Genomic DNA, 55,534 nt, shown 5'->3' on the forward strand with positions numbered 1-55,534 from the left:
GGCATGGGTATACGCACGTTCCTCCGCCGCACGGCCCCAGGCGTGGCACCCCCGCCGCTCCCGCCCTTCGCCGCCGCCGCAAGCACCATCCGCGTCCCCGCCACTCTCACCACGGCCCTGCGCCACACGACGGCGGAGCTCCGGCAGCGCCTGGCCCACGGATGGCGGCCGGCCGTTCCCACGCGCGCCGGCGAGGTGTCCGCCGCGACCGGTCGCACTGGCGCCGGTGACGCGATGGCCGTCCCGGGTCGCACTGGCGCCGGTGACGTGTCCGCTGCCACAGCAGGCCTCACCGGCCCCGGCGACGTGTCCGCCATCCTTGGTCTCACCGGCGGCACAGCCACTGCCGCCCAGCACCCAGGCAGCGCCGATCGCCCCGGCAGAACCGGCCGCCCCTGGGCGGACCTGGCCCGCAGCTACCTGACGCTCGTCCTCACCCTGCTCCCACGACCCCGCCCCGCGCACACCACCATCACCGTGTACATCGCGAGAACCGAGCCCCTCAGCGAGCGGCCGGCCGACTCGGCTCCGCGCCGTCGACGCGACCAGGACCGTTCGGGGCCGGGTCCGGAACCGGACGCCACACCCTGACCCCCACGGCGTACAGCAGCAGCGCCGGGGCGAGACCCGCGCCCGCTCCGAAGCACACCGTCGGAATGATCTCCCACGGTTTCGCGCTCGAGCCCCAGTAGGCCCACCACCGCGACGCCCGCTGCACCGCGCCCATCATCGCGAAACCGCCGATCACCGCGCCGGCCAGCCACCGGTCCCGCACCGACAGCGCCGGGACCCCGACCGGCACGCGCGCAGGCGCCCGCCGCACGGCCTGCACCAGGAACCCGGCGATCACGACCGCGGCCACCGCCGAACCGCCGTACTGCAAATACCAGTACAGCGGCGAGCCCGCCACCTCCCGGCCCAGTACCGGAAACACCCGCATCCCCCACCGGTCGAGATGGGTGAACGCGTCCCACACGACGTGCGTCAACGCGCCGAGCACCGCGGACACGTACCACCGCAGAACCAGGGACGCCCGCACACGCGCGCGGGGCGCCCCGCACCGCACCAGCGCGGAAACCCGCCCCTGCCGGGCCTGCGGCAGCAGCGCCACCAGCGGTTCGCGCACCAGCAGCCACAGCCCCACCAGCGCCCAGGCGATGAGCACATCGACCGTGAACACACCCGGGAACGAGTGCGTGACGTCACCGAACTCCATCGCCCCGGACACCACACTCGCCGCGTAATAGGTCATGTCGGGCGCGAAGGAACCCGCCACGAGCACGGCGGGCACGAGCGGGCCCCGGCCGGTGCCGTCGGTGCGTACGGCGGGCAGTACAACTGCCGCGTGGCTCAGCGTGAACGGCAACTCGGCTCCTCGTGACGGTCGTTGTCAGGGTGGTCGGAAAGGGCCCAGTATGCGGGATGCCGAACACCGGCCGCCCACCACGCTCGCCACATGACCAACTGGTGAAAAACGGGCACGAACGGGTGCCCGAGCAAATGAAGTTGTCGTAGGGTCGCCAGGGTCACCGTGCCGGTGGCAGGAGTCAGGCCCGTCGGAGGGCAACCACTCGGGCCGGTCGATCGTCACAACAGAGCGAACGCAACAGAAGTACGCGTACGCAACACAAGAGCGCGACAGACAGAGACGGGCGCTCGGGCGTCCACGGGAGGGGTTCACTCTATGGCGGCGCAATTCGGCAGGAGGCTGCGCAAGGGGGCGGCAACCACCGCCGTGGCCGCGGTCGCGGTCGCGGCCCTGTCCGCCTCCCAGGCTCCGGGCGTGAACGACCACGGCAGACAGACCGCCGCGGACGCCACACCCTCACCCGACGCCAGTGCCTCCGACGGCAGCGCCACCGGCAACTCGCCGTACTACACGGACCTGCCGCCGCTCAACAGCCCGAGCCCGTCACCGAGCACCGGGCCGGGGCCCACCACCCCCGGCACCTCCGAGGCGGGCATCCCCGCGACCGTCCTCGACGCCTACAAGAAGGCCGAGGCCGCGCTGCGCGACGCCAAGCCCGGATGCAACCTGCCCTGGCAACTCCTCGCGGCCATCGGCCGGGTGGAGTCGGGCCAGGCCCGCGGCGGCCGCGTCAACGCCGAGGGCACCACCATCTCGCCGATCCTCGGCCCGCAGCTCGACGGCAACGGCTTCGCCCTCATCAAGGACACCGACAACGGCGCCTACGACGGCAACAGCACCTACGACCAGGCCGTCGGCCCCATGCAGTTCATCCCGTCCACCTGGGCCTGGGCCGGTCGCGACGCCAACGGTGACGGCAAGAAGGACCCCAACAACATCTACGACGCCGCGCTCGCCGCCGGCCACTACCTCTGCCGCTTCAACTGGGACCTGTCCGACCAGAAGGACCTCGACCGCGCGATCCTCAGCTACAACAACTCGCGGGAGTACCTGAACCTGGTCATGCGGTGGCTGGAGTACTACCGCAAGGGCACGCACGAGATCCCCGACGGCACCGGCACGCTGCCCGACAACCGCAGCGACAACGGGGCCGGGGCGAGCCCCAGTCCCTCCGCGCCTAGCACGCCCGGCACGCCGGCTGCGGGCGACTCCAAGCCCAAGCCCAGCCCCAAGCCCGAAAAGCCCGGCGGGGGCGGCACGACGAAACCGAAGCCGCCCGCCACTCCGCCCAGCACCCCGCCCACCACCCCGAGCACGCCGCCCTCGACGTCTCCCACCCCCACCGACACGGTGCACCACCTGGAGGACGCCGGGACCGCGAAGCTCACCGCGATGGCGGGCGACACGTTCACCAAGCGGATCAGCACCCGCGCCGAGACGAAGGCCGGCAAGGCCGTCGGCAAGGTCAGGATCCGCTTCACCATCGTCGGCGACACGGACACCACGTTCGCGGGCGGCGAGAGCGTGGCCACGGTCGCCACCAACAGCTCCGGGGTGGCCGTCGCACCCGCGCTTCAGGCGGGGGAGAAGACGGGCGACGTCACCGTCCGGGCCACCGTCGTGGGCCGTATGGTCGCGGGCCTCGACTACACGGCCACCGTCACCGAGCGCGCCGCCGACGCCCTCGCCCGCACCGGTGACGCCGTGCTGACCTGCACCCCGGGCGGCGAGTTCGCGAACCAGGTCGAGGTGAAGGCCACGTACAAGGGCGCCGTCGCGGACGGCGTCGCGGCCACCGCCACGCTGATCAAGTCGGAGGACGACCCGACCGCCAACGACAAGGGCCCCTTCTTCAAGAACGCCGAAGGCAAGGCCGTCCGCACGCTGACCGGCCTGAAAACGGACGGGAAGGGTCTGCTGAAGCTGCCGAAGCTCTACGCGGACGACACGACCGGCGCGTTCCTGCTCCGCATCAACACCGAGGGCGGAGCGACCCTCACCGTCGAACTGACCGTGGCGGCTGCCGAGACGTCCTCACCTGGCCCGTCCACGAGCCCGTCGGCCAGTCCGAGCGTGTAGCTCTCAGGTACGACGGACGACGCCCCTCTTTCAAGAGGGGCGTCGTTTTTCAGGAGGGGTGCGTCGTTGTGCGTGCAACGTGTTCTCATCTCCGCCGCCCGTTGCTACGGTGCCGAGAAACCTGACGGTGTATCAGCTCGACCCGTGGGGAGGCCCCGTATGCGCGCCCTCGTCGCCGCCGCCACCGGTCTCGCCGTCGCGTTCGCCGCGGTCCTGACGCTGACCGCCCTCGGCACCCCCTCGGGCGGGACGTCCCCGAAGCCGCTGCTGACGACGGTGCCCGCACACCCCTGACCGCCCGCCCGGGAGGGAGGCCGAGATGCGCCGCAAGGCCGGCCTGGTCCTGCTCGCCCTCGCCGTGTTCTTCGCGGCCCTGTCCCCGTTGCTGCGCTGGTACGCCTTCCCGCGCCTCGCGAAGGTCCCCGCGAACCAGTACCAGGACATGGTCCTGGAGGCGGAGAAAGCCACCCTCCTCGACTACGGCACGATGCGGGCCCGCACGGTCCCCAAGGTCACGATCGTGCAGACCCTCAAGGGCAACGTCGAGGCCTCCGAGCGGATCGAGGAGTCGGCGGGCCGCGACGTGGTCGTCTGGGACGGCCTGTCCTACGTCGTCGGCCCCGACGGCGAGATGGTGTCGAAGATCCCCGAGCGCTACATCTTCGACGCCCACACCCAGGAACCCGTCCACGCCACCGGCGAGATGGTCGACGGCGACCCGGTGCGCCGCGAGGGCATCGAGTTCAAATGGCCGTTCCTCACGGAGAAACGGGACTACGAGTACTTCGACGCCCAGGCCCGCGTCACCGCCCCCATCCACTACAAGGGCACACAGGACTTCCGCGGCCTGGAGGTCTACTACTTCGAGCAGACCATCCCCTGGACCAAGGTGAGGATCCCGAAGACGCTGCCCGTGGAGGGCCTCACCCCCGAGTCGGTCGCCGACACCGGCACCACCCGCTGGTACACCACGGTCCGCAAGTTCTGGGTCGAACCCCTTACCGGCGCCCCTGTCTACGGAGAGGAACTCCACAAGGAGGAACTGCGCGGCGGCACCCTCCTCGGTGACCGTGACAAGGTGACCGCGTTCGCCGGGCACGTGAAGATGCGCGAGGACTACATCACGCACACGGTCGACCTGGTGAAGTCCCAGCGCCTGCTCATCCTGCTGATGACGTCCCACCTGCCGTGGGGCTCCCTGGCTCTCGGCGTCCTCCTGCTGGCCCTCGCGCTGTACCTGGAGGCCCGCAGCCGCCGCCCGTCCGGCCCGGTTCCCGCGGAGGCCGGAGAACCGTCACCGGTCAGCGCCTGAGCCGGGCGGTGGTCAGCGCCTGCGCCGGGCGCTGGTGTGCCGGGTCGGCTCGGCCCCGGCCGGGTCCTCGGGCCACGGATGCTTCGGATACCGCCCGCGCAGCTCCGCCCGTACGCCCTTGTAGCCGTCCTTCCAGAACGAGGCGAGGTCGGCGGTGACGGCGGCCGGCCGCCCGGCCGGGGACAGCAGATGGACGAGCAGCGGCACCCCCGCGACCCGCGGCGACTCCTGAAGCCCGAACATCTCCTGCAACTTCACCGCCAGCACAGGCTGCTCGGGCCGGGAGTAGTCGACGCGGATCCTCGACCCGCTCGGCACGGTGATCCGCTCCGGGGCGAGCTCGTCGAGCCGCCCGGCATCCCCGGAGGCCCAGGGCAGCAGCCGCGCGAGCGCCTCCCCGGCGTCGATCCGCGCCAGATCGGCCCGCCGCCGGGCCCGGCCCAGCTCCGGCTCCAGCCACTCCTCCACGCGCGCGTGCAGCGCGTCGTCGGAGACGTCAGGCCACGGTTCACCGAGGTGCAGCCGCAAGAACGCGAGCCGCCGGCGCAGGGCACCGGCCTCCGGCGACCACCGCAGCACCCCGAACCCCTCCCGCCGCAACCCTTCCAGCAGCGCACCGCGTACGAGCCCGGGATCGGCGTCCTTCAGCGGCCGCACCGCCAGTTCCACGGCCCCCAGCCGCTCCACCCGCCGCGCCACGACGTCCCCACCGTCCCAGCGCACCTCGTCCCGCTCCTCCAGCAGCGCCCCCGCGGCGAGCCGGGCGACCCCTTCGTCGACCACGGCCCCCAGCCGCACGCGCGCATGCCCCTTGCCGACGGGCCGGTCGGCCATGGCGACAGCAATCCAGGGCGAACCGCGCAGCGTGCTCCCGTCCGCGGCCTCGGCACGGGTTCCGGACGCCATGAGATACGACCCACCGTCGGCCTTGGCGACACGCTCGGGAAAGGCGAGAGCGGCGACGAGCCCCACCTGGCGTTCTTCCGGGGCGTTCGCCCACGCGTCGCGCCGTGCCTCTGGAGGCGAGATAGGGGCGGGAGGGTGGGAAACGCCTGAAACGACGGCCCGCAGCCGCCGAACCTCCGCCCGCCACCGTCCGGAATAGGCCTCACCCCCACGCCGAGCACGACGCAACGCACCCGCCAGATCATCCCCGTACTCCCGCGGAGCCTCCTCACTGAGCAACGCGATGACCTCAGCGGCCCTCTCCGCCCCGACCAAGCCGGACCCGTCCAGCAACGCCCGCCCCAACCGGGGATGCAACCCCAGCCGAGCCAGCGCAGCACCCCGCTCCGTGGCCCGCCCGACGGAGTCGACGGCCCCGACCGCCGCCAGCACCTCCCGCGCCGCCGCCATCGCCCCACCCGGCGGCGGATCCAGCAACGCCAGCCCGGATGCGTCCGGATCCCCCCAGCACGCCACCTGAAGCGCGAACGCCGTCAGGTCGGCCACCTTGATTTCCGGCGAGGGAAAACGCGGCAGACGCGCGTCCTCGGCCTCCGCCCAGCACCGGTACACCGCCCCCGGCGCCTCACGCCCGGCACGCCCCGCCCGCTGCCGCCCGGCCGCCTGCGACGCCCGTACCGTCGTCAGCGCGCTCAGCCCGCGCGCGTGGTCGACGCGAGGCTCCCGCGCCAGCCCCGAGTCGACGACCACGCGCACGCCGGGAACCGTCAGCGACGACTCCGCCACCGACGTGGCCAGCACCACCCGGCGCCGCTCCCCGCCGGCCAGCACGGCGTCCTGCACGGCCGCGGGCGCCCGCCCGTGCACCTGAAGCACCTCGACGTCCCCGAGTTCCCCGAGCTGCCCGGCGACCCGGGCGATCTCGCCCACGCCCGGGAGGAAACACAGCACGTCCCCGTCCCGCTCGGCCAGTGCCCGCCGCACCACCGACGCCACATGCGTCAGCAGCGCCGGATCGACCCGCATCCCGTGCGGCGGCCGTACCGGCCGCACCGGCGGCACCCACACGACCTCGACCGGATGCGCCGCCCCCTGAGCCTCGACCACCGGAGCGCCCCCCAGCAGCGCGGCCCACCCCTGCGCGTCGGTCGTCGCAGAGGCGGCCACCAGCCGCAGCTCGGGGCGCAGCGTCTGCCGTACGTCCCACAGGAAGGCCGCCGCCGTGTCCGCGTCCAGATGCCGCTCGTGGCACTCGTCGAGCACCACCACGTCCGTACCGGCCAGCTCCTGGTCCCGCTGCACCCGCTGCACCAGCACACCGGTCGTGACGACCTCCACGCGCGTGTGCGGCCCGACGACGCGTTCCCCGCGCACGGTGTAGCCGACGCTCCCGCCGACCTTCTCGCCCAGCAGCCACGCCATCCGTCGCGCCGCCGCCCGGGCCGCGATCCGCCGCGGCTCGGCGACGATCACCCGCCGCCGGGGCCCCTCGCCGAGCAGCCCCGCCAGGGCCAGGGGCACCAGGGTCGTCTTTCCGGTGCCGGGCGGCGCCACGAGGACGGCGGTGCCGTGCCCCTCCAGGGCGTCGTCCAGGGCGGGCAGGGCACCGCGTACGGGCAGGGCGTCCAGGGCGTCGTAACGGATCACGCACTCAGTGTCGTACGGCGCGGAAGGTGCCTGTCACGCGCGCGTGCCTCAGTCCCGTTCGCACACGAAGATCGCCGTTCCCGGAATCAGGTTCCCGCGCAGCGGCGACCAGCCGCCCCACTCGGAGGTGTTCCAGGCCGGCCACTCCGGCTCCACCAGGTCCACCAGCCGGAAGCCCGAGGCCACCACGTCCCGGACGCGGTCGCCGAGCGTGCGGTGGTGCTCGACGTAGACCGCGCGGCCCTCCTCGTCCTGCTCGACGTAGGGCGTGCGGTCGAAGTAGGAGCCCGACACGGACAGCCCCTCCGGTCCCGGCTCGTCCGGGAAGGCCCAGCGGATCGGGTGCGTCACCGAGAAGACCAGCCGGCCCCCGGGCCGCAGCACCCGGCGCACCTCCCGCAGCACCAGCCGCGGATCGGCGACGAAGGGCAGCGCCCCGTACGCCGAGCAGGCCAGGTCGAACGAGCCGTCCGCGAAGGGCAGCGCCCCGGCGTCGGCGCACACCAGGGGAAACGGTCCGCCGATGCGCAGCGCGTGCTGCAACTGCCGGTGCGAGATGTCCAGGGCCACCGGGCAGGCGCCCTGGCCGGCCAGCCAGCGCGAGCACTGCGCCGCGCCCGCGCCGAGCTCCAGGACCTCCTTGCCCTTCAGCTCCTCCGGCGGGCCGAGCAGCTCGGCCTCCACCTCGTCCAGACCCTCGGGGCCCCACACGAAGCGGTCGTCACCGAGGAAGGTGCCGTGCTCGGTCTGGTACTCGTCCGCGTTGCGGTCCCACCAGCCCCGGTTGGCCCGGGAGCTCTCCGTGACATCTGCGTCACGCCGGGTCGCCTCCGGTTCGGACGCTTCGCGCTCTTGGATGATCGGCTCCCTCGTCGTACTCTTCCGTCCAGCCGGTCCCGGAGGTGTCCCGAAGGGGGCGTCACACGCCCTGCGTGGCCTCGGGCGACACGACTTGTGCCGGGTATGCGGTGTTCCGCCCCGGGTGGGCGGCTTCGCGCATTGACCCTGCCCGGCTGCCCCCGTATGCTACAAGTTGCGCTGCGGGCCTGCGCACCTCAGACGTAGCAGGCTGCGCTCGCATCTGTATGTATGTCCCCTCGGTTGTCGAGGCGCCACCGGTTTTGTGTGGCGCTTCCTTGGCTGTCCGGCTTCTGCAGAGCGAAACGGGCTCCCGGCGTAGCAGTACCTACGACTTCAATGTCCGTACCGGAGCCCTTTCCCACATGACGAGCAGCACCGAGACCACCGCCACCACCCCGCAGGTAGCGGTCAACGACATCGGTAACGAGGAAGCCTTCCTCGCCGCGATCGACGAGACGATCAAGTACTTCAACGACGGCGACATCGTCGACGGCGTCATCGTGAAGGTCGACCGGGACGAGGTCCTGCTCGACATCGGTTACAAGACCGAAGGTGTGATCCCGAGCCGCGAGCTCTCGATCAAGCACGACGTCGACCCCAACGAGGTCGTCGCCGTCGGTGACGAGATCGAGGCCCTTGTTCTCCAGAAGGAGGACAAGGAAGGCCGCCTGATCCTCTCGAAGAAGCGCGCCCAGTACGAGCGTGCCTGGGGCACCATCGAGAAGATCAAGGAAGAGGACGGGATCGTCACCGGTACCGTCATCGAGGTCGTCAAGGGTGGTCTCATCCTCGACATCGGCCTCCGTGGCTTCCTCCCGGCCTCCCTGGTCGAGATGCGCCGCGTTCGCGACCTCCAGCCCTACGTGGGCAAGGAGCTCGAGGCGAAGATCATCGAGCTGGACAAGAACCGCAACAACGTGGTCCTGTCCCGCCGTGCCTGGCTGGAGCAGACCCAGTCCGAGGTCCGCCAGACGTTCCTCACGACCCTCCAGAAGGGTCAGGTCCGTTCCGGCGTCGTCTCCTCGATCGTCAACTTCGGTGCCTTCGTGGACCTGGGTGGCGTCGACGGTCTGGTCCACGTCTCCGAGCTGTCCTGGAAGCACATCGACCACCCCTCCGAGGTCGTCGAGGTCGGCCAGGAGGTCACGGTCGAGGTGCTCGACGTCGACATGGACCGCGAGCGCGTCTCCCTGTCGCTGAAGGCGACCCAGGAAGACCCGTGGCAGCAGTTCGCCCGCACCCACCAGATCGGCCAGGTCGTGCCCGGCAAGGTCACGAAGCTGGTTCCGTTCGGTGCGTTCGTCCGCGTGGACGAGGGCATCGAGGGTCTGGTCCACATCTCCGAGCTGGCCGAGCGCCACGTGGAGATCCCGGAGCAGGTCGTCCAGGTCAACGACGAGATTTTCGTCAAGGTCATCGACATCGACCTCGAGCGCCGTCGCATCAGCCTCTCGCTGAAGCAGGCCAACGAGGCCTTCGGTGCCGACCCGGCGTCGGTCGAGTTCGACCCGACCCTGTACGGCATGGCCGCGTCGTACGACGACCAGGGCAACTACATCTACCCCGAGGGCTTCGACCCCGAGACCAACGACTGGCTCGAGGGCTACGAGACCCAGCGCGAGGCCTGGGAGACCCAGTACGCCGAGGCGCAGCAGCGCTTCGAGCAGCACCAGGCGCAGGTCATCAAGTCGCGTGAGGCGGACGAGAAGGCCGCTGCCGAGGGTGGCGAGGCCGCCGCTCCGGCCGCGTCCGGCGGTGGTGGCGGTTCGTACTCCTCCGAGGGCCCGGACAACTCCGGCGCGCTGGCCTCGGACGAGGCGCTCGCCGCGCTTCGCGAGAAGCTGGCCGGCGGCCAGAGCTGACGCCCGCTGAGCAGTAGCTCCTGACTGAGGGGCCGTACCTTTCGAGGTGCGGCCCCTCAGTGTTGCCCGGGAAGGGGCGTGTGCCGGCTGCCGGCCGGTGGGGGCTTGTGTCGCGCCCGCGCGGCGGAGCCGCATATTGACGCTGCCCCGCGACCCAGGGAACCGCTCGCCCCGGCAAGATCATGTACTTCCTCTTCGGGAATGCCCGAGCCCGTAAGGGCGTTGTGCCGTACGGACACGAGGAGGAGCGGTCACTGTGCTTGATCCGCAGGGTTTGTACGCATGGGAGCCGAAGGGCCTGGCCGTCGTCGACATGGCGTTGGCCCAGGAGTCGGCCGGACTTGTCATGCTCTACCACTTCGACGGATACATCGACGCGGGCGAGACCGGCGACCAGATCGTCGACCGGCTGCTCGACTCGCTGCCCCACCAGCTCGTCGCCCGCTTCGACCACGACCGGCTCGTGGACTACCGGGCCCGCCGCCCGCTGCTGACGTTCAAGCGCGACCGCTGGAGCGACTACGAGGACCCCGCCATCGAGGTGCGGCTCGTGCAGGACGCCACCGGAGCGCCGTTCCTGCTGCTGTCCGGCCCCGAGCCGGACGTGGAATGGGAGCGCTTCGCCGCGGCCGTGAGGCAGATCGTGGAGCGGCTCGGCGTCCGTCTGTCGGTGAACTTCCACGGCATCCCCATGGGCGTCCCGCACACCCGGCCCGTCGGCCTGACCCCGCACGGCAACCGCACCGACCTCGTCCCGGGCCACCGCAGCCCGTTCGAGGAGGCGCAGGTGCCCGGCAGCGCCGAGTCACTCGTCGAGTATCGCCTGCTCCAGGCCGGGCACGACGTCCTGGGCGTCGCCGCCCACGTCCCGCACTACATCGCCCGCTCCCCGTACCCGGACGCGGCCCTGACGGTCCTGGAGGCCATCACGGCGGCGACCGGACTGGTGCTGCCCGGCATCGCCCACGCCCTGCGCTCGGACGCCCACCGCACCCAGACGGAGATCGACCGGCAGATCCGCGAGGGCGACGAGGACCTCACCGCGCTCGTACAGGGCCTGGAGCACCAGTACGACGCCCTCGCGGGCGCCGAGACCCGGGGCAACATGCTCGCCGAGCCGGTGGACATCCCGTCGGCGGACGAGATCGGCCGGGAGTTCGAGAAGTTCCTGGCGGAGAGAGAAGGCGACGGCTGAGCCCGGGGAGACCTGGCCAGGGCCCTGCCCCTGGCAGGGCCTAAGCTCGGCTCATGCTGAAGGTGGGCCTGACCGGCGGTATCGGTGCCGGCAAGAGTGAGGTGTCACGGCTGCTCGTCGAGTGCGGTGCCGTGCTGATCGACGCGGACCGTATCGCGCGGGAGGTCGTCGCACCGGGGACCCCGGGACTCGCCGCGGTCGCGGAGGCCTTCGGCGAGGAGGTGCTCGCGGCCGACGGCAGCCTGGACCGGCCAAGGCTCGGCTCCATCGTCTTCGCCGACGCGGCGAAGCTCGCCACGCTCAACTCGATCGTGCACCCCTTGGTGGGCGCCCGCTCCCGCGAGCTCGAAGAGGCCGCAGCCGAGGACGCGGTCGTCGTGCACGACGTCCCGCTCCTCACGGAGAACGGGCTGGCACCGCTGTACGACGTCGTGATCGTCGTAGATGCGAGCCCGGAGACCCAGCTCGACCGGCTCGTAGGGCTGCGCGGCATGACCGAGGAGGACGCCCGCGCGCGGATGGCCGCCCAGGCGACACGCGAGCAGCGCCGGGAGGTCGCGGACATCGTCATCGACAACGACGTCCCGCTGGAGGACCTGGAGCGCCGCGTGAAGGACGTGTGGGCCGAGCTGGAGCGCAGGTCGCAGGCGCCCCGGACGTCCCCTCAGGAATAGCGGCATCTCGCGGGGGCGTTGAACCCTCGCAGTGAGGGAAGGACTCTGCCGTGCCCGAGACCAGCGGTTCGACCGGACGTACTCCGGAGACGCACGTCATCGACTTCCGTGCCGCCGAGCAACTGCTCGCGGCGCGGGACCCGCGGGGCGCGGTGAAGCTGCTCGACGGAGTCATCGCCGCGCACCCGGAGAACACCGCCGCGCGGCTGCTGCGCGCGCGTGCCTTCTTCGCGGCGGCGCAGCTACGGCCGGCGGAGCTCGAGTTCTCGATCGTCCTCGAGCGCGAGCCGGACAACGCGTTCGCACACTTCGCGCTCGCCCGCACGTATGAGCGACAGAACCGCCCCGAGCAGGCCAAGCGCCATTTCCGGCTGGCCGCCGCGCTGGACCCGAACCCGCGGTTTTTGAAGGCGGCGCGCTTCGACTCGTGAGCGGCCGCCCCCGTCTGCATCAGGGATGATCCGGCTGCCTCAGGGGTGATCGTCCGGTGGACGGTAGGGCGGGATGCCGGGGCCCGGCTGGTAGTGCGGACCCTGGCGGATGTGCCTGAGGACGACGATCAGGTCGATCGTGACGATCAGCAGCAGCGCGCCACAGGCGATGGCCCAGCCGGTCCGCCCGGCGAGCGTGAAAGCGACCGTCCCGAAGAGCGCCCAGACCAGTCCCCACACGCTCAGCCAGAAGCGCGCCCGCAGGGCACTGCGCGCAGTCCTCGGTTCACTGCCTGTACGCATCACCACCTCCGCTCCTCTTTGCAAAGTACTCCTCGCCGCGGATGCCGACCAACGGGGGAGCTCGGGCCAGTACGGGACGCCGTCCACTCGGACGGGTGAACGCGGCCGGGACGGGAACGGACGTGCGGATGTGGTCCGTTGGGCGGGCATGGAGCTGAAAATGCGTGAGGGACACGAGGGGACGGGGCCCGGGGCCATCACTCCGGACGGCTGCGCTGTGGAGTTCTACTCGCGGCTGCCCGCCGGGGACGAACCGGACGTCATCGCGGCAGCCGCGCCGGCGGGCGCGCGCATCCTGGAGCTGGGCAGCGGCGTCGGGCGTATGACCCATGCGCTGCTGGAGCGCGGATTCGAGGTCACGGCGGTGGACGAGTCCGCCGAGATGCTGGAGCGGGTACGCGGAGCACGGACGATATGCAGCCCGATCGAGGACCTGGACCTGGGCGAGAGGTTCGACGTGGTGCTGCTGGCGTCGTTCCTCGTGCACGCCGGGGACGCCGAGGTGCGGCGAGGCCTGCTGCGCACATGCGTGCGGCATGTCGCGGAGGGCGGCTGCGTGCTGATCCAGCGTGAGGGCGAGGACTACCACACGAACGTGCCGCGCGAGCGGGTGGATCCCAGCGGCTTCACCGTCCGGATCGTGTCGTCGGAGCCGGTCGGCGACGGGGTCAACTCGGTGCGCGTGGAGTACGAGTTCCCGGACGCGGTCTGGACCCATACGTTCCGGGCACGACCGCTGACCAGGGAACAGTTCGAGGAGGCGCTGGAGGAGACGGGCCTGAGGGTGGACCAGTACCTGACGGAGGATCGGACCTGGGTGAGGGCGGTGCCCGGCGCTTCAGGCGAGCGGGGTGCGTGAGGAGTCGTACGGGGTGGGGGAGGCCGGGCGACTGGCCGGCTACGACACGGTTTCGACGTCCCTGGCGCTGTGCGGGGACGCCGAGCTGCGCGAGCTGGTGGACGCGGCCGTGCCGTTGGGGACGGGCATCGGTGGGAAGTCGGCCCGGATGGACGTGGCCGGCACGCCGGTCTTCGTGAAGCGGGTGCCCCTTACGGACCTGGAGCGGCGGCCCGAACACCTCCGGTCCACGGCCAACGTGTTCGGACTCCCCACCTTCTGCCAGTACGGCGTCGGTGGGCCCGGGTTCGGGGCGTGGCGCGAGGTCGCCGTCCACACGATGACGACGAACTGGGTGCTCTCCGGGCAGTTCCAGGGCTTTCCGCTGACGTACCACTGGCGCGTGCTGCCGGACGAGGCACCCACCCTGGTGGAGGAACTGGCCGATGTGGAACGGGCCGTGGCCTACTGGGGAGGCAGCGCGGAAGTACGGCGTCGGATCGAGGCACTGCGGCAGTCCTCGGCGAGCGTCGCGCTGTTCCTGGAGTACATCCCCCAGACGCTGCACACGTGGCTCACGGAGCAGGTACGAACAGGCGGCGCGGCTCTCGACCGGGCGTGCTCGCTCGTGGAGAAGGAACTGCGGGCCGGCACGTCCTTCATGAACAGCCGAGGGCTGCTCCACTTCGACGCCCACTTCGAGAACGTCCTCACCGACGGCCGGCGCCTGTACTTCGCCGACTACGGCCTCGCCCTGTCCAGCCGCTTCGACCTGGCACCCACCGAGACCGACTTCTACGACCGGCACGCCGGCTACGACCGCTGCTACACGGCCAGTTACCTCGTGAACTGGCTGGTCACCGCCCTGTATGGCGCGGACTGGGAGATACGTGGAGCACTGATACGGGCCTGGGCCGAAGGACAGCAGCCCACCGGGGTGCCACCCGGAACGGCGAGGATCCTCGCCCGCCACGCGCCGGTCGCGGCGGTGATGACGGACTTCTACCGCACGATCCAGGAGGTGAGCAGGACAACTCCCTACCCAGCGGAAAGACTCCGGCGGTTCTGCCCGTGACAGGCAGGGCCGGAGCGAGGCGGGTGGAAATCTGCCGGCGGCGATGAGTTCGAGGGTGAGGGGCGGTCTACCCCTGCGACATCACCACGGACCGCTTCCCCCAGGAGACCTCCATGTCCGAGAGCACCGCTCCCGTCACCGCCGCCCCCTCCGCCCCGGCCGGTGTGGTCGTCGCCGAGTCCGCCACCGCTCGCGGGCGGCGTGCCCGGATCGCGCTGCGCGGTCTCCAGGTGCTGCTCGCCCTCGTCTACGGGATCGCGAGCGCCCTGCCCAAGCTCATCGCGCACCCGTCGGCTGCCGAGCCGTTCGAGGAAATCGGCTGGGGCAGCGCGGGGATGTACAGCATCGGTGCGCTCGAACTGGCCGGAGCGGTAGCCCTGTTGATCCCGGTGCTCCAGTCGGTGGCGGCGATGGCGCTGGGCGCGCTGATGGTGGGTGCGTTCGTCGTCCAGATCGCCGTCATGGGCGGGCAGTACGCGGCGACGCCGCTCATCCTGATCGTGCCGCTCGCCCTCATCGCCTGGGCGCGGCGGGGGCACAACGCGGAGCTGCTGCGTCTGCTGCGGCTCCGGGGGTGACCCTGCCGCGTGCGCTGTTCACGGCCTCGGTTTGCCCGACCCTCCGCCGGGACCGGGACCGGGGCCGGGGCCGCTTCCCGGGCCCGGTCCCGGGCCGGCCAGGCCGCGTAGGCGTTCCAGTTCGCGGCGGTCCCGCTTCGTCGGGCGGCCCGCGCCGCGGTCGCGGATGCCGGCCGGTGCGACGGCCTCGCGGGGCGGGGGCGGAGGGGAGTTGTCGATGTAGCACTGGGTGGCCACGGGGGCGCCGACCCGCTTGCGGATCAGGCGTGTGACGACGACGACCCGTTCCCGGCCGTCGTGCCGCAGGCGCACCTCGTCGCCGACGCGCACGGCATGGGCGGGCTTCACCCGCTCGCCGTTGACGCGGACGTGTCCGCCCCGGCAGGCGGTGGCGCCCAGGGAACGGGTTTTGACGAGGCGTACGGCCCAGATCCAGCTGTCGACGCGGACGGTCTCGCCGCTCTGCGGCCCGGCGGCCTCGGCGGCAGCGATCGCCGCCGCGACCTTCGGGTCCACGGTCTTGGGGTCCGCGACCTTCGGGTCCACGGTCTTCGCGTCCACGTCCTTCGTGTCGCCCGCCCCGTCGTACTCCCTGCCTTCAGAAGCCATGCCCCCGACCTTAGTCCTTCGAGGCACCTGTTTTCGGGCCGTCCGGGCAGGCAATCGTCCCCCACGCTGTTCTGCCGAATCAGTTTTGCAAAAATTCTTTTGGTAAACGTCCGGGGTCGCCTACCCTGCCGGCATGGACAGCGACGAGCACAAGCGCGTACTCGATCCCGAGCACGACACCGACGCCCTGAAGGCCCTCACCCACCCCCTGCGCATCCAGCTGCTCGGGCTGCTGCGGCAGGACGGGCCCGCCACGGCCAGTGAGCTCGCCGCGCGGACGGGGGAGTCGTCGGCGTCGACCAGTTACCACCTGCGGGTGCTGGCGAAGTACGCGTTCATCGCCGAGGCCGAGCATCGTGACGGGCGGGAGCGGCGCTGGCGGGCCCGGCACACCGTGACGTCCTGGAGCAACGAGGCGATGGAGTCCTCCGAGGCGGGCCGCGCCTTCGTCAGCCTGGCGCGGCGGCGGCAGCTGGAGCACCTGGAGGCGTCCCTCGCCCGGCACGAGGCGGACATGGCCGCCGGGCGGTTCGGCCAGGAGTGGGTGGAGCCGTCGGGGATCAGCGACCTCATGCCCCGGCTGACGGCCGAGTCGCTCACCGAGCTCTGGGAGTCGGTCGCCCGGAAGCTGGAGGAACTGACCGCCCGGGACGCGGAGGATCCGCGCGCCGAGCACGTCATGCTCCTCACCGCCGGCCTGCCGCTCGCCCCGCACGACCGTGAGGACACGCATCGCGAGAGCGCCTCATGACAGAGCTGCAAGAGCTGCGAGAACCGCCAGAGGCACCCGGGATACGGACCGCTCGCCGCCGGTACGTCACCGTCTGTGCGCTCTTATGGCTTCCGCCGGGCCTCGGTATGGCCTCGTTGGTCCTTCTGTTCAGCGAGCGCGGCATGTCCCTCGCGGCGGTGGCGGGGCTCTTCGCCGCTCATTCGCTGACCGTGGCCGCGCTGGAGCTGCCCACGGGCGGGCTCTCGGACGTCCTCGGGCGCCGGCCGGTCCTCGCCATGGCCGGTGCGCTCAACGTCGTCGCCTTCGGCCTTGCCGGCCTCGGCACGACCGCCTGGGTGCTCACCGCCGGCATGGTGCTCATGGGCGCGGCCCGCGCCCTGGCCAGCGGTACCGCCGAGGCCTGGTACGTCGACACCGTCCAGGCGCACTCCGGGCCCGACGCCGAGCTGCGGACGGGCCTGGCCCGGGGCGGCTCCGCGACCTCCGCCGCACTCGCCGCCGGCATCCTGCTCGGCGGTGCCCTGCCCTGGCTGCTCGGAGTGGGGCCCGATCTGGGTGCCCGGCTGAGCGAGGCGACGTCCGGAGCGGTGCTGCCGTTGTCCGTTCCCGTGCTGCTCGGAGCCGCGGTCAGGGTCGTCTTCGTCTGCTACGTGCTGACCGTCCTGCGGGAGCCGCCGCGTCCTGCGGCCACCCCGCGTTCCGTGCTGCGCGGCGTCCCGGTCACCGTCCTGGGCGGGCTGCGGCTGGGCGGACGCGACGCGCTGGTCCGGCGGGTCCTGCTCACCGCCGCGGCCGTCGGCAGTGCCCTGGCCGTCACCGAACTGCTCATGCCGGGTCGTACCGCGGCGCTGACCGGGGCGACCGGCTCCGGCGCGATGGCCTATGCCGCGCTCTCCTGCGCCGGCTTCGTCTGCGGCGGCGTCGGCAGCCACCTCGCGCCGCTCGCCGCCCGGGTCGCGGGCAGCGGTGAACGGGCCGTGCTGGTCTGCCTCGGGGGCTGTGCGGGCGGCATGCTGCTGCTCGGTGTCACCGCGTCCACCACGCACCTGCTCGCCACGGCCCTCGCGGTCGTCGGCTTCTGCCTGTTCCACCTCGGCATCGGTGCGGCTTCCCCGAACGAGAACGACCTGCTGCACCGCCGGGTCCCCAGCGAGCAGCGCGCCACCGCCCTGTCCGTCCAGTCCCTCGCGCAGCAGTTGGCCGGCGCGCTCACCGGCCTGGCCGTCGGCGCGTTGCCGTCGGGCCCCCTGCCCTGGCTGCTGACCGGTGCCGTGCTGTTCTCCGGTGCTCTGCTCTGGCTCCGGCGGGCCGGCGTCCGGTCCACGCCGGTCACGACCACCACCTGAACCGGCGCGCCAGGGCGTCCGGACCTGCCCGGGAAACCCGCCTCCCCCCGACGACCACAACCCCGCCTGCGCCTACCGTGGAGTGATGGACGCCAGCGGTCTCCCTCTCCTCGACCGGCGCATCACGGACTGCCGGGCCTGCCCGCGGCTGGTCTCCTGGCGTGAGGAGGTGGCCCGGGTCAAGCGAGCCGCCTATGCGGACTGGACGTACTGGGGGCGGCCGGTGCCCGGATTCGGACCGGCGGACGCCCGGCTGCTGATCGTCGGACTCGCCCCCGCCGCCCACGGCGGCAACCGCACCGGCCGGATGTTCACCGGCGACCGCTCGGGGGACGTCCTGTACGAGGCGCTGTACGACGTCGGCCTCGCTTCCCGGCCCACCGCCGAGCACGCCCACGACGGCCTGGAGCTGTACGGCGTGCGCGTCACCTCGCCCGTGCACTGCGCCCCGCCCGCCAACAAACCCACCCCTCAGGAGCGGGACACCTGCCGCCCCTGGCTCGTGCAGGAACTGCGGCTGCTGCGTCCGACGCTGCGGGCCGTGGTCGTGCTCGGCGCCTTCGGCTGGCAGGCCGCGCTGCCGGCGTTCGCCGAGGCGGGCTGGTCCGTTCCCCGGCCGCGGCCCGCCTTCGGCCACGGGGCCCGGTTTTGCCTGGACGGCCTGGAACTCTTCGGCTGCTTCCATGTCAGCCAGCGCAACACCTTCACCGGCCGGCTCACTCCGGTGATGCTGCGCGATGTCCTGCGGACGGCCGCGCGGACGGCGGAGTTGCCGACGACCGCCGGCTGAACGGGCTAGGTGTGCTGTTCGGAGAGGTTGGTGACGCGGCTGGCTGGGGTGTGTCCGCAAAGTCCCGCCTGCCCCGCGACGCCATGCACGCTCCCCCAAGCTCTCCGAGCAGGGGAACCCCACTCGTTGCACCGGGCACAGACCCACGTACAACCAGTACGAGGGCCTGCACCCGGCACGCCGAGAGCAAGCACCTGACGCCGCGGGGCCCGCCCTTCGGGCGGACGACGGGAATGTGACGACAGGGCCTAGTGGGCGCTCTCCTCCCCGAACAGATGCCGCACCGTGGAGCGGTAGTTGGTCCGTACGTGCGTGAGCGCGTGCGCGCGGGCCCGGTGCGGGTCGCCCGAGGCGATCGCCTCGAACAGCTCGCGGTGCTCCACTAGGAGCTGCGGCCACTCCTCGTTGCGTCGGGTCATCCAGCGCAGCCGGCCGGCGACCGGTTCCAGGGCCTCGGTCAGCAGGTTGTTGCCGGCCATCGCCACGATGCGGTCGTGCAGGCGGCTGTTGAGCTCCGTGATCAGCTCGGCGTCTCCGGCCTCGGTGGCGGCGGCCGCGCCGTCGAGGAGCTCCTGGACCTCGGCCAGGCCCTGCGGTGTCGCGCGGGACGCGGCGAGTCCGGCGGCGTAGACCTCCAGGGCCTCGCGCAGTTCGAACAGTTCCTTGACGTCGTTCGGGGTGAGACGGCGTACGACCGTGCGGCGGGGCGTCTCGAAGTGGACGAAGCCCTCGGTGACGAGCGCCCGGATCGCCTCCCGGACCGGAACGCGCGAGACGCCGAAGCGCTCCGCCAGCTCGCGTTCGACCAGGCGGTCGCCGGGACGGAGACTGCCCGCGATGATCTCCTGCCGCAGCTCGGCCGTGACGCGTTCGCGCACCGCTCCAAGAGGTTCGATCTTCGTCATGGAGACCATCCTCGCCGAGGCGAGGCGTCTTTTACGCAGCGTTAACAAGAGCGACATCGGTCAGAACTGTTGACGGCGGGACCATGACCGCAGTTTGGTATACCAAAGCCCCCCGCAGAGCGGACCCCGCACAGCAGTCCCTCACATAGCAGTCCTCCGACGTCCCCTCGCTCATGGAGGCCCCGTGTCCCTCGCCGACCGTGCCGCACCCACCGGCACCCCAGCGTTCGTCCCCGATCCCCGGCTCACCAACGAAGACCTCGCGCCCGCGAAGAAGCGCAACTGGAAGGTCTTCGACCTCTTCGCCATGTGGATGTCCGACGTCCACAACCTCGGCAACTACACCTTCGCCGCCGGGCTGCTCTTCCTGGGCATGAACGTCTGGCAGATCTTCACGTCCCTGCTCGTGGGCTTCGTGATCATCTACATCGGCATGAACTGGATGGGGAAGATCGGGCAGCGCCACGGCGTCCCCTTCCCGGTCGTCAGCCGGATCGCCTTCGGTGTCTGGGGCGCCAACATCCCGGCGCTGATCAGGGCCGTGATCGCCATCATGTGGTACGGCATCCAGACCTACCTGGCCTCCGTCGCCGTCAACGTGATGCTGCTCGCGGCCTGGCCGAGCCTGGAGTCGTGGACGCACAACTCCTTCCTCGGGCTGGACGCGCTCGGCTGGGTCTCCTTCATCGCGCTGTGGCTGGTCCAGGCGGCGATCATCAGCCGGGGCATGGAATCGGTCCGCAAGTTCCAGGACTTCTGCGGTCCGGCGATCTGGCTGGTGATGATCGCGCTGGCCGTGTGGATCCTCGCCAAGGCCGGCTGGACGATCTCGCTCACCTCCACTCCGCACCCGGTCTCCGTGGGCGAGCAGTGGCGCCAGTGGTTCGGCGCGATCGGGCTGGTCCTCGCCACGTACGGCACCCTGATGCTCAACTTCTGCGACTTCTCCCGCTTCTCGCCCGACTACAAGTCGGTCAAGCGCGGCAACTTCTGGGGCCTGCCCATCAACTCCACGGCCTTCGTGATCGTGTCGGTCATCGTCACGGCGGGCGCGTTCGAGGTGTTCGGCAAGGAGATCACGGACCCGGCCTACCTCGTCGCCGAGATCGGCAACACGTGGGTGCTGGTGCTGGGCGCTCTGACCTTCGCCATCGCCACCATGGGTGTCAACATCGTCGCCAACTTCGTCTCGCCGGCGTACGACCTCGCCAACGTCTGGCCGCAGAAGATCACCTTCAAGGTCGGCGGCATGATCAGCACGGTCGCGGCCCTGCTCGTCACGCCCTGGAACCTCTTCTCCAACCCGACCGTCGTGAACTACTTCCTCGGCGGCCTCGGTGCCTTCCTCGGCCCGCTGTTCGGCGTGATCATGCTCGACTACTACTGGGTCAAGCGCGGCCGCGTGAACGTGGACGAACTCTTCGACGCCACCCCCGGCTCCCGCTACCACTACCGCAAGGGCGTCAACCCCAAGGCGCTGTGGGCCTTCCTGCCGGCGGCGGGTGTCGCGGCGGTGCTCGCGCTGGTGAAGGACTTCAGCGACGTGGCGCCGTACTCCTGGTTCATCGGCACGGCCCTCGCGGCCGGGCTGTACGCGGTCCTGTGCCGCAGCGAACGTGCCGCCGAGCGCCCTGCCATGGAGGTCTGAGAGACGTGCGGATCGTCGTCACCAACTGCAACACCACGCAGGAGATGACCGAGGAGATCGTACGAGGTGCCCGGGCCGCCGCAGGTCCGGGCACCACCGTGACCGGGCTGACCCCCAACTGGGGACCGGAGTCCGCGGAGGGCTGGCTCGACAGCTACCTGTCCGCCGCGGCCGTCATGGACACGCTGCGGACGTACGACGGACCGCCGTACGACGCCGTCGTCATGGCCGGCTTCGGGGAGCACGGGCGCGAGGGTGTCCGGGAACTGGTGGGCGTCCCGGTCGTCGACATCACCGAGGCCGCGGCGCACCTGGCCTGCCTGGTCGGCCGCCGCTACGGCGTCGTCACCACGCTGGAGAGGTCCGTCGGCCAGATCGAGGACAGCCTGGAGACGGCGGGTGTGGCGCGGAACTGCGCCGCGATCGTCGGCACGGGCCTGAACGTGCTCGACCTCGGCGACGACGAGCGCACCGAGACAGCGTTCCTGGCCGCCGCCGAGCGGGCGTGCGGGGCCGGGGCCGAGGTGCTGGTGCTGGGCTGCGCCGGTATGACGGGGTTGCAGCGCGTGGTCGGGGAGAAGCTGGGCCTGCCGGTCGTCGACGGGGTCGCCGCGGCGGTGAAACTGGCGGAGTCGCTGGTGGCGCTGGGGCTGACGACGAGCCGGGTGGGGAGCTACGCCGAGCCGCTGGCGAAACGGAGGGTGTGGGGGCGGCCCACGGGCCGGTAGCTCACGGCTGTCCGCAGCTCACGGTTGTCCGCCGGGGGAGGGGCCGTCGAGTGTGAGGTCGTCGCGATGGGCTCCGTAGAACGCCACCTGGCGGGCCATCACCTCCCGCATCGAGGTGCCGCGCGGGATGCCGTACACCGTGCCGGGGAAGTCCAGCGCCTCCTGCACCTGCCACAGCTCGTCGTGCTCGCCGGGGGCGAAGAGCCGGGCCCGGGGCGCTCCCGCCGCGATCCAGCCGATGGGCAGGACGGTGCCGGGCGGCAGCACGGAGTTGACGTGCAGCACGCTGTGGATCCGCAGTTCGGACCCGGTGCTCGCGACGGCGCCCGGGAAGACGCAGGCGCCGGTGGCCACGAAGACCTCGTCCTCCAGGGTCGCCCCGTTGACATGGGCGTGCGGGCCGACGAGCACGGCGTCACCGATGACCGCGGGATGCCGGGCCCGCCCCCGCACCAGGGCGTTCTCCATGACGACGACGTCCGAGCCCACTCGCACCTCCCCGTCCTCGGCGGTGAGCACGGCCCCGTGCAGCACCCGGCTGCGCTCACCGAGGACGACGGCTCCGCACAGGACGGCCGTCGGGGCGACGTACGCGGACTCGGGGACGACGGGGCGCCGCCCCCGGTGCTCGATCAACATGGCGTTCTCCTCAGGCCTCAGGCCGGCGGCTCGCCGGGCACGACCGCTGTCGCCGTAATCTCCACCAGCTGCCCCCTGTAGCCGAGGCACGCCACGCCGATCAGCGTCGAGGAGTGCGGACCGGCGCTGAGCCCGGACGCCTCGACGACCTCCCACACGGCCGACAGCACGGCCGGCTCACTGCCCACGACGTACACGTCGGTCGCCACGACGTGCGCCAGGTCGCTGCCCACCGCGGCCAGTTGCTCCCGCAGATTGGCGATCACCTGCTCGGCCTGCCGCACGGGATCCCCGGGGCCGACGAGCTCGCCGTCGGCGTCCAGAGGGACGGACCCGGCGAGGAACGCCAGCCGCGTGCCGGCCTCGACGACGGATGCATGGGAATAGGTGGGCGGCGGAAACAGGCTCGGGACAGTGACTCGCTGGATCACAGGGGTCTCCGATCTACGGGCGGCAGCCAAGGGCAACCCGCCGATCATGCGGGCCCCGGCGCGCGGACGCACCCGTATTTCGGTTCACCCCGACCGAGCCGTCCCCCTACGCTTCACCAGACCCCGTCACCCGCCCGCCGAGGAGCCGTGCCCGTGCCCACCCTCCCGGACCAGACCTTCCTCGACACCACCGCCGACCGCCTCGCCGCCCTCCCCGCCGTCCGGGCCGTCACTCTCGGCGGCTCCCGCGCCCAGGGCACCGAACGCTCGGACAGCGACTGGGACCTGGCGGTCTACTACCGGGGCGACTTCGACCCGGACGACCTCCGTGCGGTCGGCTGGGAGGGCGAGGTCTGCGAGCTCGGCGCGTGGGGCGGCGGCGTCTTCAACGGCGGCGCCTGGCTGACCATCGACGGCCGGCGCGTGGACGTGCACTACCGCGATCTCGACGTCGTCGAACACGAGGTGGCGGAAGCGGAGCAGGGCCGTTTCCGGGTCGAGCCGCTGATGTTCCACCTGGCGGGCATCCCGACGTACCTGCTCGTCGCCGAACTCGCGATCAACAAGGTGCTGCGGGGTGAGCTGTCGCGTCCCGCGGCCTACCCGCCGGCACTGCGCGAGACCGCCCCGGCCCACTGGCACGGCATGGCCGCGGCCACCCTCGCGTACGCGAAGGCGGGGCACGCGCCCAAGGGCGCGGTCACCCAGGCCGCGGGCGCGATCGCCCTCGCCGCGACACAGACGGCGCACGCGGTGCTCGCGGCGCGGGGGGAGTGGGTCACGAACGAGAAGGGCCTCGTCGCGCGGGCCGGTCTGCGGGAAGTGGACGCGATCCTGGGCGCCCTCCCCGGCGCTCCGGACGAGCTCCGGCAGAGGATCACCGACGTGGAGACGCTCCTGAACCGGGCCGTGGAAGCAGCGCGGAGCTGACCGACCACGGCCGTCGCCGGTTGCGTTCATAAAGAACGCGGCTTTCCCGTACTCCGTCACGTTCCGGAAACATTCCCTCCAGGAACCCGGCCTACTGTGGGCACCCACACCCCCGCCCGGCCACCGTCGCCCGAAGGCCCACCCCTGCCCTCGACGAGTCGACAGGAGCCCTGTGTCCCGGTCCCGCCGTGTCCTTCCCGCGTTGCCGCCCTGGCTCGCGCATGCCCTGCGTGCTCAGCGGGGGCCGGTGCCCTGGAGCGCGGTGACGCGGGGAGCCCTGTCCGCGGGACCGCTGCTGCTGGTGGCCGTGCAGGTCGGGCGTACCTCGCTCGGGGTCGTGGCAGCCATCGCCGCCATGCTCGCCGGGATCAACGACCGGCCCGGGAGCCGACGGGTATCGGTCAAGCGGATCGGGGTGCCCGCGCTGGGCGGTGCCCTGGGGCTGGTGGCCGGGACGTACGCCGGGCAGCAGACCGGCGCGGTCGTGCTGACCGTGATCCTCACGTTCGTCGGGCTCGTCGCCGGGAGCATCAGCGCGATCGGGCCCGTCGCGTCCGCCGTCGGGACACAGTTGCTCGTCGCCTCGGCGATCGGGGCGGGGATGCCCCTGCCGGAGCCGGGGTGGGAGCGTGCGCTCGCCTACGTCGCGGGCGCCGGGTGGCTGCTCGTGCTCCGGCTCGTGCTCCCCACGCCCGGCTCCCTCGCCGGAGACTTCCGGTTCGACGGGGAGCGGAAGGCCGTCGCCGGCGTGTACGACGCCGTCGCCGAACTGCTCGACGCCGTCGGCGGGCCCGAGGCCATGCGTCGCCGGGCCGCGCTCACCGCCGCCCTCGACCACGCGCAGGACGCCCTCGCCGGGCCCCGGCTGCGGCGGTACGCCTCCTCCTCCGCCGAGCGGCGGCTGCACGCGCAGTACGCCGCCGCCCTGCCCCTCGCCGAGGCCGCCACCGCGCTGGCGTGGGCCGGAGAGGCCGTCGCCGAGCGGGCCTCCGAAGGACCCCGGCGGCTCGCCGCCGCCGTACGCGGCAACAGCCACACCGGGCCGCTGCCCGCACCCTCCCGCTCGGCGCCCGCCCTGCGCGCCCTCGACGACGCCCTCCTGCACGCCGCAGAGGTGTTCGACCAGGGCCGGGGCGGCGATCTGCACACCCGGCCGCGTACGCCCAGGGACCGGCTGCGGGCCGCCTTCGGCAGCGCCGGACGCGAGTACGGACTGCGTGTCGCCCTCTGCTTCGGGGCCAGTTCGGCGGTCGCCCAGGCCCTGCACCAGGGCCAGTGGTACGGGCAGCACGAGCACTGGTACTGGCTCCCGGCCACCGCCGTCTTCCTCGTCAAGCCAGACCTGGGACCGCTGGCCTCGCGGGTACTGAACCGGGCCGCCGGCACCGTGCTCGGCGCCGTCCTCTTCGCCGGATTCGCCGCCGTCCTGCCCCGGCCCGAGGGGCTCGTCGCGCTCGTCGCCCTCAGCGGAGCGCTCATCCCCGTCGCCACCCGGCACTTCGCCGCCCAGACCGCCGTCGTCACCGTCCTCGTCCTCGCCCTGGTCATGGTCGGCGGCGAGCCGCAGGCCTCCATGGGGCGGATCGGCGAGACGCTGCTGGCCTGCGCGATCGTGCTGATCGTCGGGCACCTGCCGATGCCCGGACAGCGGGGCGGGGGAGTGCGCGCCCGGCTCGCCGCGGCGAGCGAGGCCGCGTACGCCTACCTCACCCACGTCCTCGACGAGGCCCACGCCCCGCGCATCGGCGCCCCCGAGCGCCCCGCCACCTCCACCGACCACCGCGTCACTCCCTCCGACCAGCGCGCCACCCGCTGGACCCTGCGCCGCGAGGCCTACCGGACCCTTGCCGAGGCCCGAACGGCCATCTCCCTGTCCGCGCATGAACTGCCCGCCCTCGCCCGCCACACCGAGGGCGCGGACGAGGTGGCCGACCTCCTCGAACGCCTCGTCGACACGACCACCGCCTGCGCCGTCCACCTCGACGACACGGGACGGATCGGCCCCGAGCACACCGAGCGCCTCACCGCCCTCCTCGACGAACTCGCCGGACCGGTGGAGCGGGTGGGGCTACGACCTCCCCGGACGCCCCTGGCCGGATAGCCGCCCCGGCACCACCGCCCTGCCCAGCACCCCCACGAGGCCGGCGCCCCGCGCGGTCGCCGCCCGGCGCACCTCGGTCGCGAACCCGTGCCCCGCGACCACCGGCTCCACCTTCGCGGCGATCTCCCCGACACGCTTCCCGTCCGGCGGTGCCCAGCACAGGAACAGCAGGCCGCCCGGCGCCAGCCAGCGCCTCAGCGCGGCCAGTTCCCGGTCCGCCGGGCGGGTCCAGAAGAGGTTCACATCGACCGCCAGGACCCTGTCGAAGGAGCCGGTGGCGAAGCCGGCGTCCTCCAGCGCCAGGGTGTGGAAGGCGGCCCTTCCGGTGGCGAGCGCGTCGCTGTTGCGGCGGCGTGCCGCCTCGACGGCCTTGGCGGAGCGGTCGATGCCGGTGACGGTACCCGTGGCGAGGCGGTCGCGGATCAGCGCGACGGCGACCCCCCGGCCGCAGCCGATCTCCAACACCCGGTCGTCGGGTGCCGGGTCGAGGACCTGCACCGCCCAGGCCAGGCGCTCGGGGACGTCCATGGTGCTCAGCCCCCGATCCGTACCCACACCGGCGCGTGGTCCGACCCGGGCGCGCCCCGCCGCTGCGCCGGGTCGGGGCCGACCGACGGCAGACCGGGCGGGCCCTCGCCGGGCAGGCCCGTGCCCGCCGCCGTCACCCGGTGCACCAGGCGGTGGCTCACCAGCACATGGTCGATCAGCTCGCGCCGCCCGGAGTTCACGCGGGAGTAGCGCTGCCCGGGCGGGATGAGCGGGGCCACGTCCCACAGCCGGGTCGTGTCGCCCTTGTCGGCCTTCTCGTACCCCGGAGTGCCGATCTCCGAGCCGGGCGGGCCGAGCAGGATCTGTGTGGTCGCTGCCTGCACCTCGTCGTTGAGGTCGCCCAGTACGGCCACGTCCCTGCCCTGCCCGTCGCCGTCCAGGAGCTCGTCCGCGAGGGCGCGCAGGGCGGTCGCCTCGGCGGCCCGCCGGTACAGGGCGTAGGCGCCGTACCGGGCCCGTTCGCCCTCGTCGCGCGGCTGGAACCGGCCGTTCGGGTACGACAGCAGCTTCGACTTCAGGTGACACACGGCCACCCGCAGCGGCCCGTCCTCGACCTCCACGGCGAGAAAGCCCCGCCCCGCCCGCGCCACCGTCACCCCCGAGTCGTCCACCTGCACGGGACGCAGCTCCGCCGGGAACGCCGTCGTGTCGGCCAGCACCGTCACGGCCGTACGGCTCAGGAACCCGACCCGTATACCCCGGCTGTCCGGATGCTCGGACAGGGCGAGATGCCAGTCGTCGTCGAGCATCCCCGCCAGGTCCTTCAGGGCCTCGGGGTCCCCGACCTCCTGCACGCCGAGCAGGGCCGGGTCGAGTTCCGTGATCACGGCGGCGAGGGCGGCGAGCTTCGCCCCGTACGCCGCCTCGTCCTTCGGGCCGTACGGGCCGCCGGGCCGGTAGAGGTTCTCCAGGTTCCAGGTGCCGAGGAGCATGCCGGGCTCCTTTCAGAAGCCGACAGGCGGGGTGGTGGGACCAGGGTGCTCGCCCGGCCCTGCCCCGCGACAGGGCCGCGACGGGATGTGCGGTTCGGCTCATGCCGCCCTACGACCCCGTCGTACGTTGGCGCGATGACGCCTTCTGCCGCGGACAGTCCCGCCGACCTCATCATCAGCGCATGTACCGTCCTCGTGCACGACGATCAAGAGCGCATCGGGTTCGAGGAGGACGCCGCGATCGTCGTACGGAACGGCGTCGTCGAGGCCGTGACGACCACCGCGGGGGCCGCGGACCTGGCCGCCGCCGAGCGCCTCGACGCCCGGGGCCAGGTCGCCCTGCCCGGTCTGATCAACTGTCACACGCACGCGCCGATGGTCACGCTGCGCGGCCTCGCCGAGGACCTGCCCACGCAGGAGTGGTTCAACGAGGTCGTCTGGCCCGTGGAGTCCAACCTCACGGAGAGGGACGTCGAGTTGGGGGCGCGGCTCGCCTGCGCCGAGATGATCCGCGCCGGCGTCACCTGCTTCGCCGACCACTACTTCGCCATGGACGCGGTGGCGCGAGTGGTCGCGGACTGCGGCATGCGGGCGCTGCTGGGGGAGGCCTACTTCTCCTCGACGGGCCCCGAAGGCCGGGAGCGGTCACTGGAGTTCGCGCTCCGGCACCGCGGGTTTGCCGGCGGCCGCGTCACCACCGCCCTCGCCCCGCACTCCCCTTACACGGTCGACGACACCGACCTCGCCGCCACCGCCCGGCTCGCCGGCGAACACGGCCTGCCCGTGCACCTCCACGCCGCCGAGAACCGCGACCAGACCGAGACCAGCCTGGCGCGCCACGGCGTCACCCCGATCGAGGTCCTGGAACGCACCGGCGTCCTCGACACGGACGTGCTCCTCGCCCACGGCACCGGCATCGCCGACCGCGACCTGCCCGTCCTGGAGCGGGCGGCCGGTCGTACGGCCGTCGCCACCGCGCCCCGCGGCTACCTCAAGTTCGCCTGGCCCGACACCACACCGGTCCGCGCCCTGCGTGACATCGGCGTCGACGTCGGACTGGCCACCGACGGCGCCGCCTCCAACAACTCCCTCGACGTGTGGGAGTCGATGGCCCTCACCTCCCTGGTCCAGAAGTCCTCCGACGGCGACCCCCGCTGGCTGACCTCCCGCCAGGCCCTGCACCACGCCACCCTCCAGAGCGCCCGTGCCGTGGGACTGGGTGACAGCGTCGGCAGCATCGCGCCGGGGCGGCGGGCGGACATCGTCCTGGTCGACCTCACCGGACCGCACACCCAGCCCGTCCACGACCTCGCCGCCACGCTCGTGCACAGCGCCCGCTCCGCCGACGTCCGCACCACGATCGTCGACGGACGGATCCTGATGCGCGACCGTGTGCTGCTGACGATCGACGTGCCGGCGGTGGTACGGGAACTGGAGGAGCGCCTGCCCGCCCTCGTCGACCGCAGCCACGGCCGGCGCATCCAGGACTACGACACCTGACCTTCCGGAAGGGCCCTCCGAAATCCCTTCCCTCCGAAATTCCTTCCGGGGCAGCGATGAGTTCCGTCCCTCCCGCCGGACACCACCCACGGACGGACCGTTGCCACAGGAGGGCCCATGTCGCTTCCGGAGATCGTCTCGCGCGCGCAGTGGCGTGCGGCGCGCGCGACTGCTGGTCAAGGAGAAGGCCGCCACCCGCGCGCGTACGTCGTTCGCGGCGGTGTCCCGGGCGCCGTATCCGAAGAATGTGAGCGCGGCCTCGTTGGCCTCGGCTCGACCAGCCTCTGCTGGACCCCACCGCACTGGGCCGCCAGGAGGGGTGGGGGGACCCAAGGGGCGCGCGTCGGCCCCTGGGGCGCCTGCGGGAAGTGAGCGCATCCGGTATCACGACGAGTACGACGGCTGATACGGAAAGTGAACAGATAGGCCAAAGAGCTGAGAGTTTTGTCACACTCGGTGGTGAACGAGTGTCAACTACGTCTCAGAACCGTCACTTCGCGAGCCGTTCACCCCATGGTTGGCGTTTAACTCTACGAGTACAGCGCGACATGGAGGTGCAGGGTGAACGGGCGAACGGTGCTCGAGAGCTTTCCCGCCGGTGGGCCGCGTGGCTCCTGGCCGGCGGAGGAGTTCGCGCAGGCGCGGCGTCTGGAGGGCCTGCCTGCCGAGGTTGTCATGGACCTCGCTACGGACATGTTCCTGGTGATCGTGCGCAGCGGGGACGGTGCCGACGCCGCGGCCTGACGTGTGCCCCGAGGGGGCGTGGCTCAGCCCGCCTTCGGCGTCGGCACCTTCGGGACCGGCTGGACCGTGGTGGGTGACTTGGCGAACTGCTCCGCCTGGAGGGCGTACAGCTCGGCGTAGAGACCGCCGGTCGCCAGCAGCTCCTCAGGAGTCCCGGACTCCACAAGCCGGCCCTGGTCCAGGACGTGCACCAGATCCGCGTGGCGTACGGACGCCAGCCGGTGCGTGATCAGTACGACCGTCTGGCCGCTGTCGGCCAGGGCGCGGATCCGCTCGAAGACCTCCAGTTCGGCCCGGGCGTCCAGGGCCGCCGTCGGCTCGTCCACGATCAGGATGCGGCCCCTGCGGTAGGCCGCCCGGGCGATGCCCAGCCGCTGCCACTGGCCGCCCGACAGTTCGTGCCCGCCGCTGAAGTTGCGGGCGAGCAGCGTGTCCAGCCCGCGTGGCAGGTCCGCGATCACCGTCTCGGCCCCGGCCTCGGCGATCGACTCGGCCAGCCGTTGTTCGCACAGCGGCGCCGACGTACGCCCCAGGGCGACGTTCACCCGGGCCGTGAACGGCCACCGCTTGAAGTCCTGCGCCACCATCGCGATCCGCTCGGCCAGCCGGTGCCGGTCGGCGGTCGCCGCGTCCACACCGTCCCACAGGATCCGCCCCTTCTCCGGCGTGTAGAGCCCGGCGAGCAGCTTGACCAGGGTCGTCTTGCCGGAGCCGTTCTCGCCGACCAGTGCCACGATCCGGCCCAGCGGGAGGGTGAGCGACACGTCGTCGAGGGCGGGGCGGGCCGAGTCGCCCGGGTAACGGAACGTGACGTTCTCGAAGCGGATCTCGCGCGGGTTCTCCGGCAGTGGCCGGCCGCCCACCGGGATGGCCCGCTGTGCCGCCTCCGTGTAGAGCCGTTGCAGGTCGCCGACGAAGAGGGCCTCCTCGTGCAGCGCGTTGACCTCCACGACGAGCGTGTCGAGGCTCTGCGAGCCGGTCCGGATCGCGATCACGGCCGTACCCGCCACCGACAGGGCCATCGCCCCGGCCAGCAGCAGCCCGCCGAGCGTCGCGTACGTCGCCACCGTCGCCAGGCCCGTCCACGCCGCCGCGATCAGGCCGGTACGGGCGGCGAGCCGGGCCAGCCGCGCCTGCTCCGCCTCCGCCGTCTCCGACATCGCGCGGAAGTGCCGCAGCAGGAACCCGCCCACCCCGTGCACCCGGATCTCGGGAGCCGCCTCGGGCTCGATCAGCAGATTCCCGATCAGCCGGCCCGCACGGGCGTGCTGCACCCAGGCGTGGAAGGACTCGTAGCGCCGCCGGGCCACGGTCAGCGCGCTCCAGGCGCTCGGCAGTGTCATCGTCACCAGCAGCGGCAGGAGCGCCGGGTGCAGCACGGTCAGGACACCGGCCGCCGCGACCAGCGAGATCATCGCGTTGATCACACGCGTCCCGTACATGATCATCCGGCGGGCGGAGGCGGCCCCGTACTGCGCGGTGTCCAGCAGCTTGTGGAAGGCGTGGTCCTCGATCGCGGCCAGTTCGACGGCCGCGGCCCGCTCCAGGTACTGCTCGGTGGCCACCCGCTCCACCTTGGGCTCCAGCCGTCCGGTGGCGTAGGTGCTCGCGGCCCGCAGCAGTGCCGCGAGCAGCATCACGGCGGCCACCGTGACCAGCGCGGGGACGGCGCCGCGCAGCCGGTCCTCGATCGGGCCGCCGCCCATCAGCCGCGCCAGCACGCTGTTGACCGCGAGCAGTGCCACCGCCTGCGCCACGCCCCGGCCCGCCTCGGCGGCCAGCACGACCCGCGCGGCGCCCCGGTCGGCCTGCCGGGCGAGCCGGAGGCTGGACGCCAGCAGGGACGGCAGCCGGCTGATCATGGCGCGGAAGTTCAGCTCCAGGAACGCGTCGGCGTGCTGGTTCCAGCCCATGTCGTAGCGCAGCGGTCCGCCGAAGAGCAGCCGCTCCGACTCGGACACTTCCGGTGCGGTCCGCTTCTTCGCCACCGTCGACCGACCTCCCTGTTCGTGCCCCGCTCGTGGACGAACGGTCACTATCGCGGGGGCGGAGGCCGCCCGGGCAGGGCGCAGCCCGGGGCGCCGGAGGCGCGCTGGCGCACGACCCGGCCGGGGGAGGCGTGGGACGGCGCGGAATCGCAGGGGTGGTGCGTATGCCCCGGCCGAGCCGTGTCCGGCGTGCTCGTCGAGCCCTACGCGCTGACCGGCCGCGACCAGGCCGGAGCGGTCTCCGTCACACGGCACAGGGCGAGGTACAGCGGTATCGGCGGGGTGTACGGCAGCCTGCCGTCCGGGCGGTGGATCAGTTCGGGGAGCTCGGGTACGTCCGGGACGGCCGCGCCGGTGGCGTAGTGCGCCGGGGCGGGCCACTCCAGGGCGTGGTCGGAGTCGGACGGCACCAGCCACCACCAGTGCGTCTCGTCTGCGTAGACGCAGCCCACGCGGGGCAGCCGGGGCGTGACCAGCGGGCCGAAACGGGCGGGTACGGCGACCGCGTCGCAGCCCAGCGGGGCGGTCATGCCGTCGGGGACGGGCAGCCGCAGCGTCGGACCCGCCGTCCGCAGCCCGCGCCGGAGGCGGGTCAGGGTGTCCAGGTTCAGGACGCGGTCACCGCGCCCGGGGCTCATACCGGCCCCCGTTCTCGGCGTCGCTCCTGCGGGGGAACCTCCTGGGCGCCCTTCGTGTGGCGCGTCCGGTCCGCTTCGCCCCCGTCGCCCGAGTCGTCGGACGGCCCCGGCTTCGGACGGGCACCCCAGCCCAGGTCGTTCCGGGGCTCCGCCGCCTCGTCCGCGGTGTTCGCCGTGCGCGGCAGCTCGGCCCAGACCAGCAGCCCGGGGCCGTGCTCATGGGCACCCCAGGCGTCGCAGAGGGCGTCGACGAGAAGCAGTCCCCTCCCGTGCTCCTCCTCGGGCCGGGTGCGGCCGGCCGCGTGGGGCCGGCCCGGGGCACAGCCCTCGTCACGCACGGCTATCCGGACCTGGTCGTCACCGTCATGCAGCTCGCACACTATGTGCGTGCTCGCCGTGTGCACGATGGCGTTGGTGACCAGCTCGGAAACCACCAGGGCCGCGCTGTCGCAGGTGTCCTCGCACACCGACCAGCCGGTCAGCCGGGCCCGCGTCAGGCGTCTGGCCTGTGCGGGAGAACCCGGATGTGCGGCCAGCTCGAAACGGAACCGGCGCTCGGCAGCGGCCCCGACGGGGCTTGCTTCCGAGGTGGCACCCAGGCCGAGAGGGCCTGGGGCGGCGTCTGTTCCTAAGGGCGCGGACGGAATCACGCTTGCCACTATCGCCCCGCCGTGAACACTTGGCAAGTGTCACTCTGAAAATTGCAGAGTGCTGTGTGACGGCCTGAAAGGCCGTGGCACACTGCTCGCAACAGCACCTCACGCGGCGCCAGTTGAGATCGTCGAAGATCTGTTCGGAACGTGTGTTCGGATACTCGGTCTTCGAAAAGGTCTTCGAATGGCGCCGTCGGGCTGTCAGCGTTCTTTTTGTGGCCGGCTCGTCAGAACTCTTCGTGGAGGTGGAGCGTGAGCGAACCGCGGTCCGCGCCGACGGTGGGCCAGGTCGTTCTCGGCCGGCGCCTGCTGGACCTGCGAGAACGCGCCGGGATGAAGCGCGAGGAAGCCGCCCGCATCCTCCGCGTCGCCCCCGCCACGGTCCGCCGTATGGAGTTGGCCGAGGTCGCGCTCAAAATCCCGTATCTGCAACTGCTCCTGAAGGCCTACGGCATCTCCGACGAGGAGGCCGACGCCTTCGTCCTGCTGGCCGAGGAAGCGAACAAGCCCGGCTGGTGGCAGCGTTTCCACGACATCCTGCCCGGCTGGTTCTCGATGTACGTGAGCCTGGAGGGCGCGGCCGGAGTCATCCGCAGCTACGAACCGCATTTCGTCCCCGGGCTGTTGCAGACCGAGGACTACGCGCGCGGGGTGCTCCGGTCGGGCGCCATCGGCCAGACCAGGCCCGACGACATCGAGCGCCATGTCGCCCTGCGGATGCAGCGCCAGGAACTGCTCACCCGCGAAGACGCGCCCCGGCTGTGGGTCGTGATGGACGAGACCGTGCTGCGGCGCCCGGTCGGCGGCCCGGAGGTGATGCGTGCCCAGATCGACGCACTGCTCGAGGCCACGAAGCTGCCCAACGTGACGTTGCAGGTCGCCCCGTTCGCCAGTGGGCCGCACCCGGGCACGTACGGGCCGTTCGTGCTGTTCCGATTTGCCGTGCCCGAACTGCCGGACATGGTCTACAGCGAGTACCTGACCGGCGCGGTCTACCTCGACGTGCGCGCCGAGGTGGCGACCTACCTCGAGGTCATGGACCGCATGGCGGCGCAGGCCGCTACGGCACATCGCACGAAGGAGATCCTCAGGGATCTCCGCAAGGAGCTGTAAATGGATCGCATCAAGCCGCGCAAACACGTCTACAACGGCATGCCCGCGCGCGACTTGGGCAGTGAAGGCTGGCACAAGCCGTGGAGCGGCGGGAACGGCGGGAACTGCCTGGAGGCGATGAAGCTCGCCGACGGCCGGATCGCCGTGCGGCAGTCCACCGACCCGGACGGTCCGGCGCTGATCTACACCACGGACGAGATGACGGCCTTCATCGAAGGGGCGAAGGCGGGGGAGGCGGACTTCCTGCTGTCCTGATGTGATCGCCCATTCTGCTGCTTCTGCCGCTACCTGTGGCTCAACTTCCTTACGCTGGTGCTGAATTGATCACCCTTTGTGTCTTATGGAGTGCCTCATGACCGGGCAGGATTCCGCCTCGGCCGTCGCGATCGACACGAGCAGACCGCATCCGGCGCGGATGTACGACTGGTACCTCGGCGGCAAGGACAACTACCCGGTCGGCGAGGAGATGGGCCGGCAGATGCTCACCCTCGACCCGAGGGTGCCGGTCATGGCGCGGGTCAACCGCGCGTTCATGCACCGGGCCACACGCTGGCTGGCAGGGAACGGCGTACGGCAGTTCCTGGACATCGGCACCGGCATCCCGACCGAGCCCAACCTCCACCAGGTCGCACAGGAGACCGCCCCCGACGCCCGGGTCGTCTACTGCGACAACGACCCCATCGTGCTGGCCCACGCGGCGGCCCTGCTGCGCGGCACGGACGAGGGGGCGACCGAGTACCTCCAGGCCGATGTACGCGACCCGGATGCCATCCTGGAGGGCGCGAGGAAGGTCCTGGACTTCACCCGGCCCGTCGCGCTGTCGCTCATCGCGCTGCTGCACTTCGTCTCCGACGAGGACGGCGCGCACGACCTGGTCCGCCGGCTGCTCGCCGAACTGCCCTCCGGCAGCTATCTGGTCATCACCCACGCCACGGCCGACTTCACGCCGGAGGAGTCCAAGGCGGCCACCGAGAAGCTCCGCGCCGCCGGTGTCACCCTGGCCCTGCGCTCCCGCGCGGAGTTCACCCGCTTCTTCGACGGCCTCGACCTCGTCGAGCCCGGCGTCGAGGTGCCCCACCGCTGGCACCCCGAACCGGGCGAGCCCGTACCCGGGCAGGACGACGGGGTGATTCCGGGATACGGGGCGGTGGGGCGCAAGGCCTAGGATTTTCCGGGTCTCCCGGCTTCCGCTTCGGGCCGGTCACGGCGGCGGCAGTGCACGGCACAGCGCCTCCAGGGCCGGCCCGTACGCATGTTCGGGGGGAGTCGCGTATCCCACGACGAGGCCGTCGCCCGCCGGCATGTCCGTGTCCGGGTGCCGGAACGCGGCGAGGCCGTCGAGGGCGATGCCCTGCCAGGCGGCGGCCTTGACCGCGGACGCCTCGCTGCCGGGCGGCAGCCGCAGCACCGCGTGCAGCCCGGCCGCGATACCGGTGGCCTCGATGTGCGGCGCGTGCTCGGCGAGCGCCGCGACGAGCCTGTCCCGGCGGCCGCGGTACCGCTGCCGCATACGCCGTACGTGACGGTCGTACGCCCCGGAGGCGACGAAGTCCGCGAGGCTCAGCTGGTCCAGCACGCTCGCCCACGCTTCCCGGTCCCCCTTGACGGCCAGGACGGCGTCGACGTATCGCTCCGGGAGCACCATCCAGCCCAGCCGCACCGCCGGCGACAGGCTCTTGCTGACCGAGCCGATGTGGACCACGTGCTCGGGATCGAGGCCCTGGACGGCGCCGACCGGCTTGCGGTCGTAGCGGAACTCCCCGTCGTAGTCGTCCTCCAGGACCAGCCCGCCACGCGCGCGTGCCCAGTCGATCACGGCGGCCCGGCGCGCGGGGTGCAGCGGGCCGCCGGTCGGGAACTGGTGCGCCGGCGTGAGCAGCACGGCACGTTCGCGCCCCAACCGGTCGACCCGGGCGCCGTGTTCGTCGAGGGGGAGCGGCACGGTCCGCACTCCGGCCGCCGCGAGGACCTCCCGGTGGAATCCGAGCCCGTACGCCTCCACCGCCAGGGGCCCGCGCAGGACGCCTCCTCCGAACAGCAGCCGCAGCGCGTGCGCGAAGCCGGAGCAGACCACGATCCTGCCCGGCTCGGTGCGCACACCACGCGCGCGTGCCAGGTACTGGGTGAGCGCCTCCCGCAGTTCGATCCGGCCGGCCGGATCACCTGGGCCGAACACCTCGTTGGGCGCCTGCTGGAGAGCCCTCCGGTAGGAGGCCAGCCAAGCGGTGCGCGGGAACGACGAGGCGTCCGGCGTACCCTGCGTCAGGTCGTGCCGGGGCCCACGCGCGCGTGGAGGTGCCTTCCGGGGCACGCGGGCGGCGGGCCGCAGCGGCTCCGCACGCTCCGCGACCCGGGTGCCCGAGCCCTGACGGGCGGTGAGCCAGCCCTCCGCGACGAGTTCCGCGTAGGCATCGGCCACCGTGTTGCGGGCGACGCCGAGATCGGCCGCGAGCGAGCGGTACGGGGGCAGCCGTGTGCCCGGAGCGAGTCGTCCGCTGCGTACGGCCTCCCGCAGGGCCCGGATCAGCGCAGCGCGCCGGCCCCCCGGCCCGGTCAGCTCCAGATGCAGGTCGGACCCGATCCGTTCCGCGGAATTGACCCACGAAGTCGCCATGGGAATGCACCCTACAACGGGTCTTTCCGGCTCGTAGGTTAGGGACATGACGACGCACACGAGCACGAACAGCACGCAGGTGAAGGCGTCCCGGCTGGAGTTCGCCAAGTCCGCCCCGAAGGCCTTCCGGGCCCTCGTCGCCTTCGACGCCGCGGCCCGCGAGGGCCTCGACCCGGCCCTCGTCGAACTGATCCAGATCCGCGCCTCGCACCTCAACCACTGCGCGTACTGCCTGCACATGCACACCAACGACGCCCGCAAGGCCGGTGAGAGCGAGGACCGGCTGCACATGGTCGCCGTGTGGCGCGAGGCCCGGCACTTCTTCACCAAGCGGGAGCAGGCGGCCCTGGCCCTCACGGAGGCGATGACGCTCGTCGCCGACGCGGGCGTCCCGGACGAGGTCTACGCAGAGGCCGCCGCGTTGTTCGACGAGCGCGAACTGGCCCAGGTCCTCGCCCTGATCTGCACGATCAACACCTGGAACCGGGTGGCTCTGTCGACGGGGAAGGTGGCGGGGACGGACGAGCGGTGACGCTCCGGCGTCTCGGAAGGCGCGACGTTTCTACACCGCCATGGGCCGGTCGTACGGCCCGATCGGTGACGGCAGCCTCGAACTGCCCGTCAGGTGGCGGTCGACCGCCGCCGCCACCGCCCGCCCCTCGGCGATCGCCCAGACGATGAGCGACTGGCCCCGGGCGGCGTCCCCCGCGGCGAACACGCCGGGCACGTTCGTGGCGAAACCGGCGTCACGCGCGATCGTGCCGCGGGGCTCCAGCTCCAGCCCCAGCTGGTCGACGAGTCCGTCCTTCCGGTCGGGCCCGGAGAAGCCGAGGGCGAGCAGCACGAGGTCGGCGGGGAGCATCCGCCCGGTGCCTTCCACCGGGCGGCGCCGCGCGTCCACCTCGACCAGGTGCAGTGACCGCACATGGCCCGCCGCGTCACCGTCGAAGCGCAGCGTGGACGCCGCGAAGAGCCGCGCGTCCGCGTCGGCCGCCGGAGCCGTCCGCAGGTCACGGGCCTCTTCGTGCGCGGCGGACAGCCGGTAGACCCGCAACGGATACGTCGGCCAGGGCTCGGTGTCCTCGTCACGCTCGGTGTCCGGCAGCGCGTAGATGTCCAACTGGGTCACGGACGCGGCGCCCTCCCGGACGGCCGTGCCCAGGCAGTCGGCCCCGGTGTCGCCGCCGCCGACGATGACGACATGCTTCCCGGCGGCCGACAGCGGGGACGTCTCCAGATCGCCCTCGCACACCCGGTTGGCCAGCGGGAGATACTCCATCGCCTGGTGAATGCCCGTCAGCTCCCGCCCCGGCACGCCGAGTTCGCGCCACGCGGTCGCCCCCGTGGCGAGCACCACGGCGTCGTAGCGAGTCCGCAGGTCATCGGCCTTGATGTCCCGCCCGACCACCATCGACGTACGGAACTTGGTCCCCTCGGCCCGCATCTGCTCCAGCCGCCGCTCCAGATGGTGCTTCTCCATCTTGAACGTGGGGATGCCGTACCGCATCAGCCCGCCGAGCCGGTCGTCCCTCTCGTACACGGCGACCGTGTGCCCGGCCCGGGTCAGCTGCTGGGCCGCGGCCAGCCCGGTGGGCCCCGAACCGATCACCGCGACCGTCTTGCCGGACAGCCGCTCCGGCGGCCTCGACGGCGCGAAGCCCTCCTCCCACGCCCGGTCGGCGATCGCGCACTCGACGTTCTTGATGGTGACGGCCGGCTGGTTGATCGCCAGCACACACCCCGCCTCGCACGGCGCCGGGCACAACCGGCCGGTGAACTCCGGGAAGTTGTTCGTGGCGTGCAGCCGATCCGCGGCCGCCCGCCAGTCCTCCCTCGACACCAGGTCGTTCCACTCGGGGATCAGGTTGCCCAGCGGGCAGGCCTCGTGACAGAAGGGGATGCCGCAGTCCATGCAGCGGTCGGCCTGCTTGCTGATGATCGGCAGCAGTGCCCCGGGGGCGTACACCTCGTCCCAGTCCCGGACCCGCTCCTCGACGGGCCTGCGCGGCCAGTCCTGGCGGGGGGTGGTCATGAAACCCTTGGGGTCGGCCATGGCCGTCTTCCTTGCGTGCGTGTGACAGGCCGAGCGTCGCCGGGCGGCACTCCTTCCGGCCACGATACGTCCGCGGCGGCCCACCCGCAGGGGGCGGCCGCGCCCGCAGAAGGGCGGGACAGCGTCTGCCGTCGTGCTCAGGTGAGTGCCAGCACGTACGCCACCGCCGCACCGGCCGAGGCGGCCGTGCGGACGTGGTTCCACATCGTCCACTCGCGCACATACGCCGGCCAGTACGCGGCCGCCTCCGGCGTGCCCGGCTCCAGCCCGGCCAGCGCGTCGTTGCGCGGCACATTCGCGACCATGGTGAGCCCGAACGAGCCGAACAGGTACAGCGCGCTGCCCACCAGCAGCTCCACGGTCCCCTCGTCCGGCCACAGCACGAACGTCACCACGGCGATCACCGCGCACAGCACTGCCGACCCGAGGAACACGACCATGAAGGGCGGTGTCACGGCGGCCACGTTGATCGCGTTCATCGCGGCGACCCCCTGCGCGGGCGGCAGCGTGGCGAGGCCCCGCATGACGAAGGTCGAGAAGCCACAGAACACCCCGGCCACCAGGCCGGTCCCGAGCACACCCAGCACCGTCAGCGCGAAGTACGGTCCGTCGATCATGTCAGCCTCTCCCACCCGTTGAGCCGGGATCCTGCCCCGGCACCCTTCCTCACCACAAGTGAAATTCCGTACGAGCAGTGACCATGGCCGAGCGGCGCGGGGCCGTACGCGTATGGCCACGGTCCACCGAGGTCCGGGGCCAGGAGTCGGCGGCCACCCGGCACGCGAGCGCGACCGTATGGCCGACCGGCCGCGCTGCCGCGGCGACCTGCTGAGAGGGGCGAACCTCCGGCCGCATGTCGTGGCGACCTGCCGAGAAAGCGAACCTCCGGCCTTACGGTGGCGCCGCTGGCCCCGGCCCCGGACCGGATCATCCGGCGGAACCGAGCCCCGCCTCGGTCCACCCCCTCAGCACCGTCTCCACCGCCGCCGCGATCCGCCGCCGCGCCTCGTGCCGCGGCACCCCGCTCATCAGCAGCCGGTCGTACGGCGTGTCCAGATGCCGTACGGACGCCACGACCGCCGAGGTCACCGCCCCCTCCGTCAGCGCCCGCCCGGCCGCGCTGCGCCCCACCCGCCCGCTGCCCCGCTCCGAGGCGTGCGCGGCGATGGAACGCGCACGGTCGGCCGGGCATCCGGGGAACAGCCGCCGTATCTCCGTCGCGAACGCCTGAGTGAACAGGGCGTCCTGAGCCGCCCGCCGCCGCGCGTCCCGGACGCGGCGCCGCCGTCGCGCCTCGGCGTCCGCGAGGCACCGCTGCTCGGCCCTCGCGAGCGCCGCCTCCTCGACCAGAACGCCCTGCCGCTCGTATCGGCTCTTGCGCCGGTTGAACCGCACGACCACGGCTGACAGCGCGCTCTCCTCCCGCGATCTGCGCGTCAGCGCGGTGTCGCCGCTCGGCAGGAACACCAGATGCCCGAGGTCGGCACAGTCGAGGCAGCGCGGGACACCGTCCTCGAGGACGAGCAGCGGCAGCGGCCCTCGCCGGCACTCGGCGCAGTGCCGCCGCCTGAGGGGCTGGAAGACGAGAAGTCCGGTGGGGGACGGGAGCGTCGCGCGCGGGACCGTACGGGGTTCCGGGGCCACAGGGGGTTCATGGACCATAGGGGGTCCATTCCCGCCGGCGGCGGCGCGCACTGCATCCGCAGGAGGAGACCCCGCCGATCGCGGCGCCTCTCGTCCTGCCGCCCCCTCCCCGGTGCCTGTGGCGCTCGCCGGCCTGACACGTCCTGCCGCGGCCTGGCGCATCATGGGCCGTGTGCGACTCGAAGCGATCACCTGGGACCGGCTCGGCGACCTGCTCGCCGAGCGCCTGCTCGACCTGAAGCCCGCCGACGGCAGTCCCTGGCCGCGCATCGCCTTCGACGGCGCCCCGGCCGCCCGCCCGGGAGACCTCGCCCAGTGTGTCTCCGAGGCGCTGCGCATACGCGGCCGCTCCTCCCTCGTCGTGGGCACGGAGGGCTTCCTGCGCCCCGCCTCCGTGCGACTGGAGTACGGCCACCGGGACGTGGAGTCCTACTACAGCGGCTGGTACGACACCAACGCCCTGTGGCGCGAGGTGTTCGGCCCCCTCGAAGCCGGCGGCGACGGCCGCGTCCTGCCGGACCTGTGGGACCCGGCCGCCGACCGGGCCACCCGCAGCTCCTATGTCCAACTCCCGCCCGGTGGTGTGCTGTTGCTGCACGGGCCCTTCCTCCTTCGGCACTGGTTCCCCTTCGATCTGAGCGTTCATGTCCTGCTCTCCCCGGGCGCCCTGCGCCGCCGCACGCCCGAGGCCGAGCACTGGACCCTGCCGGCCTTCGAGCGCTACGAGCAGGAGACCGACCCGGTGGGCACGGCCGACGTCCTGGTGCGGGCCGATGATCCGCGCCATCCGGCGTGGGGCGGCTGAGCCGCTGCCGGGTCGCATCCCGATGGTGGTCCGGCTGCCGCGGGCCCGGAGCGCTGTTCCGTGTGCGGGCGCCGGGTGACGCGACGAGAATGAAGGGCGCCGGGACTCGCGGTGCCTCCCGCGCCGCGCCGGCCGTCCGGCACCGGGAGGTACTTCATGACCACCGCCGGAGACATCATGCACCGCGGCGCCCAGTGGATCCCCGCCCACGAAACCCTCGACCGCGCGGCCCAGCTCATGCGCGAACTGAACGTCGGCGCCCTGCCCATCAGCGACGAGAACGAGCGGCTCTGCGGCATCCTCACCGACCGCGACATCGTCGTCGGCTGCGTCGCCCTGGGCCACGACCCCGCCGAGGTCACCGCGGGCGAGATGGCCAAGGGCACGCCTCGCTGGATCGACGCGGACGCCGATGTCGGCGAGGTGCTCCACGAGATGCAGGAGCACCAGATCCGCCGGCTGCCCGTCATCCGGGACAAGCGCCTGGTCGGCATGATCAGCGAAGCCGACCTGGCCCGGCATCTGGCGGGCGACCAGATCGCCTCCTGGGCCGAGAGCGTCTACGCCAGGACCACCCCGCGCTGACCGCGCATCACTCCGACCCGGCCCCGCGGGGCACGGCCCTCGTCAGAGCCAGCCGCTGCGCCGGAACCCCCGGTACAGCGTCAGGCACGCGACGGATATCACGCCGATGACCATGCCGTAGCCGTATCGCCAGTGCAGCTCCGGCATGTGGTCGAAGTTCATGCCGTACACCCCGCACACCATCGTCGGCACGGCGATGATCGCGGCCCACGCCGTGATCTTCCGCATGTCCTCGTTCTGCGCGACCGTGACCTGCGCGAGGTGCGCCTGGAGGATGGAGTTGAGCAGCTCGTCGAAGGCGGCGATCTGCTCCTTCGCCCGCAGCAGGTGGTCCGAGACATCGCGGAAGTACGCCTGTATCTCCGGGTCGACCGCCCGGATCGGCCGCGTGGCGAGATCCTCCAGCGGCCGGCTGAGCGGCGCCACCGCCCGCTTCAGCTCCAGGAGTTCACGCTTGAGCTGGTAGATGCGCCCCGGGTCCACCCGCGCGCCGGTCTCCGCGAACACGTCCGTCTCGACCTGGTCGATGTCCGCGTGCACCGAGTCCGTGACGGTCAGGTAGTCGTCCACCACATGGTCCGCGATCGCGTGCAGCACCGCGGACGGGCCTTTCGCCAGTTGATGGGGATCGGACTCCAGCTCCTCGCGCAGTGGGCCCAGCGAACCGTGCCGGCCGTGACGCACCGTGATCACGAAGTCCTTGCCGACGAAGACCATGATCTCGCCGGTGTTCACCACCTCGCTGGTGGCCGTGAGCTCCTCGTGCTCGACGTAGCAGACCGTTTTGAAAACCGCGAAGAGCGTCTCGTCGTAGTGCTCCAGCTTGGGGCGCTGGTGGGCCTCGACGGCGTCCTCCACGGCCAGGGGGTGCAGGTCGAAGAGCTCGGCGATGCCCGCGAACTCCCGGTCGGTCGGCTCGTGCAGGCCGAGCCAGACGAAGCCCTCGCCCTTCTTGCGCACCGACTCCACGGCGTCCACCAGATCGCCGCGCGCAGCGGTGCGGACACCGTCCCGGTACGTCACGCAGTTCACCACCGAGGAGCCCAGCGGGGAGCGGGCGGGGTGACTCAGGTCGACGCGCGGGCGCCGCCGAGCCAGCCGAGCCACCTTGCGGAGGCCGCCGACCCCGCCGAGGCTCGTGACCTTCCGCAGATTCCCTGCCATGGACATCTGCATCTCCTTGCGTGGAGCTCCGCGCGCCGTCCCGCGCCTTGGTTCGTCAGTCTGCCAGGCCGACGTGAGCTGCGAGTAAGCCTGTGGAAACGGCTCGTTCCGCTTTGTTCCCGGCTGTGGATGAGGTGGTTCCCGGCCGCGAGGGGCTCCCGCCGTGACCGAGAGGCTCCCGCCGGGGTCGAGGGGCTCCCGCCAGGTTCGAATGGTTCCCGCCGGGTCCGTCGCCCCGAGACATCGACGCGTGCCGGGGCCGTGCGGTCTCTGTACGGGGCCGGCGGTTCTCTGTACGGGGCCGTGCGGCTCTCCGCAGGGGAGCGTCGACTCTCCGTACCGGAGCGTCAGCCGTCGCGGACAAGTCGGGCAACTGGGATGATCGCGGCATGACGCGAACCGATGGGCACCTCCTCGACAACCGGCAGACCGAGGCGGCAGAGCACTTCAGCGCCTTCGCCGCTCTCTTCGATCCCACGACGTTCCGGCATCTCGAAGCGCTCGGCATCGGATTCGGCTGGCGGTGCTGGGAGGTCGGAGCCGGCGGCACCTCCGTGGTGTCCTGGCTGGCGAAGAAGGTCGGCCCGACCGGACGTGTCGTCGCGACCGCCACCGACACCTCACGGCTCGCACCCGCTGCCCGGCAGCCCGTCGAGGTGCGCGTGCACGACCTCGGCGCCCATGAGCCGCCGGGGGAGAACTTCGACCTGGTGCACGCCCGTCTCGCCCTCGTCCACGTGACCGACCGGGCACAGGCGCTGCGGTCCATGGTCCAGGCGCTGCGCCCCGGCGGACGCATCCTGGTCGAGGACGCCGACCCCGCCCTCCAGCCGCTGCTCTGCCCCGACGAGTACGGCCCCGAGCAGCAGCTCGCGAACCGGCTGCGGCACGGCTTCCGCAGACTGCTCGCCGACCGCGGGACCGACCTCCCCTGCGGCCGCATCCTCCCGCGGCTGCTCCGGGAAGCCGGCCTGACCCGCGTGCACGCCGACGCCTACTTCCCCGTCGGCTCGCCGGCCTGCGCCGCCCTGGAGGCCATCACGATCCGTCAGATCCGCGACCAGTTGGTCACCGCGGGCCTCGCCACGGACCAGGACATCGACCGGCATCTCGCGAACGTCACGTCCGGTGTCCTGGATCTGACGACGGCTCCGATGATCTCGGCGTGGGGACGCAAGCAGTAGCCAGGGGGCTTGCGGAGCGCCGGACATCAGCCGGGCAGGGGCGGTCTGCCACCCATCCGTTCCACCGCCCTCGCACCCGCCCGGCAGCCCTTCGCCGCCGCGTCCTCCGGCCCGGCACCCGCGAGCAGGGCGGCGAGGAACGCGCCGGTGAAGGCATCACCGGCACCCGTGGTGTCCCGTGGAGTCGCCGGTACGGCGGGGAGGCGGGCGCAGACCTTTCCCGAGCGGGCCACGAGCGCCCCCTCGTGCCCCTGCTTGGCGACCACCAGCGGAACACGCAGACTCAGCTCGGCCGCCGCGTCGGCCGCGTCGGTCAGCCCCGTCAGCAGACACGCCTCGTCCCGGCTGGGCAGCAGCACGTCCACGCCCTCGACGAGCGCGAGGAACCGCCCGGCGCCCAGCTCACCGAGGAAGCCGGCCGACGCGGGGTCCAGACTCACCGGCACGCCACGCGCGCGTGCGGCTTTGAGAGCCACCGTCACCAGGGAGCGACTCGGTTCGGAGAACAGGAGGTAGCCCGACAGGTGCAGCCGGGCCACGCCGTCGAGCAGCGCGTCCGACCAGTCGCCGGGGTCGAGTCGCAACGACGCGCCGCTGTCGGTGAGGAACGTCCGCTCCGCCGAAGCGCCTCCGTCCACCAGGCAGACCACCGTGCCGGTCGGCGCCTGCGGGTCGACGACGAGTCGCGGACGCACGCCGTGGGCCACCAGCTCGCGCTCATGCCAGGCAACTGCCTCCGCCCCCACGCGCCCGAGCAGCCGCACCTCCGCCGCGCCCCCGTGTGCGGCCCAGCACGCCACGTTGGCGCCCGCCCCGCCCGGCACCGTCCGGATCGAGGCCACCGTGTCCGTACCGGCCGCGAGCGGCCCCTCGTACCGCGCGACGACGTCCGTGATGACGTCCCCGACGACCAGTAGCGCGCCACCGTCCGCCGAGCGCGCGGCGACCTCCGCTGGGGTGGTTCTGCTCTCCGCCGAGCCCGGCGCGACCTCCACCCGGCCGGTTCCACTATGCGCCGAGCGCGTCCCGCTCGCTGCCGAGCCCGCCGCGGCCTCGGATGAGCCGGCCGCGCCCTTCGCCGAGCGTGTCCCGCTCTCCGTCGAGGCGGCTGCTATGTCGGGTGGTCGGGTTCGGCTCTCCGTCGAGTCGGCTGCTATGTCGGGTGGTCGGGTTCGGCTCTCCGTCGAGTCGGCTGCTATGTCGGGTGGTCCGGTTCCGCTCTCCGCCGAGCAGGCCCTGCCCACCGCACCGCGGTCGGTCCCAGCTCCCGTCATCCCCGTGCCCAGGCCGCCGCGATCCGCGCCGCCAGGCGTACATTGCCGCGGACCGCCGCCAGATTGGCGCTCAGGGAGGCGCCGTCGGTGTGCCGTACGAGGTAGCCGAGCAGGAAGGGCGTGACCGCTTGGCCGGTGATCCCCTCCTCCTCGCACGCGTTCAGTGCGTCGGCGAGCACCCGCGCGTGCAGCTCCGGATCGAGCTGCTCCTCCTCGGGGACGGGGTTGGCGACGATCAGCGCCGACTCCGGCCCGGCGAGGGCGTCCTGGGCCCGCATGACGCCCGCCACCTGCTCCGGCGTCCGCAGCGTCCAGTCCACCGGATGACCCGAGTCGGACAGATAGAAGCCGGGGAACCGGTCGGTGCCGTACCCGGCCACAGCGACACCCAGTGTCTCCAGTCGCTGCAAGGTCGCCGGAACGTCCAGGATCGACTTCACCCCGGCACACACCACGGTGATCCGCGTCCGCGCCAGCAGCCCCAGGTCGGCCGACTCGTCCTGCGTCACCGTCCACTCCCGGTGCACCCCGCCGAGCCCACCGGTCGCGAACACGCGTACGCCCGCCAGCGCCGCGAGCAGCGCCGTCGCCGACACCGTGGTCGCCCCGCTCGCCCCGGAGGCCGTAGCGAGCGGCAGGTCGCGGTGGCCCAGCTTGCGGATGCCGTCCTCGTTCGCGACCCGCTCCAGCTGCTCCTTGTCCAGCCCGACATGGGGCCGCCCGTCCAGCACGGCGATCGTCGCGGGCACCGCGCCCTCCTGCCGCACGGCCGTCTCCAGCTCCAGTGCCACCTGGAGGTTGCGTGGCCGCGGCAGCCCGTGGGCGATGATCGTGGACTCCAGGGCCACCACGGGCCGACGCGCGTTGATCGCCTCCCGCACTTCTTCTGACACCACCAGCACCACGCGCCTGCCTCCTGTCGGTCGGTCTTCCCTCATCTCTGGCGGGCGGCGCGCCGGGCCAAACCCCTTGCGGGCTGTCGGCGAGGTCACCAGCCTGGATGCATGACGGACAACACACCACGACTCGACCACGTCGTCCTCTGGGTACGCGACCCGGTCGCCGCCGCCGACTTCTACGAGAAGGCCGTCGGCCTGGAGACGATCAGGCTCACCGAGTTCGCCGCCGGCGAGGTGCCGTTCCCCTCCGTACGCGTCAACGACGAGACCATCCTCGACCTCATGCCGCTGACCTTCACGGAACGCATGACGATGCTGCCCGGCGCCGCCGACAGCGCGGGGCACCCCGTCAACCACGTCTGCCTGTCACTGCCCCGGGGCGACTTCGACAGCCTTCTCAGCCGCCTGGAGGAACGCTCCGTGCCGGTGTCGGACCTCTCGTACGACTCCTTCGGGGCCCGGGGCAAAGCCACGCGCAGCTTCTACTTCCGTGACCCGGACGGCAACGTCTTCGAGGCGCGGCACTACGACTGACCAGGCCGGCCTCAGAACAGCGGCTCGGGCAGCACCCCTTCGAGGGCGAGCAGCTTCCGCTTGGTCTCCAGCCCGCCCCCGAAGCCGCCGATGCCGCCGTCGCTCTCGACGACCCGGTGACAGGGCACCACCACCGGCAGCGGGTTTGCGCCCATCGCCATGCCCACGGCCTGGGCGGCGCCCGGCTGTCCGACCCGCCCGGCCAGATCGCCGTACCCGACGACCGTGCCGCACGGCACACCGGATGCCAGCTCGCGCAGGACCTCCCGGTTGAAGCCGGAGGTCAGCGACCAGTCCAGTGGCAGGTCGAAGTCCCGGCGCTCACCCGCGAAGTACGCCTCGACCTGACGTATCGCCTCGGTCAGCAGCGGGGAGCCGGGCGCCTCGACGGGCTCGGTGCCGAGCCGTGACGCCAGCCGCTCGACCGCCCGGTCCCGCACCGCGTCCGCGGCGTGGAACACCACGTTGACCAGGCCCTCGCGGGTCGCCGCCAGCAGCAGCGGGCCGATGTCGCTGTCGACGACGCCCCACACGACCCGCTGCTCATCCTGCCCATGGCTGTCCATGCGCCCACCGTACGACCGACCACTGACAACGCCGCCCCGGCCGGACAGACCGCCCACCGGCAGCCGGCCGACCTCACCCGTCCACGGCCTCGCGCACCACATCCGGCTTGTTCGTGATGATCCCGTCGACCCCGTACCCGGCGACCCGCTGGGCCGTCGCCGCGTCGTCGACCGTCCAGGTGAAGACCTCCAGCGGCCTGCCGTGCGGGCCGGTGAACGCCTGGACGGAGGCCACGTACGCCGTGGAGAGCGAGCCGTACGACGGGTTGATCTGATCGGCGAAACCGGCATAGCCCGGCAGGTCCGACACGGGCGGCGTGCCCAGGAAGCCGGTCTTCACGGCGGGCTTCAGCTCGTGCACCGTCCGCACGGTGTCCGCGCTGAAGCTCTGCACGATCAGCCGCCCCGCCAGATGCGACCGGTCCAGCCAGCCCTCGTTGCTGAGGACCTTGAGCGTCTGCCGCTCGATGCCCGGATACAGCTCCGGGTTCTTGATCTCCAGGAGAAGCTTCTGGTGATGACGCTCGACGCGGTTCACGAACTGTTCCAGCGTCGGTACGCGCGCGCCCGCGTACGCGGGGCCGAACCAGCTGCCCGCGTCGAGACGGGCGATCTCGGCGGCGGTGAAGTCCTTCACCTTCCAGGGAGCCCGGTCGGGGAAGACCTCCTCGACGTCGGTGGTGCGCCGCAGGTTGTCGTCGTGGAGGACGACGAGCTCACCGTCCCTGGTCCGCTGCACGTCGTTCTCCACCCAGCGGATGCCCAGCTCGGCCGCCTTGTCCACGGCGGCCAGGGTGTTCTCGGGCGCGTACGCGGAGGCCCCCCGGTGTGCGATGACCAGCGGCCAGCCGCCGCCGTCGGCGGCCCGTGCCGGGGAGGTGGGGAGCAGGAGGGCGACGGTCCCCAGGAGCGCGGTGGTCGAGGCGGCAACAGCGCGCGCGTGCATACGTACTCCTCGCGTCGAGCGATCACGGCGTCACAAACAGCTCAACTCTGACAGCAGAGGGTCAACGCGAGAGGGGTACAGGATGGCCACACGTTGAATGGAGAGGACCCAACTCCGCTCACTGGTAGCGCACAACTGAGGCAAGGGCGTGTTTCTTTGCCGGAGAGTCGTTCGACCATTCCGGTGGGGGTCATACTCTCTGCGTCCACCCTGACCGCTGCCTGCGGTCCTGTGAGGGGGCGCACATCAGGAATTCCGGGACGCAAAGGGCGGGAAGGGCAGCCGCGCATGCAGGGCACGGTCGACGGATTCAGCTACGGCCTGGTCACACCCCTGGTGGCCTACCTCATGGCCTGCCTCGGCGGCGCCCTGGGCCTGCGCTGCACCACCAGGTCCATGCTCGTCGCCCAGTCCTGGCGCCCCGGCTGGCTCGCCCTCGGCTCGGCCGCCATCGGCTCCGGCATATGGACCATGCACTTCATCGCGATGATGGGGTTCACGATCCGCGGGACCCCGATCCACTACGACAAGCCGATGACCTTCGCGAGCCTGGCCGTCGCGATCGTGATGGTGGGCATCGGGATCTTCATCGTCGGCTACAAGGGAGCCCGCGGAACGGCCCTGTTCACCGGCGGCACCATCACCGGCCTGGGCATCGCGTCGATGCACTACCTCGGCATGGCCAGCATGAGCCTGGACGGGAAGCTGGAGTACAACACGCTCACCGTCGGCATCTCCGTCGCGATCGCCATGGCCGCCGCCACCGCCGCCCTGTGGGCGGCCGGCCAGGTCAGGGGCCTCCTGTGGAGCGTGGGTGCCAGCCTCGTCATGGGACTCGCCGTCAGCGGCATGCACTACACCGGCATGGCCGCCCTCAGCGTCCACCTGCACGGCACGGCCGAACCCACCGCGGGCGAGTCGCCCGCGGCCCTGCTCGCGCCCATGCTGATCGGCCCGCTCGCCTTCCTCCTCCTCGCGGGCGTCGTGGTGATGTTCGACCCGCTGATGGTCACGGGGAAGTCCACGGTCGTCGCCGTCGAGCAAAGGCCCGGCATCCCGGCCCACACCCACACCGCCCACAACCCGCAGCGCCCGCGGCTCCGCCCCCGCCGCACCGTGGAGCACCGCGGCCCCCGAACCCCGCAGAACCGCTGATCGGAGCCCGTTGTCAGTGCGGGGTCGTACGGTGGATCCCATGCGGCCCGTTTCCCACATCGAACGCACGGTGGCGCCCTTCGAGGTCGTCAGCCCCTACCAGCCGAGCGGCGACCAGCCGGCGGCCATCGCCGAGCTCGCCCAGCGCATCCAGGCAGGCGAGAAGGACGTCGTCCTCCTGGGCGCGACCGGCACCGGCAAGTCCGCCACCACAGCGTGGATGATCGAGAAGCTCCAGCGCCCCACGCTCGTGATGGCACCGAACAAGACGCTTGCCGCCCAGCTGGCGAACGAGTTCCGCGAGCTGCTCCCGAACAACGCGGTCGAGTACTTCGTCTCGTACTACGACTACTACCAGCCCGAGGCCTACGTCCCGCAGTCGGACACCTACATCGAGAAGGACTCCTCGATCAACGAGGAGGTCGAGCGCCTGCGCCACTCCGCGACCAACTCGCTGCTCACCCGCCGCGACGTCGTCGTGGTCGCCTCGGTCTCCTGCATCTACGGCCTCGGTACGCCGCAGGAGTACGTGGACCGCATGGTCCCCCTCCGCGTCGGCGAGGAACACGACCGCGACGAGCTGCTGCGCCGCTTCGTGGACATCCAGTACACGCGCAACGACATGGCCTTCACCCGGGGCACCTTCCGCGTCCGGGGCGACACCATCGAGATCTTCCCGGTCTACGAGGAGCTGGCCGTCCGCATCGAGATGTTCGGCGACGAGATCGAGGCGCTGTCCACGCTGCACCCGGTCACGGGCGAGATCATCAGCGACGACCAGCAGTTGTACGTCTTCCCGGCCTCCCACTACGTCGCAGGGCCCGAGCGCCTGGAGCGGGCCATCAACGACATCGAGAAGGAGCTGGGCGAGCGCCTCGCGGAGCTGGAGAAGCAGGGCAAGCTCCTGGAGGCCCAGCGCCTCAGGATGCGCACGACGTACGACATCGAGATGCTCCGCCAGATCGGCTCCTGCTCCGGCGTGGAGAACTACTCGATGCACTTCGACGGCCGCCTGCCCGGTTCCCCGCCCAACACCCTGCTGGACTACTTCCCGGACGACTTCCTCCTCGTCATCGACGAGTCGCACGTCACGGTCCCGCAGATCGGCGCCATGTACGAGGGCGATGCCTCCCGCAAGCGCACCCTCGTCGACCACGGCTTCCGGCTGCCCTCCGCCCTGGACAACCGCCCGCTGAAGTGGGAGGAGTTCCAGGAGCGCATCGGCCAGACGGTCTACCTGTCGGCGACCCCGGGCACCTACGAGCTCTCCCGCTCGGACCGAGTCGTCGAGCAGATCATCCGCCCCACCGGCCTCGTCGATCCGGAAGTCGTCGTCAAGCCCACCGAGGGCCAGATCGACGACCTGGTGCACGAGATCCGGCAGCGCACCGAGAAGGACGAGCGCGTCCTGGTCACCACGCTCACCAAGAAGATGGCCGAGGACCTCACGGACTACTTCCTGGAGCTGGGCATCCAGGTGCGCTACCTGCACAGCGACGTCGACACCCTGCGCCGCGTCGAACTCCTGCGTGAGCTGCGCGCCGGCGAATACGACGTGCTGGTCGGCATCAACCTCCTGCGGGAGGGCCTCGACCTGCCCGAGGTGTCCCTGGTGGCGATCCTGGACGCCGACAAGGAGGGCTTCCTGCGCTCCGGCACCTCCCTGATCCAGACCATCGGCCGCGCCGCGCGTAACGTCTCCGGTCAGGTCCACATGTACGCGGACAAGATCACCCCGGCGATGGCGAAGGCCATCGACGAGACCAACCGGCGCCGGGAGAAGCAGGTCGCGTACAACAAGGAGCGGGGCATCGACCCCCAGCCCCTCCGCAAGAAGATCAACGACATCGTCGCCCAGATCGCCCGTGAGGACATCGACACCGAACAGCTGCTCGGCTCGGGCTACCGCAAGGCGAAGAAGGACGGCGGGGGCACCAAGGCGCCCGTGCCTTCCCTGGGCAGGGGTGCCGAGGGCGCCAAGCCGGCCAGGGGCAAGGGCAAGGCCAAGGAGACGGTGCCGACCGACCGCCCCGCAGCCGAACTCAGCGAGCAGATCGAGGAACTCACCGCACGCATGCGGGCCGCCGCCGCGGATCTCCAGTTCGAGATCGCGGCCCGGCTGCGCGACGAGGTCTCCGAGATGAAGAAGGAACTGCGCCAGATGAAGGAGGCGGGCCTGGCCTGACGGCGGACCGCGTACGCGCAGTGTTGCAAGACCGACACAAAGTGCGGACCGGGGTACGTCACTGTCAGTGCCCCTGCGTAATGTTCTGATCAACCGCGACTGCGCGGCAACAGGGGACGTCCGAGAGGGGATCAGCGCGTGACCGTCAACATGACCAAGGGTCAGGCCATCAGTCTGCAGAAGAACGACGGCGGCAGCCTGACCGCGGTGCGCATGGGTCTCGGCTGGCAGGCGGCTCCCCGGCGCGGCCTGTTCGGCTCGCGTACGCGCGAGGTCGACCTCGACGCCTCGGCCGTTCTGTTCGCCGACAAGCAGCCGGTCGACGTCGTCTTCTTCCGCCACCTGGTGAGCGACGACGGCTCGGTGCGCCACACCGGTGACAACCTCGTCGGCGGTGTCGGCCAGGGCGGCGACGACGAGGCGATCCTCGTCGACCTGTCGCGCGTCCCGGTCCACATCGACCAGATCGTCTTCACCGTGAACTCCTTCACAGGTCAGACGTTCCAGGAGGTGCAGAACGCCTTCTGCCGCCTGGTCGACGAGACCAACGGCCAGGAGCTCGCCCGCTACACCCTGGCCGGCGGCGGCCAGTACACGGCCCAGATCATGGCCAAGGTGCATCGCTCGGGCCCGGGCTGGACGCTGACGGCCCTGGGCAACCCGGCCAACGGCCGTACCTTCCAGGACCTGATGCCGGCGATCCTGCCCGTCCTCTGAGGCTTCGGCCGCTACCGGCCGGGGCGGGCCGGTAGCGGCACACGACACCACACAACGACACAGGGGGAGAAGGCGATGACGGCCGAGCTGGTGCGGGGGCAGAACCACCCGCTCTCCCAGGCCCGTCTCGAGATCCGGGTCTCGGCCGGCACGCCGATCGTGGCCGCCGCCGCGCTCAGTGACGAGAACGGCCGGATCCACGGCGTGGAGTGGGTCGCCCACCCGGGCGTACCCACCCAGCCGGGCCTTGAGGTCTCCCGGCAGGCCGCCGCCGACCATCGCCTCGCGGTGGATCTGGACGCCGTGCCGGAGGCCGTCCACCGTGTCGGCGTGCTGCTCGCCCTGCCCGCAGCCGGGGCGGGCCCGGTCCGCTTCGGCGCCGTGGCCGCCCCGTTCGTCGCCGTCACCGGCCTCGACGGCGCCGAGATCGCCAGCTACACCATCACCGGCCTGGAGGCCGAGTCGGCGGTCGTCGCCCTGGAGCTCTACCGCCGGCAGGGCGCCTGGAAGGTGCGCGCTGTCGGCCAGGGCTACGCGGGCGGCCTCGCTGAACTCCTCACCGACCAGGGGCTGCCCCAGGCCCACCAGCTCGCCGGCAGCATCGACGACGCGGTGGCCCGGGGGCTGGCCCGCTCGGTGCAGGCGCCCCCGCCGCGCACGGCGGGCGGCGACCGCTCCCGGCAGGCGGCGGCCCCGGCCCTCGGCCCGGACCAGGGCGGCACCGCGCCTCAGCCGGGCCAGGCACCACCGATGTCGCCGTACGGCGGTCAGGAACCCGGCGGGCCGGGGCAGCCCGCGCCGCAGACGCCGTCGTATCCCGGCCCGGCGCCGGACCCCGACGCCGTCACGCAGTCGTCCACGCCCACTGCGGGCGGCCCGGTCGACTACAGCCACCCACGCCGCCAGAACGCCGCTCCGCCCCCGCCGCCGCCCACCGCACCCCCGGCCGAAGCCGGGCAGCCCGCCCAGCCCGTCGCGGGCGACGCGACCGGCTGGTCCATGGACGAGCGGCTCTACAACCAGGTGTGGGGCATGTTCGAGGACCTGGCCCGCAGCACCGCCGCCTACCGCAGCGCCGTCGACTTCGCCGAGTCCCGCATGGACAAGGAGCTCGAACAGGTCCTGTCCGACCCGCGCAGCCGGATCGGCGGACAGGGCGACGCCGCCCGCGAGGCGGCCCGCGCCCGGCACGCCCAGCTCGTCGCCCAGGCCGCCGAGGCCCTCGACCGGGACCTCGCCCAGCTCACGGCCGAGGCCGAGGTCGTCGAACCGGCCCTCCCACCGGCGTACGCCCGCTGGGACAGCCCCGTCTGGCAGGCCTACCGGGTGCCGATGGAGATCCCCATGGCCCTGCGCCTGGGTGACCTCCATCTCCCCGAGGCCGACCGGATCCGCATCCCGATGCTGGTCCGGCTGCCGCTGGAGCGCGGCCTGTGGATCGACAGCGGCCGGACCACGTCGTCCGGCGGTTCGTTCGCGGACTCGCACGCCCTGGGGCGTTTCGCCATGGAAGCGGCGGTCGCGCACGCGGCGCGGCTGCTCGCCGTCTACCCGGCGGGGGAGTTCACCGTCCACGTCATCGACCCGGCGGGCTCGGGCGCGCAGCCGCTCGTACCCCTCGTGCAGACCGGGGTGCTCGCGGCCCCGCCCGCGCTCGGCGCCGCAGGGGTGGCGGACGTGCTGGCCCGGCTCACCCAGCGGGTCGACCTGGTGCAGATGGCGGTACGGGGAGGCGCCGCCGACTCCCTGCCGCCCGGTTTCGACACCTCACAGCAACTGCTGATCGTCAACGACTTTCCGCACGGCTTCGACGACCGGGCCGTGAACCAGCTGCGCTACCTCGCGGACGAGGGTCCCGCCTTCGGCGTCCACCTGATGATGGTGGCCGATCGCGAGGAGTCCTCCGGGTACGGGCCTTTGCTCGACCCGCTGTGGCGTTCGCTGCTGCGATTGACACCGGTGCCCGACGATCATCTCGCCGATCCGTGGGTCGGTCATGCCTGGACGTACGAACCCTCGCTCGTGCCGCCGGGCAGTCAGGTCCTCCAGCAGGTGCTCACCCAGGTTGCGGCCGCCCGCACCAAGTATATGTAAAGTCGCGTGACCAGGAGTTTTGGCCTTTCCTTTGCCAGGCGCTTTACCTGTTCTTGGTGATTGCGGTACTGTTATCGGCACGGAGGGGAGTACTCCCTGTCTGCTGCGGCGTACCCGTCAATACGGATCAGGCCAGATCCCGGGGCGTCGGCCCATCCTTGGGTGGAAGAGACCTCCGGCAGCGACGACGCTGACATTTGCCGTTACGACTGCCGGAGGCGCAGTGGATGTTTCCGTGACCCTATGGGTCCTGACGATCGTGGGGCTCGCCGCCCTGATCGCGGTTGACTTCTTCATCGGCCGCAAGCCGCACGACGTATCGATCAAGGAAGCCGGGATCTGGACGGTCGTCTGGATCGTTCTGGCCGCGATCTTCGGGCTCGGCCTGTTCATGTTCGGCGGCGGTCAGCCCGCCGGCGAGTTCTTCGCGGGCTTCATCACCGAGAAGTCGCTGAGCGTCGACAACCTCTTCGTCTTCGTCCTGATCATGGCGAAGTTCGCGGTGCCCTCGCAGTACCAGCAGCGCGTCCTCCTGATCGGTGTCCTCATAGCCCTGGTCCTGCGGGCCATCTTCATCGCCGCGGGCGCGGCGATCCTCGCCAGCTTCTCGTGGGTCTTCTACATCTTCGGCGCCTTCCTCATCTGGACCGCCTGGAAGCTCATCCAGGAGGCCCGGGCGGACGAGGAGGACGAGGACTGGGAGGAGAACAAGCTGCTCAAGGCCGCCGAGCGCCGCTTCGGTGTGGCCGACCGCTACCACGGCACCAAGCTGTGGATCCAGGAGAACGGCAAGCGGGTCATGACCCCGATGCTGGTCGTGATGCTCGCGATCGGCTCCACGGACGTGCTGTTCGCGCTCGACTCCATCCCCGCGATCTTCGGCCTGACGCAGGACCCGTACATCGTCTTCACGGCCAACGCGTTCGCCCTGATGGGTCTGCGCCAGCTGTACTTCCTCATCGGCGGCCTGCTGAGGAAACTGGTTCACCTCAGTTACGGCCTGTCGAT

The 55,534-nt window shown here is 71.8% G+C and carries 54 protein-coding genes and 1 pseudogene (1 of these 55 cut by a window edge); 33 read left to right on the forward strand and 22 right to left on the reverse strand.

Annotated elements, in window-relative coordinates; translation table 11 throughout:
• Window positions 1-502 precede the first annotated feature (502 nt).
• Window positions 503-1,366 (reverse strand): DUF4184 family protein, encoded by an 864-nt coding sequence (locus tag AOQ53_RS30230; RefSeq protein ID WP_059422091.1) that lies wholly within the window; start codon window positions 1,364-1,366, stop codon window positions 503-505.
• Between the two features lie 318 nt (window positions 1,367-1,684).
• On the opposite strand from AOQ53_RS30230, the gene AOQ53_RS30235 reads away from it, so the two are divergent.
• From AOQ53_RS30235 to AOQ53_RS30240, 3 genes are all read left to right on the forward strand, one after another.
• Window positions 1,685-3,448: a lytic transglycosylase domain-containing protein gene (locus AOQ53_RS30235; protein WP_059422093.1), complete on the forward strand. Its 1,764-nt coding sequence runs from the start codon at window positions 1,685-1,687 to the stop codon at window positions 3,446-3,448.
• Between the two features lie 159 nt (window positions 3,449-3,607).
• The gene (locus AOQ53_RS43810; RefSeq protein WP_107084044.1) at window positions 3,608-3,742 is read left to right on the forward strand and encodes an SPW_0924 family protein; all 135 of its coding nucleotides are present in this window, start codon (window positions 3,608-3,610) and stop codon (window positions 3,740-3,742) included.
• A 25-nt stretch (window positions 3,743-3,767) separates the two neighbouring features.
• Window positions 3,768-4,760 carry a DUF3068 domain-containing protein gene (locus tag AOQ53_RS30240; protein WP_059422095.1) on the forward strand — a complete coding sequence of 331 codons (993 nt, stop codon included), beginning with the start codon at window positions 3,768-3,770 and terminating at the stop codon, window positions 4,758-4,760.
• A 12-nt stretch (window positions 4,761-4,772) separates the two neighbouring features.
• On the opposite strand, the gene hrpB is transcribed toward AOQ53_RS30240, so the two are convergent.
• Both hrpB and AOQ53_RS30250 read right to left on the reverse strand, forming a co-directional pair.
• Complete coding sequence (hrpB, locus tag AOQ53_RS30245; RefSeq protein WP_059422097.1) at window positions 4,773-7,313, reverse strand: ATP-dependent helicase HrpB; 2,541 nt, start codon at window positions 7,311-7,313, stop codon at window positions 4,773-4,775.
• Window positions 7,314-7,361: 48 nt separating this feature from the next.
• Window positions 7,362-8,174 (reverse strand): class I SAM-dependent methyltransferase, encoded by an 813-nt coding sequence (locus AOQ53_RS30250; protein ID WP_099054725.1) that lies wholly within the window; start codon window positions 8,172-8,174, stop codon window positions 7,362-7,364.
• Between the two features lie 362 nt (window positions 8,175-8,536).
• Here AOQ53_RS30250 and rpsA point away from each other — a divergent pair, with 362 nt between their 5' ends.
• The 4 genes from rpsA to AOQ53_RS30270 all read left to right on the forward strand — a co-directional run bounded on the left by rpsA (window position 8,537) and on the right by AOQ53_RS30270 (window position 12,336).
• Entirely contained in the window at window positions 8,537-10,036 is a 1,500-nt protein-coding gene (gene rpsA / locus AOQ53_RS30255; RefSeq protein ID WP_059422100.1) for a 30S ribosomal protein S1, read from the forward strand.
• A 256-nt stretch (window positions 10,037-10,292) separates the two neighbouring features.
• Window positions 10,293-11,231, forward strand: coding sequence for a PAC2 family protein (locus AOQ53_RS30260; protein WP_059422103.1), 939 nt, complete (start codon window positions 10,293-10,295; stop codon window positions 11,229-11,231).
• A 53-nt stretch (window positions 11,232-11,284) separates the two neighbouring features.
• Window positions 11,285-11,905: a dephospho-CoA kinase gene (coaE, locus tag AOQ53_RS30265; protein ID WP_059422105.1), complete on the forward strand. Its 621-nt coding sequence runs from the start codon at window positions 11,285-11,287 to the stop codon at window positions 11,903-11,905.
• Window positions 11,906-11,955: 50 nt separating this feature from the next.
• Window positions 11,956-12,336, forward strand: coding sequence for a tetratricopeptide repeat protein (locus AOQ53_RS30270; protein ID WP_059422106.1), 381 nt, complete (start codon window positions 11,956-11,958; stop codon window positions 12,334-12,336).
• 39 nt (window positions 12,337-12,375) lie between these two features.
• On the opposite strand, the gene AOQ53_RS30275 is transcribed toward AOQ53_RS30270, so the two are convergent.
• Window positions 12,376-12,639: a DUF6343 family protein gene (locus tag AOQ53_RS30275; RefSeq protein WP_059422185.1), complete on the reverse strand. Its 264-nt coding sequence runs from the start codon at window positions 12,637-12,639 to the stop codon at window positions 12,376-12,378.
• 160 nt (window positions 12,640-12,799) lie between these two features.
• Between AOQ53_RS30275 and AOQ53_RS30280 the strand changes: the two genes are divergently transcribed.
• The 3 genes from AOQ53_RS30280 to AOQ53_RS30290 all read left to right on the forward strand — a co-directional run bounded on the left by AOQ53_RS30280 (window position 12,800) and on the right by AOQ53_RS30290 (window position 15,130).
• Window positions 12,800-13,498, forward strand: a complete 699-nt coding sequence (locus tag AOQ53_RS30280) for a class I SAM-dependent methyltransferase (RefSeq protein WP_059422107.1) — start codon at window positions 12,800-12,802, stop codon at window positions 13,496-13,498.
• Complete coding sequence (locus tag AOQ53_RS30285; protein ID WP_236711865.1) at window positions 13,491-14,552, forward strand: protein kinase family protein; 1,062 nt, start codon at window positions 13,491-13,493, stop codon at window positions 14,550-14,552. The genes AOQ53_RS30280 and AOQ53_RS30285 overlap by 8 nt, the downstream gene beginning before the upstream one ends.
• 113 nt (window positions 14,553-14,665) lie before the next feature.
• On the forward strand, window positions 14,666-15,130 hold the full coding sequence (locus AOQ53_RS30290) for a DoxX family protein (RefSeq protein WP_059422110.1): 465 nt from the start codon (window positions 14,666-14,668) through the stop codon (window positions 15,128-15,130).
• Window positions 15,131-15,148: 18 nt separating this feature from the next.
• On the opposite strand, the gene AOQ53_RS30295 is transcribed toward AOQ53_RS30290, so the two are convergent.
• A complete protein-coding gene (locus AOQ53_RS30295) occupies window positions 15,149-15,739 on the reverse strand; it encodes an RNA-binding S4 domain-containing protein (protein ID WP_059422112.1) in 591 nt (196 codons plus the stop codon).
• Between the two features lie 133 nt (window positions 15,740-15,872).
• On the opposite strand from AOQ53_RS30295, the gene AOQ53_RS30300 reads away from it, so the two are divergent.
• From AOQ53_RS30300 to AOQ53_RS30310, 3 genes are all read left to right on the forward strand, one after another.
• Complete coding sequence (locus AOQ53_RS30300; protein ID WP_059422113.1) at window positions 15,873-16,490, forward strand: helix-turn-helix domain-containing protein; 618 nt, start codon at window positions 15,873-15,875, stop codon at window positions 16,488-16,490.
• 107 nt (window positions 16,491-16,597) lie between these two features.
• A complete protein-coding gene (locus AOQ53_RS30305) occupies window positions 16,598-17,818 on the forward strand; it encodes an MFS transporter (protein WP_236711866.1) in 1,221 nt (406 codons plus the stop codon).
• 85 nt (window positions 17,819-17,903) lie between these two features.
• Entirely contained in the window at window positions 17,904-18,608 is a 705-nt protein-coding gene (locus AOQ53_RS30310; protein WP_059422115.1) for a uracil-DNA glycosylase, read from the forward strand.
• A gap of 248 nt (window positions 18,609-18,856) precedes the next feature.
• Here AOQ53_RS30310 and AOQ53_RS30315 read toward each other — a convergent pair whose 3' ends face one another.
• Window positions 18,857-19,522 carry a GntR family transcriptional regulator gene (locus tag AOQ53_RS30315; protein ID WP_059422117.1) on the reverse strand — a complete coding sequence of 222 codons (666 nt, stop codon included), beginning with the start codon at window positions 19,520-19,522 and terminating at the stop codon, window positions 18,857-18,859.
• A 175-nt stretch (window positions 19,523-19,697) separates the two neighbouring features.
• Here AOQ53_RS30315 and AOQ53_RS30320 point away from each other — a divergent pair, with 175 nt between their 5' ends.
• Together AOQ53_RS30320 and AOQ53_RS30325 are read left to right on the forward strand one after the other, a co-directional pair.
• Complete coding sequence (locus AOQ53_RS30320) at window positions 19,698-21,161, forward strand: NCS1 family nucleobase:cation symporter-1 (RefSeq protein ID WP_059422118.1); 1,464 nt, start codon at window positions 19,698-19,700, stop codon at window positions 21,159-21,161.
• 5 nt (window positions 21,162-21,166) lie between these two features.
• Complete coding sequence (locus AOQ53_RS30325) at window positions 21,167-21,889, forward strand: aspartate/glutamate racemase family protein (protein WP_059422120.1); 723 nt, start codon at window positions 21,167-21,169, stop codon at window positions 21,887-21,889.
• A gap of 18 nt (window positions 21,890-21,907) precedes the next feature.
• Here AOQ53_RS30325 and AOQ53_RS30330 read toward each other — a convergent pair whose 3' ends face one another.
• Window positions 21,908-22,528 (reverse strand): gamma carbonic anhydrase family protein, encoded by a 621-nt coding sequence (locus AOQ53_RS30330; protein WP_059422121.1) that lies wholly within the window; start codon window positions 22,526-22,528, stop codon window positions 21,908-21,910.
• A 17-nt stretch (window positions 22,529-22,545) separates the two neighbouring features.
• Window positions 22,546-22,959, reverse strand: coding sequence for a RidA family protein (locus AOQ53_RS30335; RefSeq protein WP_059422122.1), 414 nt, complete (start codon window positions 22,957-22,959; stop codon window positions 22,546-22,548).
• Between the two features lie 153 nt (window positions 22,960-23,112).
• On the opposite strand from AOQ53_RS30335, the gene AOQ53_RS30340 reads away from it, so the two are divergent.
• Together AOQ53_RS30340 and AOQ53_RS30345 are read left to right on the forward strand one after the other, a co-directional pair.
• Window positions 23,113-23,889 (forward strand): nucleotidyltransferase domain-containing protein, encoded by a 777-nt coding sequence (locus AOQ53_RS30340; protein ID WP_408055204.1) that lies wholly within the window; start codon window positions 23,113-23,115, stop codon window positions 23,887-23,889.
• Window positions 23,890-24,061: 172 nt separating this feature from the next.
• A complete protein-coding gene (locus AOQ53_RS30345; RefSeq protein ID WP_059422125.1) occupies window positions 24,062-25,990 on the forward strand; it encodes an FUSC family protein in 1,929 nt (642 codons plus the stop codon).
• Here AOQ53_RS30345 and AOQ53_RS30350 read toward each other — a convergent pair.
• Window positions 25,958-26,518: a class I SAM-dependent methyltransferase gene (locus tag AOQ53_RS30350; protein WP_059422126.1), complete on the reverse strand. Its 561-nt coding sequence runs from the start codon at window positions 26,516-26,518 to the stop codon at window positions 25,958-25,960. The genes AOQ53_RS30345 and AOQ53_RS30350 overlap by 33 nt on opposite strands.
• Before the next feature lie 5 nt (window positions 26,519-26,523).
• Window positions 26,524-27,471, reverse strand: a complete 948-nt coding sequence (locus AOQ53_RS30355; RefSeq protein WP_059422127.1) for an endonuclease/exonuclease/phosphatase family protein — start codon at window positions 27,469-27,471, stop codon at window positions 26,524-26,526.
• Window positions 27,472-27,606: 135 nt separating this feature from the next.
• Here AOQ53_RS30355 and AOQ53_RS30360 point away from each other — a divergent pair, with 135 nt between their 5' ends.
• The 3 genes and pseudogenes from AOQ53_RS30360 to AOQ53_RS30365 all read left to right on the forward strand — a co-directional run bounded on the left by AOQ53_RS30360 (window position 27,607) and on the right by AOQ53_RS30365 (window position 29,715).
• Window positions 27,607-28,971 carry an amidohydrolase gene (locus tag AOQ53_RS30360; RefSeq protein ID WP_059422129.1) on the forward strand — a complete coding sequence of 455 codons (1,365 nt, stop codon included), beginning with the start codon at window positions 27,607-27,609 and terminating at the stop codon, window positions 28,969-28,971.
• A 249-nt stretch (window positions 28,972-29,220) separates the two neighbouring features.
• Window positions 29,221-29,377, forward strand: a pseudogene (locus AOQ53_RS46725) (DUF899 domain-containing protein); the annotation flags it as partial.
• 155 nt (window positions 29,378-29,532) lie between these two features.
• The gene (locus AOQ53_RS30365; protein WP_037674458.1) at window positions 29,533-29,715 is read left to right on the forward strand and encodes a hypothetical protein; all 183 of its coding nucleotides are present in this window, start codon (window positions 29,533-29,535) and stop codon (window positions 29,713-29,715) included.
• Between the two features lie 23 nt (window positions 29,716-29,738).
• On the opposite strand, the gene AOQ53_RS30370 is transcribed toward AOQ53_RS30365, so the two are convergent.
• From AOQ53_RS30370 to AOQ53_RS30380, 3 genes are all read right to left on the reverse strand, one after another.
• Complete coding sequence (locus AOQ53_RS30370) at window positions 29,739-31,628, reverse strand: ABC transporter ATP-binding protein (protein ID WP_236711867.1); 1,890 nt, start codon at window positions 31,626-31,628, stop codon at window positions 29,739-29,741.
• Window positions 31,629-31,906: 278 nt separating this feature from the next.
• Entirely contained in the window at window positions 31,907-32,341 is a 435-nt protein-coding gene (locus AOQ53_RS30375) for a hypothetical protein (protein WP_059422131.1), read from the reverse strand.
• Complete coding sequence (locus tag AOQ53_RS30380; protein WP_059422133.1) at window positions 32,338-33,027, reverse strand: ATP-binding protein; 690 nt, start codon at window positions 33,025-33,027, stop codon at window positions 32,338-32,340. The genes AOQ53_RS30375 and AOQ53_RS30380 overlap by 4 nt, the downstream gene beginning before the upstream one ends.
• 219 nt (window positions 33,028-33,246) lie before the next feature.
• On the opposite strand from AOQ53_RS30380, the gene AOQ53_RS30385 reads away from it, so the two are divergent.
• The 3 genes from AOQ53_RS30385 (at window position 33,247) to AOQ53_RS30395 (ending at window position 35,272) form a co-directional block, all read left to right on the forward strand.
• Complete coding sequence (locus AOQ53_RS30385) at window positions 33,247-34,107, forward strand: helix-turn-helix domain-containing protein (RefSeq protein ID WP_059422134.1); 861 nt, start codon at window positions 33,247-33,249, stop codon at window positions 34,105-34,107.
• Window positions 34,108-34,362 (forward strand): DUF397 domain-containing protein, encoded by a 255-nt coding sequence (locus AOQ53_RS30390; RefSeq protein ID WP_020277664.1) that lies wholly within the window; start codon window positions 34,108-34,110, stop codon window positions 34,360-34,362.
• A gap of 97 nt (window positions 34,363-34,459) precedes the next feature.
• Window positions 34,460-35,272: an SAM-dependent methyltransferase gene (locus AOQ53_RS30395; protein WP_059422135.1), complete on the forward strand. Its 813-nt coding sequence runs from the start codon at window positions 34,460-34,462 to the stop codon at window positions 35,270-35,272.
• A 36-nt stretch (window positions 35,273-35,308) separates the two neighbouring features.
• Here AOQ53_RS30395 and pdxR read toward each other — a convergent pair whose 3' ends face one another.
• Complete coding sequence (pdxR, locus tag AOQ53_RS30400) at window positions 35,309-36,721, reverse strand: MocR-like pyridoxine biosynthesis transcription factor PdxR (RefSeq protein ID WP_059422136.1); 1,413 nt, start codon at window positions 36,719-36,721, stop codon at window positions 35,309-35,311.
• A 46-nt stretch (window positions 36,722-36,767) separates the two neighbouring features.
• Here pdxR and AOQ53_RS30405 point away from each other — a divergent pair, with 46 nt between their 5' ends.
• A complete protein-coding gene (locus AOQ53_RS30405; protein WP_059422138.1) occupies window positions 36,768-37,253 on the forward strand; it encodes a carboxymuconolactone decarboxylase family protein in 486 nt (161 codons plus the stop codon).
• 30 nt (window positions 37,254-37,283) lie between these two features.
• Here AOQ53_RS30405 and AOQ53_RS30410 read toward each other — a convergent pair whose 3' ends face one another.
• The 3 genes from AOQ53_RS30410 to AOQ53_RS30420 form a co-directional block, all read right to left on the reverse strand.
• Entirely contained in the window at window positions 37,284-38,774 is a 1,491-nt protein-coding gene (locus AOQ53_RS30410; protein WP_059422140.1) for a glutamate synthase subunit beta, read from the reverse strand.
• 137 nt (window positions 38,775-38,911) lie between these two features.
• On the reverse strand, window positions 38,912-39,391 hold the full coding sequence (locus AOQ53_RS30415) for an anthrone oxygenase family protein (RefSeq protein WP_059422141.1): 480 nt from the start codon (window positions 39,389-39,391) through the stop codon (window positions 38,912-38,914).
• A 310-nt stretch (window positions 39,392-39,701) separates the two neighbouring features.
• Window positions 39,702-40,418: a DUF2293 domain-containing protein gene (locus AOQ53_RS30420; RefSeq protein WP_099054726.1), complete on the reverse strand. Its 717-nt coding sequence runs from the start codon at window positions 40,416-40,418 to the stop codon at window positions 39,702-39,704.
• Between the two features lie 163 nt (window positions 40,419-40,581).
• On the opposite strand from AOQ53_RS30420, the gene AOQ53_RS30425 reads away from it, so the two are divergent.
• A complete protein-coding gene (locus tag AOQ53_RS30425; RefSeq protein ID WP_174523371.1) occupies window positions 40,582-41,223 on the forward strand; it encodes a nucleoside/nucleotide kinase family protein in 642 nt (213 codons plus the stop codon).
• A 156-nt stretch (window positions 41,224-41,379) separates the two neighbouring features.
• Entirely contained in the window at window positions 41,380-41,808 is a 429-nt protein-coding gene (locus tag AOQ53_RS30430; RefSeq protein WP_059422143.1) for a CBS domain-containing protein, read from the forward strand.
• Between the two features lie 42 nt (window positions 41,809-41,850).
• Here the strand turns inward: AOQ53_RS30430 and corA are convergent, their stop codons facing one another.
• The gene (corA, locus tag AOQ53_RS30435; RefSeq protein WP_059422145.1) at window positions 41,851-42,978 is read right to left on the reverse strand and encodes a magnesium/cobalt transporter CorA; all 1,128 of its coding nucleotides are present in this window, start codon (window positions 42,976-42,978) and stop codon (window positions 41,851-41,853) included.
• Between the two features lie 383 nt (window positions 42,979-43,361).
• Between corA and AOQ53_RS30440 the strand changes: the two genes are divergently transcribed.
• Entirely contained in the window at window positions 43,362-44,156 is a 795-nt protein-coding gene (locus AOQ53_RS30440) for a methyltransferase domain-containing protein (protein ID WP_059422146.1), read from the forward strand.
• A gap of 26 nt (window positions 44,157-44,182) precedes the next feature.
• Here AOQ53_RS30440 and AOQ53_RS30445 read toward each other — a convergent pair whose 3' ends face one another.
• Both AOQ53_RS30445 and AOQ53_RS30450 read right to left on the reverse strand, forming a co-directional pair.
• Entirely contained in the window at window positions 44,183-45,070 is an 888-nt protein-coding gene (locus AOQ53_RS30445; protein WP_059422188.1) for a carbohydrate kinase family protein, read from the reverse strand.
• 356 nt (window positions 45,071-45,426) lie between these two features.
• Window positions 45,427-46,332, reverse strand: a complete 906-nt coding sequence (locus AOQ53_RS30450) for a pseudouridine-5'-phosphate glycosidase (protein ID WP_078945578.1) — start codon at window positions 46,330-46,332, stop codon at window positions 45,427-45,429.
• Between the two features lie 102 nt (window positions 46,333-46,434).
• Here AOQ53_RS30450 and AOQ53_RS30455 point away from each other — a divergent pair, with 102 nt between their 5' ends.
• Entirely contained in the window at window positions 46,435-46,863 is a 429-nt protein-coding gene (locus AOQ53_RS30455) for a VOC family protein (protein WP_059422148.1), read from the forward strand.
• Window positions 46,864-46,874: 11 nt separating this feature from the next.
• Here the strand turns inward: AOQ53_RS30455 and AOQ53_RS30460 are convergent, their stop codons facing one another.
• Window positions 46,875-47,429 (reverse strand): methylated-DNA--[protein]-cysteine S-methyltransferase, encoded by a 555-nt coding sequence (locus tag AOQ53_RS30460; protein ID WP_059422149.1) that lies wholly within the window; start codon window positions 47,427-47,429, stop codon window positions 46,875-46,877.
• 73 nt (window positions 47,430-47,502) lie between these two features.
• A complete protein-coding gene (locus AOQ53_RS30465) occupies window positions 47,503-48,375 on the reverse strand; it encodes a glycerophosphodiester phosphodiesterase (RefSeq protein WP_059422151.1) in 873 nt (290 codons plus the stop codon).
• A 288-nt stretch (window positions 48,376-48,663) separates the two neighbouring features.
• On the opposite strand from AOQ53_RS30465, the gene AOQ53_RS30470 reads away from it, so the two are divergent.
• The 5 genes from AOQ53_RS30470 to AOQ53_RS30490 all read left to right on the forward strand — a co-directional run.
• Window positions 48,664-49,530 (forward strand): MHYT domain-containing protein, encoded by an 867-nt coding sequence (locus tag AOQ53_RS30470; protein ID WP_059422152.1) that lies wholly within the window; start codon window positions 48,664-48,666, stop codon window positions 49,528-49,530.
• A gap of 40 nt (window positions 49,531-49,570) precedes the next feature.
• Window positions 49,571-51,715: an excinuclease ABC subunit UvrB gene (gene uvrB, locus AOQ53_RS30475; RefSeq protein ID WP_059422153.1), complete on the forward strand. Its 2,145-nt coding sequence runs from the start codon at window positions 49,571-49,573 to the stop codon at window positions 51,713-51,715.
• Between the two features lie 138 nt (window positions 51,716-51,853).
• On the forward strand, window positions 51,854-52,432 hold the full coding sequence (locus AOQ53_RS30480) for a TerD family protein (protein WP_059422155.1): 579 nt from the start codon (window positions 51,854-51,856) through the stop codon (window positions 52,430-52,432).
• A 75-nt stretch (window positions 52,433-52,507) separates the two neighbouring features.
• Entirely contained in the window at window positions 52,508-54,526 is a 2,019-nt protein-coding gene (locus AOQ53_RS30485; protein WP_059422156.1) for a TerD family protein, read from the forward strand.
• A 223-nt stretch (window positions 54,527-54,749) separates the two neighbouring features.
• Window positions 54,750-55,534, forward strand: the 5' portion of a protein-coding gene (locus tag AOQ53_RS30490; protein ID WP_059422158.1) for a TerC/Alx family metal homeostasis membrane protein. The gene runs 217 nt beyond the window's last position; only the first 785 of its 1,002 coding nucleotides appear in the window; its start codon is at window positions 54,750-54,752; its stop codon lies beyond the right edge, outside the window.

The sequence above is a fragment of the Streptomyces azureus genome (genome assembly GCF_001270025.1).
Taxonomy (GTDB): domain Bacteria; phylum Actinomycetota; class Actinomycetes; order Streptomycetales; family Streptomycetaceae; genus Streptomyces; species Streptomyces azureus.

What these genes read in the sequence shown, in the direction of transcription:
- AOQ53_RS30235 (WP_059422093.1), top strand. Translation starts at nt 1,685, where the DNA reads ATGGCGGCGCAATTCGGCAGGAGGCTGCGCAAGGGGGCGGCAACCACC.
- AOQ53_RS43810 (WP_107084044.1), top strand. Translation starts at nt 3,608, where the DNA reads ATGCGCGCCCTCGTCGCCGCCGCCACCGGTCTCGCCGTCGCGTTCGCC.
- AOQ53_RS30240 (WP_059422095.1), top strand. Translation starts at nt 3,768, where the DNA reads ATGCGCCGCAAGGCCGGCCTGGTCCTGCTCGCCCTCGCCGTGTTCTTC.
- rpsA (WP_059422100.1), top strand. Translation starts at nt 8,537, where the DNA reads ATGACGAGCAGCACCGAGACCACCGCCACCACCCCGCAGGTAGCGGTC.
- coaE (WP_059422105.1), top strand. Translation starts at nt 11,285, where the DNA reads ATGCTGAAGGTGGGCCTGACCGGCGGTATCGGTGCCGGCAAGAGTGAG.
- AOQ53_RS30275 (WP_059422185.1), bottom strand. Translation starts at nt 12,639, where the DNA reads ATGCGTACAGGCAGTGAACCGAGGACTGCGCGCAGTGCCCTGCGGGCG.
- AOQ53_RS30280 (WP_059422107.1), top strand. Translation starts at nt 12,800, where the DNA reads ATGCGTGAGGGACACGAGGGGACGGGGCCCGGGGCCATCACTCCGGAC.
- AOQ53_RS30290 (WP_059422110.1), top strand. Translation starts at nt 14,666, where the DNA reads ATGTCCGAGAGCACCGCTCCCGTCACCGCCGCCCCCTCCGCCCCGGCC.
- AOQ53_RS30295 (WP_059422112.1), bottom strand. Translation starts at nt 15,739, where the DNA reads ATGGCTTCTGAAGGCAGGGAGTACGACGGGGCGGGCGACACGAAGGAC.
- AOQ53_RS30300 (WP_059422113.1), top strand. Translation starts at nt 15,873, where the DNA reads ATGGACAGCGACGAGCACAAGCGCGTACTCGATCCCGAGCACGACACC.
- AOQ53_RS30305 (WP_236711866.1), top strand. Translation starts at nt 16,598, where the DNA reads ATGGCCTCGTTGGTCCTTCTGTTCAGCGAGCGCGGCATGTCCCTCGCG.
- AOQ53_RS30310 (WP_059422115.1), top strand. Translation starts at nt 17,904, where the DNA reads ATGGACGCCAGCGGTCTCCCTCTCCTCGACCGGCGCATCACGGACTGC.
- AOQ53_RS30315 (WP_059422117.1), bottom strand. Translation starts at nt 19,522, where the DNA reads ATGGTCTCCATGACGAAGATCGAACCTCTTGGAGCGGTGCGCGAACGC.
- AOQ53_RS30330 (WP_059422121.1), bottom strand. Translation starts at nt 22,528, where the DNA reads ATGTTGATCGAGCACCGGGGGCGGCGCCCCGTCGTCCCCGAGTCCGCG.
- AOQ53_RS30350 (WP_059422126.1), bottom strand. Translation starts at nt 26,518, where the DNA reads ATGGACGTCCCCGAGCGCCTGGCCTGGGCGGTGCAGGTCCTCGACCCG.
- AOQ53_RS30355 (WP_059422127.1), bottom strand. Translation starts at nt 27,471, where the DNA reads ATGCTCCTCGGCACCTGGAACCTGGAGAACCTCTACCGGCCCGGCGGC.
- AOQ53_RS30360 (WP_059422129.1), top strand. Translation starts at nt 27,607, where the DNA reads ATGACGCCTTCTGCCGCGGACAGTCCCGCCGACCTCATCATCAGCGCA.
- AOQ53_RS30370 (WP_236711867.1), bottom strand. Translation starts at nt 31,628, where the DNA reads ATGGGCTGGAACCAGCACGCCGACGCGTTCCTGGAGCTGAACTTCCGC.
- AOQ53_RS30375 (WP_059422131.1), bottom strand. Translation starts at nt 32,341, where the DNA reads ATGAGCCCCGGGCGCGGTGACCGCGTCCTGAACCTGGACACCCTGACC.
- AOQ53_RS30390 (WP_020277664.1), top strand. Translation starts at nt 34,108, where the DNA reads ATGGATCGCATCAAGCCGCGCAAACACGTCTACAACGGCATGCCCGCG.
- AOQ53_RS30395 (WP_059422135.1), top strand. Translation starts at nt 34,460, where the DNA reads ATGACCGGGCAGGATTCCGCCTCGGCCGTCGCGATCGACACGAGCAGA.
- pdxR (WP_059422136.1), bottom strand. Translation starts at nt 36,721, where the DNA reads ATGGCGACTTCGTGGGTCAATTCCGCGGAACGGATCGGGTCCGACCTG.
- AOQ53_RS30405 (WP_059422138.1), top strand. Translation starts at nt 36,768, where the DNA reads ATGACGACGCACACGAGCACGAACAGCACGCAGGTGAAGGCGTCCCGG.
- AOQ53_RS30410 (WP_059422140.1), bottom strand. Translation starts at nt 38,774, where the DNA reads ATGGCCGACCCCAAGGGTTTCATGACCACCCCCCGCCAGGACTGGCCG.
- AOQ53_RS30415 (WP_059422141.1), bottom strand. Translation starts at nt 39,391, where the DNA reads ATGATCGACGGACCGTACTTCGCGCTGACGGTGCTGGGTGTGCTCGGG.
- AOQ53_RS30425 (WP_174523371.1), top strand. Translation starts at nt 40,582, where the DNA reads ATGGGCCGTGTGCGACTCGAAGCGATCACCTGGGACCGGCTCGGCGAC.
- AOQ53_RS30430 (WP_059422143.1), top strand. Translation starts at nt 41,380, where the DNA reads ATGACCACCGCCGGAGACATCATGCACCGCGGCGCCCAGTGGATCCCC.
- corA (WP_059422145.1), bottom strand. Translation starts at nt 42,978, where the DNA reads ATGTCCATGGCAGGGAATCTGCGGAAGGTCACGAGCCTCGGCGGGGTC.
- AOQ53_RS30440 (WP_059422146.1), top strand. Translation starts at nt 43,362, where the DNA reads ATGACGCGAACCGATGGGCACCTCCTCGACAACCGGCAGACCGAGGCG.
- AOQ53_RS30455 (WP_059422148.1), top strand. Translation starts at nt 46,435, where the DNA reads ATGACGGACAACACACCACGACTCGACCACGTCGTCCTCTGGGTACGC.
- AOQ53_RS30460 (WP_059422149.1), bottom strand. Translation starts at nt 47,429, where the DNA reads ATGGACAGCCATGGGCAGGATGAGCAGCGGGTCGTGTGGGGCGTCGTC.
- AOQ53_RS30465 (WP_059422151.1), bottom strand. Translation starts at nt 48,375, where the DNA reads ATGCACGCGCGCGCTGTTGCCGCCTCGACCACCGCGCTCCTGGGGACC.
- AOQ53_RS30470 (WP_059422152.1), top strand. Translation starts at nt 48,664, where the DNA reads ATGCAGGGCACGGTCGACGGATTCAGCTACGGCCTGGTCACACCCCTG.
- uvrB (WP_059422153.1), top strand. Translation starts at nt 49,571, where the DNA reads ATGCGGCCCGTTTCCCACATCGAACGCACGGTGGCGCCCTTCGAGGTC.
- AOQ53_RS30485 (WP_059422156.1), top strand. Translation starts at nt 52,508, where the DNA reads ATGACGGCCGAGCTGGTGCGGGGGCAGAACCACCCGCTCTCCCAGGCC.